The organism is Methylibium sp. (assembly GCF_013817345.1).
In the GTDB taxonomy this organism is placed as follows: domain Bacteria; phylum Pseudomonadota; class Gammaproteobacteria; order Burkholderiales; family Burkholderiaceae_C; genus Methylibium.
In genome coordinates this window covers 1-56,501 of the sequence record NZ_JACDCW010000006.1, presented here as the reverse complement: position 1 = coordinate 56,501, position 56,501 = coordinate 1, and the positions used below count along the sequence as shown (strand labels likewise).

Here is a 56,501-nt window from a genome sequence, read left to right as displayed (position 1 = left end):
CCACACAGGCCACCGCCGACATGATCTGCCCTGGCGTGCAGTACCCGCACTGGAAGGCGTCGTGGTCGATGAAGGCCTGTTGCATCGGATGCAGGCCGCCTCCGGTGCCTGCCAGGCCTTCGATGGTGGTGACCTTGCGCGCGCCCACCTGCGCGGCGAGCGTGAGGCACGACAGCACTCGTCGGCCATCGAGGTGGACGGTACAGGCGCCGCACTGACCCTGGTCGCAACCCTTCTTGGTGCCGGTCAGGCCGATGTGCTCGCGCAGGGTGTCGAGCAGCGTGGTGCGCACATCGACCGTCACGCGCTGCGGCCGGCCGTTGACATCCAGCGTGAAGTCCAGGCGCTGGGCGGGCGGCACCGTGGCCGGCTCGATCTGCATCGGCGGCGCTTCGGCCGTGGCCGCCCCGCGCTCGGTGCCCGTCGCGCAACCCGTGGCCAGCGGAATCGCGATCACGCCACCGAGCGTGGACGATGAAGAGAGGAAGGTGCGACGGGTAAGTCCGGCCATGAGGAGAATCCTTGCGCAGCCCGCGAGGCGCCGCGAGCTCGGTGGGTGAAAAGCGTAAACCGGCTCTCGGCAGATGACGTGCCTAGGACAGGTCTCGCAGGTCTCGCAGGTCTCGCAGGTCTCGCAGGTCTCGCAGGCCTCGCAGGCCTCGCAGGCCTCGCGGCTCGCAGGCGCAGAGGATGCGAAGGGTGCGAAGGCATGGAGGGGTCGCGGGCTGGCTCAGGGCGCCTCTTTCATGTGTCGGCTTGGTCCGTCGCAGTCGACGCTTGCCGCAAATTCGACAGGCACCTTGCCGCCATCCGCCCGATGCATCGGCGCCCCCGACGTGGCGGGCGCCTTACTCGTGCCGCAGCGCCTCGATGGGCAGGAGCGCAGCGGCGCGCCGGGCCGGGTAGAAGCCGAAGAACACACCCACCGCGGCCGAAAAGCCCACCGCGAGCACGATGGCGCTCGCGCTCATCACGACCTGCCAACCGGCGAAGGCGGCTATGGCAGCGGTCACGGCGGCGCCGAGCAGCACGCCGATCGCGCCGCCGGCCAGCGACAGGCTCACCGCCTCGATCAGGAACTGCGCCAGGATGTCGCGGCTCCTCGCTCCCACGGCCCGGCGCAGGCCGATCTCGCGGGTGCGCTCGGTCACGCTGACCAGCATGATGTTCATGATGCCGATGCCGCCGACCAGCAGGCTCACGCCGGCCACCGCTGCGAGCAGGAGTGCGAGCACGCGGCTGGTCGCTTCCTGCGTCTGCATCAGCTCGGTGAGGTTGCGCAGGGCGAAGTCGTCGTCATCGTCGGGCTGCAAGCGGTGGCGCTGGCGCAGCAGCGTGCGGATGCCCTCTTCGGCTGCCTGCATGCTCATGCCCTCGTGCACCTTCACGCTCACGGAGCCCACCCGCTTGAGCCGCCCGCTGGCGTGGCCCTGCACGCGGTTGCGGTAGGTCGAGATCGGCACCATCACCACGTCGTCCTGGTCCTGACCCCAGGAGTTCTGTCCCTTGGGGGCGAGCACGCCGATCACCGTGAGCGGCACCTGCCGCACGCGGATCACCTGGTCGATCGGATCGGTGCTGCCGAACAGCTCCTGCGCCACCGTATGGCCGATTACCGCCACCTTGCCGGAGCCGGCCAGCTCGCCGGGCCCGAACACGCGGCCGCCGGCGATCTGCCATTCGCGGGCCAGCAGGTAGTCGGACGTGGTGCCCAGCACGTAGGTCGACCAGTTCGTGTTGCCGGCGACGATCTGCTGTGCGCTGCGCAGGTTGGGCGCGGCGTACTGCACCTCGAACACCTCGCTGGCGATCGCTTCGGCGTCTTCCTCGGTCAGCGCATGGCCGGTCTGCGCACCCAGGCGCACGCCGCGGGCGTTCTGTGCGCCGGGTACCACCATCAGCGCGTTCGAGCCCAGACTCCTGATCTGCTCGGCGATGCGCTGCTGCGCGCCGTTGCCGATGGCCAGCGTGGTGATCACGGCAGCCACGCCGATCATGACGCCGAGCATGGTCAGCATGCTGCGCATCGGGTTGGCGGTGAGGGCGCGCCAGGCCGAGCGAAGGGCCGCAAGGGTGTTCATGATGGTGAAACGCGAGTGCTGCGCACACGTTGAAAGCCGGACCGGCTGTCCTGCCGCACGTCCTCCACCACCCGCCCGTCGCAAAACACGATCCGCCTTCGCGCCCAGGCGGCGATATCGGCCTCGTGCGTCACCAGGATCACCGTGATGCCGCTCTCGTTCAAGCCCGCGAGCAGCCGCATCACCTCGTCCGAGGTGGCGCTGTCGAGCGCGCCTGTCGGCTCGTCGGCCAGGATCAGTTGCGGCCGGTTCACCAACGCCCGGGCGATCGCCACGCGTTGCTGCTGGCCGCCCGACAGCTCGGCGGGCGTGTGGCCGGCGCGCTCCTGCAGACCCACTTCGCGCAGGCAGTCCAGCGCGCGCGCGTGGCGCTGCCGTGCGGGAACGCCGGCATACACCAGCGGCAGCTCGACGTTCTCGCGCGCCGAGGTGCGCGGTAGCAGGTTGAACTGCTGGAACACGAAGCCGATGCGGCGGTTGCGGATGGCGGCCAGCGCATCGCCCGACAGGCCATCGACCGCCTCGCCGTCCAGACGCAGACTGCCGCTCGTCGGTCGGTCCAGGCAGCCGAGCAGATTCATCAGCGTGCTCTTGCCCGACCCCGAAGCGCCCATGATCGCGACGAACTCGCCGGCGTCGATGTCGAGCGACACGCCGCACAGCGCGTGAACCTCGCCGGCGGCGCTGCCGCTGCGGTAGGTCTTGGTCAAGTCGCGCGCCTCGATGAGCGCCATGTGCCCGCCTGGCCCTGTCCGGCTCAGAACGGCCCGCGCCGGCCGCGCCGCGCCGCGGCCGTGCCGCCCGGATCCTGCATGCCGACGATGACCTGCTGCCCCGGCACCAAGCCGCCGGCCAGCACCTCGGTCATGCGGCCGTCGCCGATGCCCAGCCGCAGAGCGACGGCTCGCGGCTTTCCATCGGAGCCGATCACGTACACCCGTCCGGTGGTGTCGCGCTCGGTGGGCCCTGCATACGAAGGAGCGCCGGGCCGCGCACCGGCCGCCGTCGAAGGCGCACTCCCCGCGCCGCGCTTGATGGCGGCCACGTCGCGCGGAGCGTCGGGCACCGGCGGCGCAGCATGCGGCGCCCGGCCGGACGCCTCGGCCACGTCCGGCAGCCGCACGCGCAGCGCCGCGTTCGGGAGCTTGACGACGTTCTCACGCCGCTCGGTGACGATGCGCACGTTGGCGGTCAGGCCCGGCAGCAGTTGCGCCGCACTCTGGCGAAAGCTCACCACCACCGTGTAGGTGATCACGTTCTGCGTGTTCAGCGCCGCCTTGCGCACCGCCGCGACCACGCCTTCGTATTCGCGGCCGGGAAACGCGTCCACCGTGAAGTTCACCGGCTGGCCGGCGCGCACGCGGCCGATGTCAGCCTCGTCGATGGACGCCTCGACCTGCATGTCGGCGAGGTTGCGGGCAATGATGAAGAGCTCGGGCGCCTGCAGGCTGGCGGCCACCGTCTGGCCCAGATCCACGCTGCGTTTGATCACCACGCCGTTCACCGGCGAGCGGATCTCCGTGCGGTCCAGGTCCACCTGCGCCTGCGCCAGCGCCGCCTCGCGCTGGCGCACCGCGGCTTGCGCGCTGACGGCCTGCGCGCGGCTCACCTCGAGCTGCGCGGCGACCGCCTTGAGCTGCTCGGCCAGGGTGCCGGCGAGATTACGCGTGGTCTCGAACTCGGCTTCGGAAATGAACTGGCGGTCGAGCAGCTCCTGCTTGCGCCCGAGGTCGCGCGCCGCGTTGTCGGCATCGAGCTTCGCCCGCGAAAGCGCCGCCTGCGCCGCGGCCACGCCGGCCTGCGCCTGCAGCACCTGCGCGCGCGCGGCCTCCACGTCGGCCTGGGCCTGGCGCACGCGGTAGCGAAAGCTCTCCGGGTCGATGCGGGCGATCGGCTGGCCCTTCTTCACCTCGGTGTTGAAGTCGGCGAAAAGCGCCTGGATCTGGCCCGACACCTGGCTGCCCACGCTGACCTGCGCCACGGGATTGAGGGTGCCGGTGGCCGCCACCGCCGCCTCGATCGGGCCTTGCTCCACGGGCGCGGTGCGGTAGCTCATCGCCTGGTCCTCATCGCGAAGCGCCCACCACGCGGCAGCGCCGGCGGCGGCGATTGCGAGCGATCCGGCCAGGATCCATGCGGTGCGTGCCATCGTGCTGGATTCTAGGTAGCGGTGGCGGCGGCAGCTGGGCCGAAGCCTTGAGCCGGCCCTCGGAACCGGGGCATCCACCGCGCGGTCTTCATCCATCTTTACTCGCGCTTTCCCGCTGCTGCACACGCGCTGTGCCGCGGCGCGGCGAGCTTTGCCGCCGCACTCGGGCTTTTGCGGCTTACATTGACCCGCACCCTCGAGCGCACTACATTTACTGACTCATTGGTCATTAGCAGTAACCATGTCCCGACCCGCGCCTCTTGCCCCATGCCCGATGGCGATCACGCCGCTAGCGCGCCAGCGCCGCAAGGAGGCGCGCCCGCAGGAGCTGCTCGATGCGGCGCTCGAGCTCTTCGTCGAGAAGGGTTTCGCGGCCACCCGGGCCGAAGAGGTGGCCGCGCGCGCCGGCGTCTCCAAGGGCACGCTCTATCTGTATTACCCCAGCAAGGAAGACCTGCTCAAGGCGGTGATCCGCAACAATATCTCGCGCGAGATCGCCGAGGGTGAAGACATCGTGCGCGGCTTCGAGGGCCCGACCACCGAGCTGCTGCCCTATCTGATGTCGGAGTGGTGGCGCCGCATCGGCGAGACCAAGGCCTCCGGCATCGCCAAACTCATCGTTTCGGAAGTGCGCAACTTTCCGGACATCGCGCAGTTCTACCGGCAGGAGGTCATCGAGCCGGCCGAGCGCATGCTTGCGGGCGTACTCCAGCGCGGCATCGACCGCGGCGAGTTCCGGCCGCTGCCGGTGCATGAGGTGGTTCACAACCTGATGGCGCCCGTGCTGTTCATGATGTTGCGCAAGCACTCCATCGGCGCGTGCGCCGGGCTCGAGTGCCCGCACGCGCCGCAGCGGCTGATCGAGGTGCAGATGGACATGGTGCTGGGCGGCCTGGTGCCGCGCGAGCCTGTCGTGGCGCCTCCCCCCCGCAAGGCCAACGGCAAAAAACGATGACGCGGCGCTTTCGCTGGGTGCTGATCGCGCTGGCGCTGCTGCTGTTCGGCGCCGCGCTCGGCCGCGCTTTGCTCGCGCGCAAGGCTGAAGAGGCGCCGGCCTCGCGGCCCCCCGTCGCGCTGGAACTCGGCCCCGCCGACGTGACGGTCGCCCGCCAGCGCGAACTGGTCCGCCAGCTCGACATCACCGGCGAATTGCGCGCCGTCAATTCGGCCGTCGTCAAGGCCAGAGTGGCGGCCGAGGTGCAAGAGCTCGGTGTGCGCGAGGGCGACCCCGTCGAGGCCGGCCAGGTGCTCGGCCGGCTTGACGCGAGCGAATACCGGCTCAGACTGCGCCAAGCCGAGCAGCAGGCCGCCCAGGCCCGCGCCCAGCTCGACATCGCGGAGCGCGCACTGAGCAGCAACCGCAGCCTGGTCGAGCAGGGTTTCATTTCCAGGAACGCGCTCGACACCTCGGTCTCCAACGCCGCCGCAGCGCGTGCAGCGCTGCAGGCCGCGCGCGCAGCGGCCGACCTGAGCCGCAAGGCCGAGTCCGACACCGTCCTGCGCGCACCGATCGCCGGCTTCGTGGCGCAGCGCCTGGTACAGCCGGGCGAGCGCGTGCCGGTGGATGCACGGCTGATCGAGATCGTCGATCTGTCGCGGCTGGAGATCGAGGCGGCGGTCGCTCCCGAGGAAGTGGGCCGCGTGCGCGTCGGCGCGGTGGCCGAGTTGCGGGTCGATGGCATCACCGCGCCGGTGAGGGCTCGCGTGGCGCGCATCAACCCCGCGGCGCAGGCCGGCACGCGCTCGGTGCTGGTCTACCTGGACGTGGAGCTGCAGCCCGGTCTGCGACAGGGCCTGTTCGCCAGCGGACGCATCGCGGTCGAGCGCAAGGCGGCGCTGTCGATTCCCGAGGATGCCGTGCGCATCGACCAGGCGCGGCCGCGGGTGCTCGAAGTGACGGACGGCCTCGTCGTCGTGCGTCTCGTGAACCTGGGCCTGCGCGGCACGGCCACCGACAGCGGTGAGCCGCTGGTGGAAGTGACGGAAGGCATCGACGCAGGTAGCACGCTGCTGCGGGCCAGCGTCGGCGAAGTGCGCGAAGGCACTGCCGTGCGCCTGGGCAGCGGCGCCGATGTGGCCGGCCGCAAGAGCGCAGCACCGGTGGCGCTATCGGCCGCCTCCGAGGCCGGGCGCTGAAGTGAAGCGACCGACTGTTCGCGGCGCGTTGCGGACGTTCAACGCGCGTTGCTGTTGCCTTGCGGATGTTGTGCGGGAGCAAAGCCGCGGGCGGGCGGCGGGCTTCGCTTCAGTGCGGCGGTCGGCCCGTTGGGCCGACTTCGCTGTGCTGCTCGGGCTCGTGGCTGCGTCGCAGAACTCGCTTCGTTCGCTGCGCTCACTGCGCTCAGACAGCTGCGACGAGTCAGATCACGAAGCGCGCTGCGCGCTCAGCCACGAGCCCTGCGCTGCTCGCCGCCGCACAGGCGCTGCGCCCGCCGCCCGCCCGCGGCTTTGCCAAACAGCGCTCGCTCTCTATGGAGAGGGGAATGGAGCAAGGCAGGCTTCGAGCCTGCCTTGCTCCGGCGCTTCGCGGGCTCGATGCCCGCGAAGTGCCTTCTTTCTATTAAGAGGGAGCGCACCTCTTGCAAAGCCGTGGGCGGGTGTGCGGCGGCGCGCCTGTGCGGCGGCGAGCAGCGCAGGGTTTGCGGGCGGCGCGCGCAGCGCGCTTCGTCAACTGACTCGTCGCGCCTGTCTGAGCGCAGCGAACGCAGTGAGCGAAGCGAGTTGCGCGACGGCCCGCAAGCCCGAGCAGCACAGCGCAGTCGGCCCGCAGGGCCGACCGCCGCACCGGCGCGCCGCCGCACGCCCGCCCACGGCTTTGCTCCCCCCGAACACCAGCATGGCCGCCAGAAAAACGTCCGCAACGGGCCGATTCCCAATCCTCTCCCACAAGCGGGAGAGGGAGCCTCTCCGCAATTACCGGAGCAGCGGCCGCTCGATGTGAGCGGAACACGCACCGCCATGTGGTTCACCCGCCTTTCGATCGGCAACCCGGTCATGGCCACGATGGTCATGCTGGCCTTCGTGGTGTTGGGCCTGTTCAGCTACCAACGCCTCGCCGTCGATCAGCTTCCCGACATCGACTTTCCGACCGTGGTGGTGCAGATCGAGTATCCCGGCGCCTCGCCCGAGATCGTCGAGAGCGAGGTCACCAAGAAGATCGAGGAGGCGGTCAACACCGTCGCCGGCATCAACGCGCTGCATTCGCGCTCCTACGAAGGCAGCGCAATCGTCATCGTCGAGTTCAACCTCGACATCGACGGCCGCCAGGCGGCGGAAGACGTGCGCGAGAAGGTCGCGCTGATCCGCCCGCTCCTGCGCGACGAGGTCGAGGAACCCCGCATCGCCCGCTTCGACCCGGCCAGCCAGCCGATCTTCAACGTCGCGGTGCTGTCGGACAACGGCCGCCACAGCACGCAGGAGCTCACCACCTGGGCGACGCAAGTGCTGCAAAAGCGCCTGGAGAACGTACGCGGCGTGGGCGGCGTGTCGGTGATCGGCGGGCGCGAGCGGGAGATCAACGTTTACTTGAAGCCCGCCGCGCTCGAGACCTACGGCATCAGCGTCGCGCAGGTGCTCGCCGCCGTGAAGAGCGAGAACCAGGAGCTGCCGCTCGGTGCCATCCGCTCGCGCGAGCAGGAGCGCGTGGTGCAGATCAACGCGAGGCTGAAGACGCCGCAGGACTTTCGCGACATCGTCGTCGCGCGCCGGGCCGCGCTGCCCGGTGCGGGCGGCGGGGAGGCGGGCGGCGCGCCGATCCGGCTGTGGCAGCTCGCCGACGTGGTCGATGGCCCGCAGGAGCTGGAGACGCTGGCGCTCTACAACGGCCAGCGCACGGTGCTGCTGTCGGTGCAGAAGTCGCAGGGCGAGAACACCATCGCCGTGGTCGACGGCCTGAAGGCCGCGCTGGCAGGTGCTGCGGACGTGACGCCGCCGGGCGTGCGCACGGAGATCAACCGCGACAACTCGCGCTCCATCCGAACCTCGGTGGCCAACGTCAAGCGCACGCTGATCGAAGGTGCGCTGCTCACGATCGGCATCGTCTTCCTGTTCCTCAATTCCTGGCGCTCGACCGTCATCACGGGTCTCACCTTGCCGATCGCGCTGATCGGCAGCTTCGGCGTCATGCACGCCTTCGGCTTCACCATCAACACCATCACCATGATGGCGCTGAGCCTGTGCGTGGGCCTGCTGATCGACGACGCCATCGTCGTGCGCGAGAACATCGTGCGCCACGTGCAGATGGGCAAGGGCGCTCGCCAGGCGGCGCTCGACGGCACGCAGGAGATCGGCCTGGCGGTGCTCGCCACCACGCTGTCGATCGTGGCGGTGTTCCTGCCGATCGGCTTCATGGGCGGCATCGTCGGCAAGTTCTTTCACGAGTTCGGCATCACCATCGTGGCCGCCGTGCTGATCTCGATGTTCGTGAGCTTCACGCTGGACCCGATGCTTTCCAGCGTGTGGCACGACCCGCAGGCCGAGCGGCAGCCGGGGGCGCACCGCGACAAGCCGGTGACCCTTTACGACCGCACGCTGGGCCGTGTCACCGGTCAGTTCGAACTCTTCACCGACTGGCTGGGCGATCGCTACCAGTCGATCCTGCGCTGGTCGCTGGTTCACAAGCTGGCCACGCTCGCCATCGCGCTGGGCACCTTCCTTGCGAGCTTTTTCATCGTGCCGCTGCTCGGCGCCGAGTTCGTGCCCAAGGCCGACTTCTCGGAGACGCAGATCAACTTCCACACCCCCGTCGGTTCCTCGCTCGAGCTGACCGAGCAGCGCGCCCGCCAGGTCGACGCGGTGCTACGCGAACTGCCCGAGGTACAGCACACCGTCACCACCATCAACAGCGGCCAGGCGCTGGGCGCGATCTACGGCTCGGTCTATGTGCGGCTGGTCGATCGGGCGCAGCGCGAACGGGGCGTGGACGAGATCGGCACCGTGCTGCGCGAGCGGCTCGCGAGCATTCCGGGCATCACGGTCACCAACCTCGGGGTCACCGACATGGGTGGGGGCAAGAGCCTGCAGTTCTCGATCCAGGGCGATGATCTGGGCGAGCTGGAACGGCTCTCGCAGCTCATCCTGGCGCGGCTGCGCCACATTCCCGGCCTCGTCGATCTGGACACCACGCTCAAGCCGAACAAGCCCACCGTGGCCATCGAGGTGAAGCGCGACGCTGCGGCCGATGCCGGCCTCAACGTCGATTCGCTGGCCGCCAGCTTGCGGACCTTGGTGGCCGGCACGACGGTCGGCAACTGGCGCGCCCCCGACGGCGAGAACTACGACGTCAACGTGCGCCTCGCGCCCGAGAGCCGCACGCAGCTTGCCGACATTTCCCGGCTGCCGCTCGCAGTGAGCGCGTCATCGGACGGCTCGCCGCGCATCGTGCGGCTCGCGCAGGTGGCCGACGTGCGGCCCTCCACCGGGCCCAACCAGATCAACCGCCGCGACCTCAACCGCGAGATCAACATCGACGCGAACGCCTTCGGTCTCAGCGCGGGTGATGTTTCGGCCGACATCCGCCGCGTGCTCGAGACCACGCCCTTCCCACCCGGCTACCGCTACAGCTTCGGCGGCTCGACCAAGAACATGAACGAGTCCTTCAGCTACGCGATCGGCGCGCTGGGGCTGGCGGTGGTGTTCATCTACATGATCCTGGCCAGCCAGTTCAGGAGCTTCCTGCAGCCGCTGGCGCTGATGAGCTCGCTGCCGCTCACCCTCATCGGCGTGGTGCTGGCGCTGTTGACCTTCGGCTCCACGCTCAACATGTTCAGCATCATCGGCATCGTCATGCTGATGGGACTGGTGACCAAGAACGCGATCCTGCTGATCGACTTCGCCATCCGCTCGCGCAAGGGCTCGCCCGGCGAGACGCCCATGAACCGCGAAGATGCCTTGCTGCATGCCGCCCGCGTGCGCCTGCGTCCGATCCTCATGACGACGCTGGCGATGATCTTCGGCATGCTGCCGCTGGCCCTGGCCATCACCGAAGGCTCGGAGCAGCGCGCCCCGATGGGCCAAGCCGTGATCGGCGGCGTGATCACGTCCTCGCTGCTCACGCTGGTGGTCGTTCCCGTGATCTATTGCTACCTCGACGATCTGGCCGCCTGGGCGCGGCGACGCTGGCGCGGCTCGGCCCGAGGGCCCGAAATAGAATCCATCGCCCCATGAAAACTGCCGAGAACCCTCACCTTGCGCACCCTGCCCCCAAGCCCACTTCGTTCGCTGCGTCCATGAACGTCGAACAAGCCCGCTTCAACATGATCGAGCAGCAGATCCGCCCCTGGGACGTGCTCGATGCGTCGGTGCTGTCGCTGCTGGCGATCGTCAAGCGCGAAGACTTCGTGCTGGAAGAACACCGCGCGCTGGCCTTCATGGACATGGAGCTTCCGCTGCCCGAAGGCCAGCAGATGCTCGCCCCGAAACTCGAAGCGCGGCTGCTGCAGGAGCTCGCCGTGCGCAAGCACGAGCGTGCGCTGGAGATCGGTGCCGGCTCCGGCCACATGGCCGCCCTGTTGGCGCATCAGGCCCGGGAGGTGCTCAGCCTCGAAATCCGCCCGGCGCTCGCGCAACTTGCCGCACACAACCTGGAACGCGCCGGCGTGCGCAACGCCGAGGTGCGCACGGCCGACGGCGCGCTGGGCCTGCACGGCGAGGCACCGTTCGACGTGGTCCTGCTGTCGGGCTCGGTCGCCGCCGTGCCGCAGTCGCTGCTGATGCGGCTGGCGCCAGGCGGCCGGCTCGCCGCCATCGTCGGCCAGCAGCCGATCATGCGGGCGGTGCTCTACACACGCAGCGCGGCGGCGGGCTTTCATTCGGTCGAACTCTTCGACACCGTGGCGCCGCGGCTCGACGGCTTTCCCGAACCCTCGAAGTTCGCTTTTTGAACACGCGCACGGCCGGCGCGCCGCGCGGTGCCACCGCTAAAGATTCAGCAAAGGAAAGCTTCATGTCCCAGTGCCCCGTCGTGTCACGCCGCAAGCCCTTGAGTCGTCGGCCCGCGGCGCCGCGCAGGGGGCTGCTTGCGCTTGCCGCAAGCCTGCTCGTGGCCTGCGGCAGCCTGCAGGCGCAAAGCCTCGCGCAGCTCTACGAAGCGGCACGCGGCTACGACGCCACCTACCTGGCCGCGCGGGCGCAGGCCGACTCGGCTCAGTACAGGTACGAACAGGTCAAGGCACTGAACCGGCCCAGCGTCAATCTCTCGGCCAGCGCCACGCGCAGCGAGACCGACGTGCCCGTGATCGGCCGCAGCTCGGGCAACGACGGCAGCGCGCAGATCTCGGCCCTGCAGCCGCTTTTCAACCGCACCAACGACGCCGTCATCGACCAGGCCGAGCGGGTGTTCGTCGCCTCGATGTCCGAACTGGAGGCCGCGGAACAAGAGCTGATCCTGCGTGTGACCCAGGCCTACTTCGACGTGCTGGCCGCGCAGGACGCGCTGGAAACCACGCGCGCCAACAAGACCGCCATTGCCGAACAGCTTGCCTCCGCCAAGCGCAATTTCGAAGTCGGCACCGCCACCATCACCGACACCCGCGAGGCGCAGGCGCGCTTCGACCTGGCAGTAGCGCAGGAGATCGTGGCCGAGAACACCCTGCGCAACACGCGCATCGCGCTGGACCAGCTGTTCGGCCGCGCCGACATCGAGCCGCGCCCGCTGCAGGTGCCGGTGCAGTTGACGACGCTCGAGCCGCGTCCACTCGAGCAATGGGTGGCCGAGGCCGAGGATTCGCCGGCCGTGCGCCAGGCACGCCTGGCCTACGACGTGGCGCAACTCGAAACGGAGCGCGCGCGCGCCGGCCATCTGCCCACGGTCGACCTGATCGGCGGCGTGAGCAGCAACCGCACCACGGCGCGGCGCACGACCACGCTGGCGGGCACCACCACCCAGGCCCAGATCGGCTTGCAGCTCAACTTGCCGCTCTTCGCCGGCTATTCGATCCAGAACCGCGTCAAGGAAACGCTCGCGCTCGAGGAGAGTTCGCTCAACCAGCTACAGGCAACCCGCCGAAGCGTGGACCAGGCGACTCGACAGGCCTTTTTCGCGGTGCAATCGGGCGAGGCAACCGTGCGCGCACTCGAAGCCGCCGAGGCCTCCAATCAGCTCGCCCTGGAGGCCACGCAACTCGGCTACAAGGTCGGCGTGCGCGTCAACCTCGACGTTCTCAACGCCCAGACCCAGCTCTTCACCACCCGGCGCGACCTGCAGCGCGCGCGCTACGACGCCATCGTCAACAGCTTGCGGCTGCGGCAGGCGGCGGGCGTGCTGGACGAGCAAGACGTGGCGGGCGTGAACCGGCTGCTGATGCCTTGAGCGGCCGGAGGGGGTGAATGCCGGCGTGCTGGAGGATGCACCGAAGGAGGTGCATCGCATTCCGTCCGACGTTGTCGATGCGGAGTGGCGCTGCAAGCCGCCTGAGTTCAATAGTGGTATCGCAATTGCGCGAGGAGCAGCGCATCACCTTCGATCCTGTAAACCATGCGGTGTTCTTCGGTGATGCGCCGTGACCAGAAACCCGACAGCGCGTGCTTCAGCGGCTCGGGTTTTCCGACGCCCGTGAATGGCTCGCGCTGCGTCTCGCGTATCAGCTTGTTGATCCGCTCGACCATCCGTCTGTCCTGCTTTTGCCAGTAGAGGTAGTCGTCCCACGCTTCATCGGCAAAGACGAGCTTCACTCGGCCAATTTCCGCTCGACGCCCTTGCCGGCGTTCAATTGGCCGGCGGCAGCGAGCAGGCGCTTCGCGTTGGTCGGGTTGCGCAAGAGGTACGCCGTCTCTTCGAGGGCCTTGAAGTCTTCGAGAGACAGCATGACGACAGACTGTTCACCGTTTCGAGTGATGATCAGCGTCTCATGGTCGTTGCAGACCCGGTCCATCGTGCTGGCGAGGTTTGCGCGTGCTGCCGAGTAGGTGATCGCGTCCATGTCGTCACTCCGATTTTGTACGTTTTATTGTACAACCGACTCCACCTCGATATAGCGACCCTTCGGCCACTCACATCGAGAAGCGCCCTTCGTCCAGCGCCCGCTTGGCAGTCAGGAACGTCGCCGCGTTCCAGCTCTGCCCCGCCATGCCCATCGGCGCCAGCGTCTGGCCATGGAACCACTCGGTGTAGCGCCAGTCGTCCAGGCTGTTGACGTGGGCCAGCTTGGCAAGTTCGGCGGCCGCCGTTTCGTGTTTGCCCAGCAGCGCCAGCGCCATCGTCCAGAAGCCGCCGATGAAGGGCCAGATGCCGCCGTTGTGGTACTGGTGCGGATGATTCTGCTTGTGGCGGCCCATGTAGGCGCGCCACAGCGGATGCTCCGGCGTGATCGGGTTGGTCACGGCGCGCGCCGGGTAGGGATGGGTCGCCTGCGCGGTCTGCAGCGTCTTGACGATCTCCTGCGCCATCGAATCGCCGGCCAAGCCGTAGAGCACGGCCAGCACGTTGCCGAACACGTCGCCCTCGTCGCCGCAGAAGGATAGGTTCACGAAGCTCAGGTACAGGCCGGGATTACGCTGGCCGCGGCGCGCGTAGTGGCTCATGAGCCGGCCGCGGCGGTACTCGGGCAGGTCGCGGCGAAAGGGGTTGAAGAGCTGGTTGAAGTGGTAGTGCGTCTCTTCCAGAGCCGGCACTTCGTAGAGCAGCTTGACGCGGTACCACAGCGCATTGGTGTAGAGCACGAAACCCGAGCGCGGCATGATGTCGGCCCAGTCGCTGGCCTCGTTCTGCTGCAGCAGGAGGAAGCGCTGGTGCTCCTGGGCGAGCAGCCAGTTGAGAGCCCGGTCGATGTTGGGCTGCCAGCGCGCGGCCATGCCGGGCAGCTTGCCGTTGCGGCGCACGTGGTCCACCGCGATGAGCCACCACAAGGTGGCGTCGATGCAGCCGAGGTACCAGAAATCGGCGTCCTGGCCTTGCGGGTCGACGTACTTCGGAATCTGCCCGTTGCCGGCCTGCATGGCGCCAGCGAATCCAGGCTTGCCACAGCGCCGTGTTCGAACGCGTCGACGCCGCTGCCGGCCATGGCCAGCACGCAGATCGCGGCGTCGCGGCCGAACACGCGGGTGTAGCTGCGCGCCTCGGCGGCGTCGGTCCGGCTGGCCGCGAGGATGCCCTGCGGCGCCAGGTTGCGCTCCAGCAGCAGCAGCGACTGCACGCCACAGCGCTCGACGAGCCCCTCGGTTCGCCCGCTCGCAGCCACGGCCGCTCGAGGGTCCTTGCCATCGGCCGGCGCCAGGTCGGCCACTGCCGGCGGCTGGGTTTCATCAGGGCACTCGAGCATCTTTTTCCTTGCATCGGCGTCGGGCCGGGGCCAGTGTAGGAAACGCGCGCCGTCCTGCGACATCGAGGCGATGCGCTCGCGTGACCCCCGTCACGGCTTCGTGCACGCAGCGAGGCGAGTCACTGCGGCGCAGCGCGGGTCGCTGTAGCTGCGCGCGTCGGCGGGCTTTGCCGTTTCGAGCCGCATCGAGCCCGACGAAAAGGCCCCTTCGACGACGGACCGACGTTTCCTGTGCTGCCGACGAGGGCGCCGCGCCCTGCCCGCCGCGCCTTCGTGCGCAGTTCTAGACTGAACCACATGAGCGGAACGCCTCGGCCATGATCACGCGACGCACTCTCCTGGCCGGTGGCGCGGGAAGCTCGCTGTGCGCAGGCGCGCAGGCCGGCGATGCCTTGACCGCGGAGCGCGAGCGCCTGGTTGCCGAGGTCGAGCGCGACCTGACCGACATCGGCTCGCTGACGGGCCGCCCCACACTCGACCCGCGCGTTCTCGACGCCTTGCGCAAGGTGCCCCGCCACCGCTTCATGCCGGTGTCCGTGGCGCACCGTGCCCATGAGAACCGGGCGCTGCCGATCGGCCATGACCAGACCATCTCGCAGCCCTCGGTCGTCGCGCTCATGACCGACCTGCTCGACACCCGCCCCGGCGATCGCGTGCTCGAGATCGGCACCGGCTCGGGTTACCAGGCCGCCGTGCTGGCTGAACTGGTCGAGCGCGTGTACACGATCGAGATCGTGCGGCCGCTCGGCGAGCGCGCCGCCGTGCTGTTGAAGGCGCTGGGCTACGACAACATCGAAACGCGCATCGGCGACGGCTACCGCGGTTGGCCCGAGGCGGCGCCCTTCGACGCGATCATCGTCACCGCCGCGCCCGAGCAAATGCCGCAGCCGCTGATCGACCAGCTGGCGCGCGGTGGGCAGCTGATTGCCCCGGTCGGCTCGCAGGCAGACGGGCAGGAACTCCTGCTGATGCGCAAGGGAGGCGACGGCCAGACCGTGACCCGCAACGTGCTGGCGGTGCGGTTCGTGCCATTGACGCGCGAGCGGTGAAACGCCCGCTCCGGCCGGCGCGGTGAACTGCGAGCCGAGCCGGCCGGCGCCGGCTCAGCGTTCCAGCCGAGCCCGCACTTCCTCGCCCAGCGCCAGGCAGGCCGTCAGGCCGGGCGACTCGATGCCGAACAGGTTGACGAGGCCGCCGATGCCGTGCTCGCCGGGCCCGTCGATGCGGAAGTCCTGCGCCGGCTCACCCGGCCTTTGCAGCTTGGGCCGCACGCCGGTGTAGGCCGGCTGCAGAGCCCCGGCCGGCAGGGCCGGCCAGTAGCGGCGAATCTCGGTCTCGAAACCCGCGGCGCGCCTTGCGTCGACGCGATAGTCGAGCCCGCCTTCGGCATCGGCCTCGACCCATTCGACATCCGGTCCGAAGCGCACCTGCCCCGCCAGGTCGAGCGTGAGGTGCACGCCCAGGCCGGCGGCTTGCGGCAGCGGATAGATCAGCCGCGAGAACGGCGGCCGGCCGGCCAGGCTGAAGTAGTGGCCCTTGGCGAAGCGCCCGACCGGCCGGCCGGCCGGCGCGAGGCCTTCGATGCGGCCCGCCAGCGCTGGTGCGAACAGCCCGGCCGCATTGACGACGATGCGCGCGGCGATCTCCATGTCGCCCGCCTGCACGACATGCGGCGCACCGGCGACGATGCTGCTTACCGTGGTGCCCAGCGCGACCACGCCGCCGGCGCGCTCAAGATCACCCTGGAGCGAAAGCATCAGCGCGTGGCTGTCGACGATGCCAGTGGAAGGCGACAGCAATGCAGCGACGCACTCCAGCTGCGGCTCGAGCGCCATTGCCTGTGCGCGGTTCAGAGGCTGCAGATCCTGCACGCCGTTGGCACGGCCCTGGCGCTCCAACGCCAACAGCGGCGCGCATTGAGCCTGGGCAGTGGCGACGATCAGCTTGCCGCAGCGCCGATGACCGACGCCGCGCTCGGCGCAGTAGTCGTAGAGCGCATGACGGCCCGCCACGCACAGGCGAGCCTTGAGCGAGCCGCTCGGGTAGTAAAGGCCGGCGTGAATCACCTCGCTGTTGCGCGAGCTGATGCCGGTGCCAATGGCGCGTTCGCGCTCGAGCACCAGTGTCTCCAAACCGCCCCGCGCAAGCGTTCGCGCCACGGCCAGGCCCACCACCCCCGCGCCGACCACGATGACATCCACTTGTTCCATGCGGCGGTATTTTGGGGGCGGCGCAATTGGCACACGGTTTGCTCACTCGGTGTTCCAAGCCCCGGGCAATCAACCGCCCGTCTGTGTCTCCCCCTCCCTCCCTCCGCTTGAGGCGGGTCGGGTCCGGGGCTTTTTTTTCCGGTCCGCCGGAATGCACCGTGCCAGTGGCACCTCGGCGCACGCATACTGAGTTCAACGAATTCAGCGGGACGTTCATGCCGGAAATCGAGCCTCTCGCTGCGTCGATCGTCCGCACGGAAACCCTGGGCGGCTTCACCATGCGCGCCAGCGTTTGCTTCCTCTACGACGTGCAGGTCTGGGAGCCGCACATCACCATCGACCATCCTGACAGCGCCGTGCAGCCGTTCACCGTGCCTTGCGGCCCCGAGTGCTATCGCAAAAGCAGCGACGCCGCGGTGCAGGTCGGCTGGGCGACGGCCCGCCAGTGGCTGGACGGCGGGCGCATTCCCTGGAAACTGCGGACGCACTGAGCTTCGAGCGCAGGCGGCTCGACGCCAAACCTGCCGCGCCCTGTAAGTTTTGCTGCACGGCCTTCGGTTCTCCAGACGGATGCTCTGCCGTCAAAAAACCGATTGACGGCTCCCTGGCGCGAGCGAGGGGCATGCCGCTTGCCGAACCTGTTTCCAGCCGGCGCCCTGCGCTGCGCCAACCAGGAGCCTCAACATGCCTTCGCTCAACCCCGCGACCTCCGCAGCGCGAGAAACCGCAGACGAATCCTCCGACGCACTCGAGCTCCTCAGCGCCGACCACGACCGCGTTCAGCGCCTGTTCGAAAACTACACCGAGCTCGTCACCGCCGAAGCCGACGATGCCGACAAGCAGTACGTGGTCGAGGAGATCTGCCTGCTGCTCACCGTGCACGCCCACATCGAGGACGAGTTCTTCTACCCAGCCGCTCGCCGCGTGCTCGACGACGAAGACGTGATCGACGAGGCGCAGATCGAACACGACAGCGTGCGCGACCTGATCGACGAACTGCTGACGATGAAGCCCTTCGACGAGCTGTTCGACGACCGCGTCCGGCTGCTCGAGGAATCCGTCAGCCAGCACGTCGAAGAAGAAGAAAACGAGATCTTCCCCCGGTTGCGCGAAGCCGGCGTAGACCTCGAGAGCCTCGGCGAGCAGATGTCGGCGCGCCGCGAAGACCTCATGGCCGAACTGGCCAACGGCTCCGGCGATTTGCTGGACGACGATTGAGCGGCGCGGGCAAACGCTCGCTGACCGACAAAGGCCACACGATGACCAAGACCGCCCACCCCGAAACCGACACGAGCGGCGTCGCCGAAAAGCAGCGCCGCATCCAGAGCGAGCAAGACAGCAAGGACGCCGCCAAGTCCAAGGACAAAGGCCAGAAAGGCAAGCAGGCCAAGCCCGCCGTTCAGGCCGGCGCGCGCGAGCAGCCCCGCGAGATGCCGGCGCAGCACCTGGCCAAGCCCGGGCTGGAGGCCGACCTCGAACTCGAGCCGCGCTTCATGGCGCCCGACTACGAAGGCAGCCACAAGCTGCAGGACCGCGTGACGCTGATCACCGGCGGGGATTCCGGCATCGGCCGTGCGGTCGCGGTGCTGTATGCGCGCGAGGGCGCCGACGTGGCCATCGTCTACCTCGACGAACACGAAGACGCACAAAAGACCGCGCGCTGCGTCGAGGCCGAAGGCCGGCGCTGCCTCCTGATCCCCGGCGACGTGAAGGACGCGGGTTTCTGCAGGCAGGCCGTGCAGCAAACCGTGGACGAGTTCGGCCAGCTCGACGTGCTGGTCAACAACGCCGCCTTCCAGGAACACGCCGAATCGCTGGAAGACATTACAGAAGAGCGCTTCGACGAAACGCTGCGCACGAACGTCTACGGCTACTTTCACATGGCCAAGGCCGCGCTGCCACACCTGAAGCAAGGCGCTTCGATCATCAACACCGGCTCGGTGACCGGCCTGGAAGGCAGCGCGCGGCTGCTCGACTACTCGACCACCAAGGGCGCCATCCACGCCTTCACCAAGGCGCTGGCGTCCAACCTGCTGGAAAAGGGAATCCGCGTCAACGCGGTTGCGCCGGGGCCGGTGTGGACGCCGCTGAACCCGGCCGATTCGCCGGCCGAGAAGGTCAAGGACTTCGGCAAGAAGACCGACATGAAGCGCGCGGCGCAGCCCGAAGAACTGTCGCCGGCGTATGTGTTCCTGGCGGCACCGTCCTGCTCGGGCTACATCACCGGCATCGTGCTGCCGGTGACGGGCAGCGTCGGGGCGATCTGAGCGCAACAAGGAATGGCGCTTGCTCATTGCGGGCAACCGGCTTGCGGCCGCGCCGGAAGAACAATGCGTTGCCCACGCCGCGCCTCACCCAAGGACACCACGATGTTGCCTTCACGACTTTTCTGCGCCACTGTCGCCACGCTGCTTTTCGCATCGGGCGCCGCCGCCCAAAAACCAGCCACGGCCGAAGCCATGCTCAAGAGCTCCGACGGCACGCCGGCGGGCACCGTGCGCTTCGCCGACACGCCCAAGGGCCTGGAGATCGGTGTCGAGGCGAAGGGCCTCGAGCCCGGCCAGCACGGCATGCACATCCACCAGAACCCCGACTGCGCGCCGGGTCCGGACAGCGCTACGGGCAAGGTGGTGCCCTTCGGCGCTGCGGGCGGTCACTTCGATCCGATGGACGCGAAGAAACACGGCCGGCCGGGCGACGGAAAGACGTCGCATGCCGGCGACCTGCCGATGCTGAAGGCCGGCTCGGACGGGACGGGCAAGCTGACGCACACAACGCGCGGGCTCAGCGTCACGCCCGGTAAGACCTCGGTCGTCGGGCGCAGCTTCGTGATCCACGAGAAAGCCGACGACTACAAGACCGATCCTTCGGGCAACTCCGGCGGCCGTGTGCTGTGCGGCCTGATCGAGGCGGCCAAGCCGACGGGCGTGGCGGGGCGCTGACAGGGCGGACCCGCGCTGATCCACGAGCTACGCCGCTCTTTGCAGCCGGGCGAAGTACTCCGACTTACCGGTCTTGTAGAGCTGGTACCAAGCCTCCAGCGCCTCGTCTTCGTAGAGGCCCAACTCCACGAAGATCTCGCGCGCAAACTCGAGCGGCGCCATGCCGCCGGCCGTGATGAGGCCGCGCTCGCGCACCGCCGCGTCGTCGCGGTAATGCTCGGCGCCGGCGTAGCCGGTGCCCTTCAGGAAGGCCGCGGCATTGTTGCTCGTATGGGCGCAGGCGTCTAGCCGGCCGGCGCGTGCGAGGCCGGCGGTGGCGCCGCAGATGGCGGCGATCGGCACGCCGGCGTCCAGGAAGGCTTCGGCCTTGTCAATCGCGGGCCGGTGCGCGTTCTCGTCTTCCCAGCCCGGCCCACCGGGCAGGATGAGCAGGCGGCTGTCGGCCGGCTGCAGTTCGCTCAGGGCCAGATCGGGTAGCACGGCCACGCCGCCCATCGAGCGTATTGAGCGCCCTGCCCGTTCGCCGATCGTGCGCACGCGCCAGCGGCCCGGCTCGCGCTGGAACTGCGGGTTGTGGATGGCGGCGATGGCGAAGGCCGGCTCCCAGTCGGCATAGCCGTTGAAGACGTAGAGATGCACGGTGTCGGACATGGCGGCTCGGTGAAGGCGGATGCCTTGATCGGGCATCCCGCGTGCCGTGCCCGTGCAGGACGCGTGCCGCTCGGCTACGCGGGAGTGTCGAGCCGCTGGTAGATCGCGTTCACGACGTCGTCGCCGAGCGAGAAGAAATTCTCCGCGCCGATCTGGTCATACGCGCCGCTGCGGCGCAGCGTCTGCAGCGGTTCGTCCTTCATGTGGAAGAGGTAGAGGCCGCCGCCCAGCGCGCGCCGGCGCCGCGCCTCGTGCACCAGCATGTGTGCGCCGGCGAGGTCGATGAAGTTGATGCCCGAACCCACCAGCAGCAAGTGCCGATGCGCCGGGTTGCGCTCGTCGATCTGCTGCAACGCCTCTTGCAGATGGTTGACCGCCCCGAAGAAGATCGAGCCGTTGATGCGCACCATCTTGAGCCGCGGGCAGTCGGGCAGGCCGGTGGCGGCACTGAAGGCCGGAGGCCACTGGCCCGGAAACGGTTTCACGTCTTCCAGACCCGGCTTGGACGTGCGGTTCAGGTAGAGCATGAGCGACAGCAGCACGCCGATGTAGATCGCGAACTCGAGCTGCAGGGTCAGCGTGGCGATCAGCGTCGCCAGCAGCACGGCCGCTTCCTGGCGGCTGGCCCGCACGATCTCGGCCATGTGGTGAAAGTCGATGAGGCCCCAGGCCACGACGAACAGGATGCCGGCCATCGCCGCGATCGGCAGGTACTTCGCCAGCGGCGCGAGGAAGAGCACGATCAACAACAGGAAGACGGCCGAAAACACCGCCGCGAGCGGCGTGCGTGCGCCCGACGCGTAGTTCAGCCCCGTGCGGTTGAACGAACCGCTCGACGCATAGCCCGAGAAGAAGCTCCCGATCAGGTTGGACAAGCCCTGGCCGATGAATTCCTGATTGCCGTCGATGCGCTGCTCGGCCTTGACCGCGATCGCGCGCGCGATCGAGACCGCTTCGGTCAAGGCCAGCAAAGCCACGGCCACGGCGATCGGTATCAGCTGTTCGAGCGTGCCGGGCGAAAAGTCGGGCATCGAGAACGGTGGCAGGCCCACCGACAGCGCGCCGATGCTGGTGATGCCCGTGCGTGCCTCACCACCGAACACCAGGTTGAGCACCAGCGCCGCCAGGCTGCCCGCGAGCATCGCGGAGATCATGTGCGGCAGGCGCGGCAACCAGCGCTTCGTGGCCACGCTGGCCAGCACGGTGATCACCGCCACGCCGGTGATGAAGGGGTTGATGCGGTCGAGTTGCGTCACCAGTCCCGTCATCACCTCGAGCACCGAGGCGCCGCGGGGAATCGGCAGGCCGAAAAAATTCTTCACCTGGCTGATCGCGATGAGCACCGCCGCGCCGGCCGTGAAGCCGATCACCACCGTGTGCGAAACGAAGTTGACCAGCGTGCCCAGCCTGAGCACGCCGAGCGCGAGCTGGATCACGCCGACCAGGAAGGTGAGCGTGAGCACCAGCCGCACGTATTCGGCGCTGCCCGCCGCCGCGAGCGGACTGATCGTGGCGAAGATGACGATGGAAATCGCGGTCGTCGGCCCCGACACCAGGTGCCACGACGAGCCCCACAGCGCCGCCACGATGGCCGGCACCATGGCCGCGTACAGGCCGTACTCCGGCGGCATGCCGGCGATGGTGGCGAAGGCCACGCCCTGCGGCACGAGCACGATGCCGCCGGTGAGGCCGGCGATGAGATCGAAGCGCAGCGTGCGCCGGTCGACCCGCGACGACCAGCGCAAAAAGGGCAGCAGCCGGATCAGCCAGGGCGCACCGGCAATGGTTTTCACGGCGCCAGTATGCCGCCGGCCCCACCCGGCGGTGCCCGCAGGACAGGCCTCACGACGGCTCGGTGGCAGACGCCAGATCGATCAACTTCAGACGCTGCACCTTGCCCGACGGGCCGCGCGGCAGATCGCTCACGAAGCGGAAGAGCTTCGGCGTCTTGTAGCGGCCCAGATGTTCGACACAGAAAACACGCAGCTCTTCTTCACTGCAGCGCTCGCCCTCGCGCAGGATCACGCAGGCCATGATCTCCTGGCCGTAGTGCCGGTCGGGAATACCCACCGAAGCGGCATCCAGCACGGCCGGGTGGCGCAGCAGCGCCTCGTCGATCTCGCGCGGCGCGATGTTCTCCCCGCCCTTGATGATCAGCTCCTTGATGCGCCCGGTGACGAAGAAGAAACCATCAGCGTCGCGCCGTCCGAGGTCACCCGAGCGCAGCCAGCCCTCGGCAAAGAAAGCCCCGGCCGTGGCCTCGGGGTTCTTGTAGTACCCGGACATCACTTGCGGGCCGCGCATGACGAGCTCGCCGGTCTCGCCGTCGGGCAGTTCCTTGCCGCTCTCATCGACGATGCGCGCCTCGCAGCCCGAGGCGCGGCCCACCGAGCCGATTTTGCGCAGTGTCTGATCGATGGGGTTGCTGAAGGCGGGGGCGACGGTTTCGGTGAAACCCATCGTCTCGACGATGCCGATGCCGAACTTGTCCTCGAAGGCGCGGTGGTGCTCCGGCGGCAGCGCAGCCGAGGCCGAGCGGCAAAAGCGCACCGCCGCCAGTTCGCTGCGTGCGAGCGGCGTATCGGCCGGCGTGCCCTCGAGCAGATAGGAAATCATGGTCGGCACCACGTTGATCCACGTGCAGCGATGCGCCGCCACCATGGGCCAGAAGCCCGCGGTGGAAAACTTCGCCGGCATGACCAATGCACCCGCATGCGCGATCGGCGCCAGCAGGGTCACGGCGAACGCGTTGATGTGATAGAGCGGCAGCACGGCCGCGACCCGATCATCACGCTGCAGAAGGTGCTCGGCGCTGATCGCACGCGCATTGGCGCACAGGTTCGATTGCGTGAGCATCACGCCCTTGGGCTTGCCCGTGGTGCCCGAGGTGTACATGAGCAGCGCCATCGCCGAGGCAAGCGCCGTCGGCGCGGACTGCGCCGAATCGACCTCGCTCTCGCCTTCGATGGCCTCGGCGTCCGGATCGACGGCGATCAACTGCACCTTGCGGTCCATCCGCCTCAGCAGCGCCTGCACACGCTCCATCCAGTCGGGCGCGACGACGATCAGCTTGCAGTCGGAATGCTCCAGCACATAGAGCATCTGCTCGGGCTGCGACAGCAGGTTCACCGGGTTCACGCACCATCCGCCGTACATCGCGCCGAGCAGCACGCGCACCGTCTGCCGGCCGTTGGGCATGACCACCGAGACGGTGTCGCCGCTTGCCAGACCGGCCCGCGCCAGCAGCGCCGAGATGCGCCGGCAAGAGCGCTGCAGTTCGCCGTAGTTCATCTCTCGGCCGCTCTCGGCGCCGATGAAGTAAGGCAGTTCCGCCGCGTCGGCGGCACGCGCGTCGATCAGCGCGGCGATGGTTTCGGGAGTTTGCATTTCAGTGGGTCCACCGTGCTTAGCGCGAGGCTTGGTGCATGAAGTGTTGACAAGGCTCGAGGGCTTGGGATTGGCGCTTCGCAGACGTTCTTTTGACTGTCAGGCGTTTGGTCGGCTGGAGCGAAGCCGTGGGCAGGTGTCCGGCGGCGCGCCTGTGCGGCGGCGAGCAGCGCAGGGCTCGTGGCCGGCGCGCGCCAGCGCGCTTCGTCAACTGACTCGTCGCGCTGTCTGAGCGCAGCGAACGTAGTGAGCGTAGCGAGTTCCGCGACGCAGCCACGAGCCCGAGCAGCGCAGCGCAGTCGGTCCGCAGGGCCGACCGCCGCACTGAAACGAAGCCCGCCGCCCGCCCGCGGCTTTGCTTCCCCCCAACACCCGAAAGGCCATAGCAACACAAGCCAACGTCAAGCATCGGCCCGACCCGAAATCCATCCAAACCGAACTCAGAAACATTCATCTCAACGGCCGTACTTCTCGAAAAACTTCCCCAGCACCTCATCGTCCGTCGGCACGACCTCCGCAATCGGCCGCGCAATGCGTGTGGTGTTGAGGTAGTGCCGGTAATTCATGTTGTCGGAAAAGTTGTTGCCTCCCCAGGTGCCGCAGCCCATCGAGAGCGAAAACGGCAGGCCGTTGTCGAAGCTGCCGCCGGTGGCGATGCAGTGCGCCTGATTGACGATGACCCGCGCGACGGCCAGGTTCAGCCCGAGATCGAGCGCGCGCTCGTCCCGCGTGCTGTGCAACGACACCGAATGGCCGGCGCCCTGGTGGGCGTAGATGCGCTCGACGATCTGCTTGGCGTCGTCGAAGTCGCGGGCGCGGTACACCGCCAGCACGGGAGATAGCTTCTCGCCGGAATAGGGATGCGCGGGGCCGATCCCGGCCTCTTCGACCATGAGCACGCTCGGCTCGCCCAGGTAGTCGAGACCGGCGCCGCGAGCGATGGCCTGCGCCGACTGCCCGATGGCGCGCGAAGACAACTTGCCGTCCGGCCACATCAGCTTTTGCACCGCGGCCTTCTGGTCGGCATCGAGCAGCACCGCGCCGCAGGCGGCCAGCGCAGCGAGCATGCGGTCGTACACCGCATCGACCAGCACCACGCTGTTTTCCGACGAGCAACTGGTGGCGTTGTCGAAGGTCTTGGAGCGCACGATCTTCTCGGCCGCGGCGTCGCAATCGGCTGTTTCGTCGACGATGGAAGCGACGTTGCCGGCGCCCACGCCGAAGGCTGGCGTGCCGCTCGCGTAGGCGTTTCTCACGTTGCTCTGCGAGCCCGTGACGACGACCAGATCGCACTGCTGCATGAGCGCCTGGGTCGAGGCCTTGGAGATCGGCGCCGGCAGCATCTGCACCAGGTCGCGAGGCGCGCCGATGCGGTCGAACTCCGCGTGGATGTATTCGAGCAGCAGCGCGCAGGCCGTCACCCCCTTGGGACTCGGCGCGACGATCACCGCATTGCGGCCCTTGAGCGCGTTGATGATCTTGTTGGCCGGTGTCGCGGCCGGGTTGGTCGAGGGGGTGATGGCCGCCACCACGCCGACCGGGCGGGCGATTTCCACCAGCCCCTTGGCGCGGTCTTCGGAGATCACACCGACGCTGGGCGCGTCCTTCAGATCGCGCAACAGGCCGAGCGTCTTGCGGTAGTTCTTGCGGATCTTGTCGTCGACGTTGCCGATGCCGGTGTCCGCAACGGCCAGCTCGGCCAGCGCGCGGTTGCGCGTCGGCTCCATGATGGCCCAGCCGGCGGCGGCAACGAGCTCGTCGGTGCGGGCCTGGTCGTAGCCGTTTGCAACCTGTTGGGCGGCGTGGGCGCGGGCGACGAGCGCGGCCACGGGATCGGCCGCGTTGTCGGGTGAGGCGGAGCGGGCGGTGTATGAGACGGTGGCCATGGGTGGCTTTCGATCGAAAAGGTGATGAAGAAAAAACTCAGGGGCGCGCCGGCTTCGACTCTTGCGGCTTCGGCGGCGGGCGCCAGCGATGCAGGGCCGAGCGCAAGACCGGATAGGCCAGCCCGAAGAAGGACAAGGCCATGATCACGGCGCTGATCGGGCGGGTGAAGAACACCGTCCAGTCGTTGTCGTAGCTCACCATCGTCGTCATGAAGTTGCTCTCGGCCAGCGGACCGAGGATGCTGCCGAGCACGAGCGGCGCGATCGGGAACTTGAACCGCTCGAAGAGAAAGCCGACGACGCCGAAGGCCGAGATGACGTACAGGTCCGTCAGGCTGTTGCGCGCCGCGAAGGCGCCGACAAAGCAGAACAGCACCACGAAGGCCGAGACGATGGCCTCCGGCGCGTCGAGCACCTTGCACAGCGGCTTGATCGCGAAATAGCCGAGCACGCACATGCCGATGAGCGCCACGAACACCGAGGCGAACACGGTGTAGACCAGGTCCGGGCTGTTCACGAACACCTGCGGGCCGGGTTGAATGCCGTGCAGCAGGAAGGCCGCAAGGATGATCGCCGTCGCGCCGCTGCCCGGGATGCCCATGGCCAGTAGCGGCACCAGCGCGCCGCCCACCGAGGCGGTGGCGGCCGACTTCGCCACGACGATGCCTTCTGGCACACCGGTGCCCAGCGCCTTGCCGTTCTTGCCGTACTGGCTCTCGATGCCGTATGCCACGAAGGCCGACACCGTGGCGCCGGCGCCCGGCACGATGCCCACGATGATGCCGGTGAGCGTGCCGCGCAGCAGCGTGTACTTCATGCGCAGCGTTTCCTTGAGGCTCGGCAATGCCGTCTTGAAGCGCGAGGGGTCGCCCGCATCGGCCGCAGCCTCGCTCTTGAAGCCGGTGTTCAGCCGCGTCATCACCTCGCCGATGCCATAGGCCCCCACCATCACGAGCAGGAACTCGATGCCATCGAGCAGGAAAGGCTGGTTGAAGGAGAAGCGCTCTGCGCCGTAGATCGATTCAACGCCCACGGTCGCGAGAAACAGGCCCAGGCACAGGCTGATCAGCGAATTGACCACCGAGCCGCCCGACAGCGCCACCACGCTCGCCAGCCCGAAGAACACGACGGCGAAGAACTCGGGCGAGGAAAACTTGAGCGCGATGAGCGCCACCGGCTTGGCCAGCGCCACCATGATCACGGCCGAGACCAGCCCGCCGATCAGCGCGGACGAGAGCGACCAGCCGAGCGCCTTGGCCGCTTCGCCGCGGCGCGTCATGGCGTAGCCGTCCCACAACAGCGGCACGTCCATCGGCTCGCCCGGAATGCGGAACAGGATCGCCGTCATCGCCCCCGCGTAGGTGCCGGAAACGTACATCGCCGTGAGCAAAATCAGCGCCGGCGCCACGCCCATCTTGTAGGTGAACGGCAAAGCCAGCACCACGCCCATGACCAGCGTGAGCCCGGGCAGCACGGCGACCAGCATGCCGAGCACCAGGCCGATCACCATGACCAGCAGGTTGAACGGCGTGAAGATCGTGGCCAGGCCGCCGAGAAGGTTGATCAGGACGTCCATGTTTTCCTACTTCACGCCGATGAGGGCGAGCAGCGCCGTCGAGAGGCTGAGGAACGGCCCTTCGCCCAGCGGCAGTGAGATGTAGGCCACCCGCATGAAGACGACGACCAGGACGAAGGCGCCGATACCGCTGATCGCCAGTGCGGCGAGCGGCCGCCGGTAGCCGCCGAGCCACATGAAAGCGGCCAGGAACAGCGCCGTGGTCACGAAGAAGCCGAGCCAAGGCACCACGACGACGTAACCGACGATCAGCGCCGTGCCGGCCCACAGCAATCGCGGGTACTCGGGCTCGGGCACCGGCGCGCTGGCCATGGTGGGATCGACGGCCTCGGCCGGGTTGCGCTCGAGCTCGCCGGTCAGCCCGGTGGCATCGACGCTGTTGTGCACCACCAGCCGCTTGACGATTTCGTACAGGCAGAGCAGGCCCATGAAGCCGATGACCAGCTTGGGCCAGAAATCGGGGCCGATGCGCCCCCCGGTGCCGCTGGTGTCGATCTGCGTCGCCGCCCAATACAAGGCGACCGAGACGAGCAACATCACGGAATGCGGCAGCACGAGTCGCAAGCGTTCAGGCATGGGGGCTTCTTTCGGATGAGTGCCGGGCGCCCCAGGGGCCACCGGGCTGTGCGACCGGGTAGCGGGCGCTCAGTGCAGCCCGCCGCCCATGGGTCGCTCAGGACTTCTTCTGCAGGTTTGACTCGATGAGCTTGAGCTCGTTGGCGAAGAACGCGTCGGTCTTCGCGGCCGGCACGAAGCTGTCGGCGAAGGCCAGTTCGTCTTCCAGGTAGTTCTTGAAGTCGTCGCTGCGCACGGCCTTCTCGACCGCCGCGGCCATCACCGCCACCTGCTTCGGATCGGTGCCCGCGCGCATGACGATCGAGCGGAACTGGCTGATCATGATCGGAAATCCGTGGTCCTTGGCCAGCGCCACCTTCTCGTGGCCGCGCTGCGGCTGATCGGAGAAGAACACGAGCGGGCGCATCTGGTTGCTCTCGAGGAAGGAGCGCAGATCGCCGGCCTGCTCGACCACCACGTCGGCATGGCCGCCGAGGATGGAGGCATAGCGCTCGCCCGGCTTGGCGAAGGGCACGAGGCGGAACTTGGAGCCTTTCTGATTCATCTGCATGACCTGGATCTCGTCCGGGCTGCCGAAACCGGTGATGCCCACCTTGAGCTCGTTCTTCCTGGAATCGGCGAGCAGATCGTCGAAGGTTTTCCACTTGGCGTCGTTCTTGACGAACAGGCCCGTCGGCTGGCGAATGATCACCCCCAGCGGCACGATGTCGTCGAGTTTCCAGCGCCCGCCGCCACCGGCCAGCGTGCCCATCGTGTCGCCGATGAACGTGGCCATGGAGTAGCCGTCGGGCGGCGAATTGAGCAGCTTGCTCATGCCGGTGTTTCCGGTCGCGCCGGGCACGTTGATGATGGGGAACGACGTGCCCAGATCCTCTTCGAGCAGCCGGGCGATGCGCCGCGAGACCTGGTCGGCGCCACCGCCGGCACCCCACGGCACGATGAACTCGATCGGCCTCGAGGGGTACTTGTCCTGCGCCCAGGCCATGCCCGGCAGCGCGGCCGCACCGGCCATGGAAGCACCCGCCAACAGCAGCGAGCGGCGAGAGTTTGCGTGAGAGGTCAGGCGGTCTCGGCTCATGTGTGTCTCCTTCGTCTTGTGGACGGTTGGCGGTTTCGGTGCTTCAATGCAACCCAGCGAGAATGCACAAGATAGTGCAGATCGCGGTGCAATAGAATATCGTTTTCCGATAAATCAAATGCATTGGATCGGGGATAACCATGGAGAGCAATCTCAGCAACTCGGCGGCGGTGCGGTCGTTTCGGGTGCTCGACGTCGTCGCCCAGCACGAGAACGGCTGCAGCCTGATGGAGATCGCCGAGGCGGTCGAGCTGCCCAAGCAGACCGTGCACCGGCTCGTCGCACAGCTTGAGGTGGCCGGCCTGCTGATCCGCGAGCCGCGCAGCCGCCGGCTGCAAATGGCCAGCCGCCTCGAGCGCTTCGCCATCGCCACGCTCATGAACGGGCCGGCACGCCGCGAGCGCCACGCCATCCTGAGCACCCTTGTGCACAGCACCGGCGAGACCTGCAACCTCACGGCGCTCGCCGGCACCGACATCGTCTATCTCGATCGTGTGGAAACCGAGTGGCCGCTGCGCATGATGCTGACGGCCGGCTCGCACGTGCCGCTGCACGCCACTTCGAGCGGCAAGCTGCTCGCCAGCCTGCTGCCCAAGCCGCAGCGCGACCGCCTGCTCGCCAACATGTGGCTGCGCGGCTTCACGCAGAACACCATCGTCGATCGCGACGCGCTGGAGCGCGAGCTGATCGAGACGCGCAAGCGGCGCATCGGCATCAACCGCGCCGAGCACCTGCGCGGCATGTGCGGCGTGTCGGTGCCGGTCATGATCGACCGGCAGCGCGCATGTGCGGCCGTGGCCATCCAGGCGCCGGAGGGCCGCATGACGCTCGACGAGCTGATGGGCCACGTGCCGCGCCTGCGCGAGGCGGCCGAGGCGATCGGGGCGACGTTCGGGTTGTAGCTTCCTCCCCGCCGCAGCGCCGCCGCACTATCCGATCGGAACCCGTACGACCTAAGGGGCGCTTACCCACGAGGGGATCGGACGACGCGTCTGCGGATGACGCGCCAGTTCTTGTTCCAGCGCCGCGGCGATAGCAAGGACCTTCGCGTCCGACCCCACCGGACCCACAACCTGGATTCCGAATGGCATGCCCATGTGATCGAGACCGCAGGGCAGGCTCACGATGCTGGGCAGCGCGAGCGACAGCAGATACGTGATCGCGTACCAGCTCATGTACGTCGGCAGCTTCACCCCATTGATCGAATCCGGGTACAACTTCGCATGTGCGAACGGCGAGATTGCCGCCGTGGGGCAGATCAGCACGTCGATCTCTTCGAACATGCGGTTGAAGCGCTGGTAGATCAACGCTTGCTCCAACTGCGCGCGGGCCACATCGGCGATGGAGAACCTCAAACCCCGTTCGACGTTGTCGACCACGTTAGACCCCAGCAGCTCACGATGATTCTCCAGGTGCTCGCTATGGTTCGTTACGAAGTTGAGGCCGCGGATCACCTCGAAAATCTCCATCGCATTGCCCAGCGCGGGATCGCGCGTCTCGGCGGACCGAAAGGCGCTGCGCAACAGGGCGCTTCTCGCATCGAAGACCCCAGCGATGTCGCGGTCCATCGGGGCGCATCCCAGATCGACCGAGAACGCCGCCTTGAGCGTAGACAGGTCTGCGGGCTCGAGTTGCGCGGGGATGCTCTGGTGATCGTCAGAGGAGAACGGATCCAGCTTGTCCGTGCCGATCTCGGCCTTAAGCAACATATGTGCATCGGCGACCGTGCGTGCCATCGGGCCCAGGACAGACATCGGCGAGAAGAGCGCCGTTCGCGCCGGGTAGGGAACCAAGCCGGGCGACGGGCGAAAGCCGACCACACCGCAAAACGCCGCGGGGGTGCGCAGGGAACCACCATAGTCCGAACCTGTGGCGAGGGGCACCATCCCCGACGCCAGGGCGACGGCCGATCCGCCGGACGAGCCGCCGCAGGTTTTCTCGCTGTCGAACGGATTGCCTGTCGCACCGTAAACGCGGTTCGTGGTGTTCGAGCCCGCACCGAATTCGGGCGTGTTTGTCTTGCCCATCACGATGCCGCCCGCCGAGCGGATACGGCGGACATGAACGTCATCCTCGTCAGGAACGAAATCCTTGTAGATGAGCGAACCCCAGGTCGTGGTGAGACCCGCAGTGGCGTCCAGATCTTTGACGCCGACCGGCAGGCCATGCAGCAGACCGAGCGGGCCGCCCTTGACGACGGCGTCCTGGGCGACTTGCGCCTGTCTTCGCGCCCGCTCGAGGTCGAGCGCCACGAACGCATTGAGCCGCGTGTCTTGCTCGGCAATTCGTCTCGCACAACTTTCGAGCAGTTCAACCGGCGATAGCGCCTTGATGCCGATCAACCGACGGGCCTGCGCGGCGGACAAGTCACAGGGTTGCGACATGGTGGTGCTCTTCTTCTGCTCGTGCGGTGAGGTTCACCTGCCCTCCAACGCGAAGGTCTTGACCAGTTCCTCGTCAAGCTGGTCGAGAAGGTCCTGCTCGATCTCCCGCAGCTCCGCAGAGCTTGCCTGGCGAGGATGAGGGGCGTTGATCCGGATGGAGGCCTTGATCTTCCCGGGACTGGCCGTCATGACGAGTATCCGGTCGGCCAGGAAGATCGCCTCGGGCACCGAGTGGGTGATGAAGACGATCGTCCTTCGATGGGCTTGGCAGATCTGCAGCAGTTGTCGCTGAAGGTGCCGACGCGTCAAGGCATCGAGTGCGCCGAAAGGCTCGTCCATCAGGATAACCGAGGGCTCGGTCGCGAAGGCGCGCGCGATCGCAACGCGCTGCTTCATTCCCCCGGACAGTTCATTGACCTGCTTGCCCGCGAAGTCGGCCAGCCCGACCGAGCGCAAGTACTCCAGCGCGATCACGCGCCGCTCCGCGCGCGAGACACCCTTGCGCTCGAGACCGAACTCGACGTTCTCGATCACGTTGAGCCAAGGAAACAAGGCATAGCTCTGGAACACCATGCCACGGTCGATGTCAGGCGCGGTAATGCGGCTTTCGCCGACCACGGCTTCGCCGCTTGTCGGCTGACTGAAACCCGCCAGGATGTTGAGCAACGTGCTCTTTCCGCATCCGGAAGGACCGACGATCACCACGAATTCACCGGCCTCGATCTCCAGATTGACAGGCTCGAGAGCCACGACGGATGTACCGGACGCGCTCTGGTACGTTTTGGAGACGTTGCGAATCGAAATCGGCTTGCCTGTGCTGTCCGTCATTTCAGTCTCCGTGCGCAAAACGGCGGTGCAGCGCTCGAAAGCCCATGTCGAATGCCACACCCAGCAGGCCGATGGTCATCATGCCGACCAGAACCTGGTCCGCACGCAAGACTTCCATTCCATTGGCGATGAGGTAGCCCAAGCCGGAGCGCGCCGCCACCAGTTCGGCTGCGATGATGGAAGCCCAGCCGGTTCCGAATGCAATGCGCATGCCGACAATGATTGCCGGGAGAGACGCCGGGAGAATGATCTTGCGGAAAAGCGAGCTGGAATCCTTGCAGCCAAGCACCTGCCCGGCGTGCACGAGAACGGGATCGATCTGTTTCACACCGGCAATGGTGGCTATGAGCATAGGGAACACCGCACCGATGAACACGACAAAAATTTTGCCGGTTTCGTTGATGCCGAACCACAGGATCGCCAAGGGAATCCACGCCAGCGGAGAGATCGGCCTGAACAGCTCGACCACCGGATCGACGATACGTTCGAGCCGGCGCGAGCGGCCCATGGCGAGCCCCATCGGAATCGCGATCAAGCCTGCAATGCACCACGCCGCGACCACGCGGAACAGACTGATGCCGATATGCTGGAGCAGTTCGCCGCTGACAAGGAGCGTGAAAAACGTCTGTACCGCGAGCAAAGGCGGAGGCAGCAGGGAAACATGCGGCTCGAAGACCAGGACGACGGCCTGCCAAACCGCGAATACGCCCAAGAGGGCATAAAGCAGCGGCAGCCCGCCCCTCCACGCCGCCAGCAGACCTCGGCGCCGACCCTCAGTACCTCGCTCCTCGCGCGTCGGGCTGCTCGCAGCCGCGGCGTCGCTCATCGAATGACCTCGAGGGCCTTCTGGGCAAAACGAGGCTCCACATTCGGGTAGTCCTTCTCCTCGAGAATCTTGCCTTCCTTCATGAACTTGACGTAGGCATCAAGCGTCGCCTTCTCAGGCACCATATTTCGGTTGAAGACCGAGATTCCATTGGCGAGGGAAAAGGTGATCACCTTTTCGTCAAAGCCGATTTGCTTGGACCAAAGTTGCGTTGCGCCTTTCGGATCCTTGATGATGAAGTCGATGGCCCGAGCATTGGCCGTGACGAGATCTTGCACGACCTCCGGACGCTTCGCGAGGAAGTCGTTATGGACGTATTCGCCGTTGCCGACATAGTGACCTTGCATGATGGGCATGATCTCCTCGGCTTTCAACAGAACGCGGGAGTGACCGACTGCGAGCGCATTGGACACATGCGGATCCCAGGTGATACCGGCGTCCACGCTCTTGTTCAACAAGAGAGTCGGCACTTGCGCGCCGTCCGTCTTGAACAGCACGACATCGCTCTCCGTCATACCGGCGTCCGCCAGCGCCTTGAGCAGCAAGGGGTACTGCTGCGAGCCTTCTCCGGGAAAGGCGATCCTCTTGCCCTTCAACTCCGCAACGTTTTTGACCGGCGAATCTGTGGGGACGATCAGCGCTGTCTGCTCCAGCACCGTTATTGCGACGAGCGTTGCGGGAAGCCGTGCTGCGGCAATGACAGCCGGTCCCATGCCGGCCGATGAGATCTGCAACTCACCTGCCGCCATCGCCTGGTTCTGTGGGGCTCCGTACTTGAATGAGCGAAAGACAATCTTGACGTTGTGCTTCTTCTCGATGGGCTCCAGCAAACCGAGAGCCCTCGCGATGTAAATGGGTTGCATCGCTGGCTGCACACCATAGTTGACCGTTTCCTGAGCCTTGACCAAAGGCACGATGGCCAGCAGCATGAGGGCGGCAAACCTGAGCGTTGTCCTGCGTATATGAAAGCGCATGGTTCTCTCCAGAAATGGCTGTGGCTGGTCTCTTGGCGAACGAAGGTGTCGTTCACCTCATGCATAAGATAGTTGTTATCGCGGTGCGGCGGGGTCCCTTTTTTCGGTATATGAGATGCAAGGGGATCGGGGATAACCATGGAGAGGCATGACAGCAGTTCCGCAGGCTTGCGCGTAGCTGCACAGACAGAAGGCAAGCGCTCTTACCGCTGCCCCAGCACGCTCTCGTAGCGCCGCGCTCCCGTGCGCACATAGCGCAGCCGCGTGTCGGCGGCCTCGCCCCCGTAGCTGTAGCCCGTGCGCACGATGCGCAGAAGCGGGTGGCCGGCGGTCACGCCGAGCAGCGCCGCCACGTCGGCCGGTGCGGCCACCGCTTCGAGGTGCTCGACGATGCGCACCACCGTAATGCCGAAGCGCTGCTGCATCAAGCCGTACAAGGTCGTGTCGCGCTCGGAGAGTTCGTTGGCCGTGAGGCCCGCGAAGCGCGCGGCCGGCAGGCGGATGTCGTCGTACACGGTGGGCTTGCCGTCCAGGGCCAGCAGATTGCGCAGGCGCAGCACCGCGCTGCCCGTCGCCACGCCTAGGCGCTCGGCGGTGACCAGGGCAGCCAGTACACCAGCGAGCACTTCCAGCAGTTGCTCAAGGAACAAGGCATCACCTGCTCCATGAGCCGCGCCGGTGAGGTCTGGGACAACTCGGCAATGGAGAGCTTCTTCAGAAAGCCTGAAGACCGAGCGCACGGCCCGCAAAGTCTATCGGTCACGCGAGCAGGCCGGTCGGACGTGTTCGACTACATCGAGCGGTTCTACAACCCGACACGCCGGCACTCGACGCTCGGATACGTCAGCCCGATAGAGTTCGAGAAAGCTCAAAATGGACTGTCCCCGGCAAGCTAGACAAAGCCTGTCCTCACGCCGCTGCGAGTTCAAACGCCTCGGGACTGAGGCCGCCGAGATGGCTGTGGCGGCGCGTTCGGTTGTAGAAGACCTCGATGTAGTCGAAGACTTCGGCCCGGGCCACCTCCCGGGTCTTGTAGATCCGTTTGCGGATGCGTTCTTTCTTCAGGCTGCTGAAGAACGACTCCACGACCGCATTGTCCCAACAGTTGCCGCGCCGGCTCATGCTGGGCAGCAGGTTGTGCTCGCGGCAGAAGCGCTTGAAGTCGTCGCTGCCGAACTGGGTGAATTCAACCCGTCGTCGCAACACGTCCTGATTGGAGGTGTTGATGGGAGCGAAGAAGCTGAAGGCGGATCGATCGCTGCGCGAGAAGCTGCGCTCGCCAGGGCGACCGCCAGTGCTGCATCGAGCAGAGCGAGGGCCGTTCTGGAAGGCGATCGCGCAGGGGTACTCGAGCGAGGACGCAGCTGGCATTGCTGGCGTGTCGCAGGCCGTCGGCAACAGATGGTTCCGACAATGCGGCGGTATGCCTCCATCGAATCTTGCACCGTCCGCGCCGGAGCCAACAGGCCGCTACCTATCCTTCGCAGAGCGTGAGCGGATTGCGCTGGCGCTCGCTCGTGGAGAGGGCGTTCGGGCAATCGCACGACAACTGGGACGAGCTGCATCGACGATCTCTCGTGAGCTGCGGCGCAACGCGGCCACGCGCAGCGGCGGCCTCGAGTACCGGGCCCACACGGCGCAGTGGCATGCCGACCGCGCCGCAAGGCGACCCAAGCCTGCCAAACTCGTGACGAACCCGTTGTTGCGCTCGTACGTGCAGGATCGACTGGCCGGCAACATCGCGACTCCGGGCGGGCGAAGTATTGCTGGGCCGCAGGTGCAGTGGAAGGGGCGCCGACATGGACGCAGACAAGCCCGCCGCTGGTCACGGGCGTGGAGCCCTGAACAGATCGCACATCGCCTGCTGACTGACTTCCCCGACGACACTTCGATGCGCATCAGCCATGAGGCGATTTACCAGGCGCTGTACGTGCAAGGCCGCGGGGCCCTTCGCCGCGAGTTGACTGCCTGCCTGCGCACCGGCAGAGCGCTGCGCGTGCCCCGGGAGCGCGCGCGCAGTCGCGGCAAGTCCTTCGTGACGCCGGAGATCCTCATCAGCGAGCGGCCAGCCTGCGTCGAGGATCGCGCCGTGCCCGGCCACTGGGAAGGCGACCTCATCCTTGGGTTGGTGAGCTCGGCGATCGGCACCTTGGTCGAGAGAACGACGCGCTTTGCGATGCTGCTGCACCTTCCGCCCCAACCTGGCCACCGCCAGCAGCCGCGCGACAAGCGCGGTCCTGCGTTGGCCGGACATGGCGCCGAGGCCGTGCGTGACGCAATCACCCGAGCGATGGCCTCGTTGCCCGAGCAGCTTCGACGGTCACTGACCTGGGATCAGGGCTCCGAGATGAGCCAGCACGCGCTGCTCTCGATCGACACAGGTTTGAAGGTCTACTTCTGCGACCCGCAGAGCCCGTGGCAGCGAGGCACCAACGAGAACACCAACGGGCTGCTGCGGCAGTACTTCCCGAAGGGAACAGACCTCAGTGCACACCGCGCCAGCGACCTGAATGCGGTAGCCCTTGCGTTGAACACTCGACCACGCAAGACACTCGGCTGGCACACGCCGGCGGAAGCATTCAATGAACTGCTACGCTCGGCCGAGCAAAGCAGTGTTGCGACGACCCGTTGAACCTGGGCTGGCTGCCTTGGTCAGAGTGCACGATGACTTGACCTGCAGGCTTGCGCCGCCATACCGCCATCAACAGGGCATCGAGCGCCAGCTCGCGGCTTAGCGATGGCTTCATGGACCAGCCCACGACCTTGCGCGCGTACAGATCGACCACCACCGCGAGGTACAGCCAGCCCTGCCAAGTGCGGATGTAGGTGATGTCGGTCACCCAGACCTTGTTGGGTGCATCCACCGTGAACTGGCGCTGCAAGTGGTTGGGCGCGATGATCGACGGCCGTCCCGCGATGGCCCGGGGCGCTTTGTAGCCCCGCACGGCCTTGATCTTGTGGATGCGCATGATGCGCTCGACACGATGCAGGCCGCACGTCTCGCCCGTCTCGCGCAGGTCGCCGAAGACACGCCTTGCCCCGTACACGCCGTGACTGGCGGCGTAGGAGTGACGAATCATCTCGAGCAACCGCTGGTCCTCTCTGTATCGCTCGGACACAGGCTGGTGCAGCCATTGATAGAACCCCGCCCGCGCCACCTTCAGCACCCGGCACATCAAGGAGATGGCGAACTCGTGCCGATGCTCGTTCATGAAGCGGTACTTCACTCGGGGTCCCTGGCAAAGTACCGCGCGGCTTTTTTTAGAAGGTCCCGCTCCTCTTCGATGCGGCGCATCTGAGCGCGCAGGCGAAGAATCTCGCACTTGGCTTCCAATAACTCCTTGGACTGCCGCTCGCTTTGGTCGGGCGTGACCGCCTTGACCCACTTGTACAGGCTGTGCGCCGACACCCCCAAACGAGATGCGACGTCGGCCACGGAGTACCCCCGTTGACGGCCTCTTCCTTGAAATTCCGGTGTAAACCTCGCTGTTCCCACTGTCCGCCTCCTATGCTCAAAGGATAGGGACGGCTTGTCTATCGGACTAGGGGCAGTCCAAAAAGCTTAGGTCGGTGTCCATTCGAACCGGCAGCAGCCCAAGATGCTGGTCGACGAGAAGGCCACCAGCGCTTGCGCGTTCCTGCTGGCCGCCCTGCGCTACTACAAGGTGCTCGGCGTGCACATCGAGCGCGTCATGACCGACAACGGCTCGGCCTACAAGTCCAGGCGCTTCGCCAAGCTGCTGCGTCGCCTGGGCATCAAGCACATCCGCACTCGACCGTACACGCCGCGCACCAACGGCAAGGCCGAGCGCTTCATCCAGACGCTGCTGCGCGAGTGGGCCTATGCCTTCGTCTACCCAAGCTCAAGACACCGAACCAATGAGCTGCAGCCCTGGATGCATCACTACAACTTCCATCGCCCGCACTCGGCCGTCTCAACCAAGCCCCCCGCTACTCGCCTCGGCTTCGATGGGAACAACGTCCTGAGAAACTACACCTAGATCGCTCTCGCAGTTCGATGTCGACCAATCCTTTCGACTGGGCCGCGAGGACATTGAAGCCGTCCTAGTGCAGTGCGCCACTCTGTTCTGTACTTATCCTGCGAGGGCGACGAGTGCAGCCTTTGCCCGCGTGACCTTCGCCAGGATGTCGGACGCGCGGGCGGTCCAGATGAACGGCTTGGGATCGATGTTGTGATGAGCGACGTACAGATCGATGGCCAGTTCCAGTTCTGCCACGCTGGTGAAGCTGTCGCGCCGGATGCGCTTGTCGGCGATGTCGCGCAAGAAGCGCTCGACCATGTTCAGCCACGATGCGCTGGTCGGTGTGAAGTGCATGACGAAGCGCGGGTGCCGGGCCAGCCACGTCTGCACGTCGGGATGACTGTGCGTGGCGTAGTTGTCCGCGATCAGATGCAGGCTCAAGTGCTTGGGCGTGCGGCGGTCGATGAGCCGCAGGAACTTGAGCCACTCGCCGTGGCGGTGCCGCGGCTGGCACATCGAGATCACGCTGCCGTCGAGCGTGTTGAGCGCTGCAAACAGCGTGGTCGTGCCATGGCGCTTGTAGTCGTGGGTGACGGCGCCGGCACGCCCGCGCTTCATCGGCAGGCCCGGCTGCGTGCGGCTGAGCGCCTGGATCCGACTCTTCTCGTCGCAGCTGAGCACCAGGGCGTGCTCGAGCGAGTTCATGTACAGGCCCACCACGTCCAGCAACTTGTCCTCGAAGCGTGGGTCGCGCGAGAGCTTGAACGCCCGGCTCAGGTGCGGCTTCAGGCCGTTGCTGCGCCAAACGCGGCGGATGGTCGTGGCACCCACGCCCGGGCGTTCAGCTCGTGCCCGCAGAGATTGGCAAGGCGACGTCATCGCGTGCAGCATTGGTTCGTCAGGCGTTAATCGACGACGACACACGCGTAAACGGCGCTGCTCAATGCGTTCGCGGACCTCGACATCAAGGGTGATGAGACGCAACGGCCGCTCAGGCAGATTCTTGCGCTGCGCGACCTGCAGGCAAGCGGCGCGAAGGAGTTGCCGAAGGACTTCGACCTCAACATAGCCGACCCGGTCTGGCACGAACTTCTCAGCGTCCCCGACCGAAAGAAGGCGCTGGCCGCCTTTCGAGCCGCGACGCTGACCTCGGCCCGGAGAGGCCTCAAGGGCGGACGACTTTGGATCGATCACAGCTGGGAGCACCGCAGCCGCGAGGATCTGCTGATCCCGCCTGAGGAATGGAAGAAGGTGCGCAGTCACCTGATCAGCGCCTTGAGCCTCACGTCGGATCCGAAGCTGTTCCTAGAGCGAATTCACGCGAATCTCACCGCCGGGCTTGCCGCAGCGCTCACCAACGGCAAGCTCGAGATCGACAGCGCGGGCCACGTGCGCCTGCCGGCATTGCAGGCGATCGAGATCGAGCCCGAGGCGATCCGCAGCCGCGACGCCATCTTCGCTGTCATCGGCGAAGTGCAGTTCAGCGACATGCTGGTCGACCTGGACGTGCAGATCGCTTTCAGCGAGGTGCTGCTTGGCAACCGGGCCAAGTCATCGCAGGAACTCATCGCCTGTTACGGCGCCTTGCTGGCACACGGGACCGAAAACGACGCGAAGGGCGTGACCGCAATAATCCCGGGATTGCAGGTCTCACACGTATCGGCCGCCATGCGCGCCCTCAAAGGTCACGGCCGGCTGCGGCGTGCGAACGAACAAGTGGTCGAGTTCCAGCGCCAGCACCCGATCACCGAGCTGTGGGGTAAGGGAAGCAAGGGGTCCGCGGACATTATGTCGCTTGACGCTTCCCGACACCTGTTCAACGCGCGCATTGACCCACGCCGGCGCACGTTTGCGGCCGGAATCTACACGCACGTGCTTGACGCCTACGGCGTCTTCTACGACCAGCCGATCGTGCTCAACGAGCGCCAGGCTGGCGCGGCCGTCCAAGGCGTCGAGCACTACAACGACGCCCGGGACGACAACGCGATCAGGCTGTAGCTGCTCGCCGTAGATACCCACGGCTATACGAATGCGGGCATGGCGGTCGCCAAGCTGCTGGGCTTCGATCTATGCGTGCGACTGCAGAACCTCGCGGAGCGCAAGCTTTACCTGCCCCGCTCGCTCGCGATTCCCGAAAGCCTCGAGCGCATCGGCGCGGCCAGGGTCTCAGAAGCAGCGATCACCGGCGGCTGGGACGAACTGCTGCGCCTGGTCGCCTCGATCCGCCGCGGCCGCCTGACAGCCAGGGACGCCCTCGACAAGCTCGGCAGCGCTGCCGCCGGCAATCCCATGCACCGGGCTGCCGACGAACTCGGCAAGCTGCTGCGGACGCTCTTTCTCTGCGACTACTTCACCAACGAAGAATTCCGTCGCGAGATCCACACCTTGCTGAACCGGGGCGAGTCGGTACACCAGCTGCAGCGCGCGATTTACTACGGCCGCATCTCGCCCGAGCGCGGCCGGCGCCGTGACGAGATGAAGGCAATTTCCGGCTCTCACGCTTTGCTCACGAATATCGTGATCGCCTGGAACACGATGAAGATGCAGCCAGGCCCTGGTAGGTGATGTTCCCCTTGATGACGTTGCCGTCGAGCTCGACCTTGCCAGTGCAGCTCGCCGTGCTGTTGTTCGGCGGCACCTCGTTGCGGCCAGAGAGCGGCACGCTCATCGAGTTGCCCGTCATCGCTTTCGTCATGGCGCAGCCGGCGAAGACCAGCGCACTGGCCGCGGCCAGGGATCCAAGAGCGATCCGGCGAGCGATCATCGTGTACTCCTTCAGTGGATGACGGCGAGGCGACCGGGACGGCCGCTGCACGCGAGCGCCGATCAGCCGCCGATTGCGCTGCCCTCAGGGGAGCGCGTCGAGAAGCTCGTTCTTGCAGTAGCCTTTCATTACGTGCGGGCCGCGAATGGCGAGTTCGCCGATGCTGCCGTCGGCGGCACTCTACCGCCTGCCGCCAGAACTGCGCCGCCGAGAATTTCGCGCCATCGCCAGGCTGCCGCCGTGCGCGAGCGGCGCCAGCGAAGTCGGCGACGCCGGCCTCCTGCATCGTCGGCACTTCGGCGAAGGCGGCGCTGCGCTTGGTGGCAATAGTCAGGCGTGCGCTTCGGCCCGAGCCAGAGTCGCCGCCTCGACCGTCGCCATGTCCAGCACCGGCCGGTAACCCGCCGGCAGGTGAATCGCACCTTGCGAGACGCGCATCGGCGTCGCGAAGATCGGCCGCGTCATCTTCAGCCAGCCGTTCATCTCGCCGGCGTTGTTGATGTGCCGCGCGGCGATGCAGGTTTCCATCCAGCAGCCGACGTCGCTGGCGACGCCGTTTCCGAGCACCGGCTGCATGCCGTGCGACCGGATGCGCTCGATGGCCGCCGCCAGGCGCTCGAGCGTGCCGAACTTCATCAGCTTGACCTTGACGAAGCGGGCCGCCTCGAGGCGCGCCGTCTCGTCGATGTCGGCTTCGTCGTAGATCGATTCGTCGAGCATCAACGGCAGCGGGCAGTCACGGGCGACGATCATGTGCGCCGCCCAGTCGCCTGCCGAGCACGGTTGTTCGAAGAGTTCGATGCCGGCGACCGGCACCGCGTTGGCGAAGGCGATCGCCTCGGACGGCGAGTAGCTCTGGTTCGCGTCGACGCGGAGCATCGCCCGGCCGGCGACATGCGCCAGCGCCGCGCCGATCCGCTCGGCATCGGCCGCCGGGGTCGCCGAGCCGACCTTGATCTTCAGCGTCGTGTAGCCCTCGCCGCAGAGGCGGTCGATCTGCGCCTGCATGCGCCCGGGCTCGCTGTCGTTGATCGTGCCGAGCACCGGCACCGCGGTATCGCGATCGATGCGCAGCAGCTCGGCGCCTTCGAGCATCTCGATCGCGCTGGCGAACGCGGTGGCGACGAACGGAGCGGTCGCCGTCATCGCCAGCGCTTCGGCCTTCGCCGCGGCGAGCGGCACGCCGACGAGCCGGCGGGCCGTCCGCTCGGCAAGCGGCCAGCTGGCTTCGATCGTCTCGTCGGTATAGCCGGTGAGAACGGTGGCGTCGCCGTAGCCCTCGCGCCCATCGCCGTCGCGCAGGACGGCGAGGATGGTGTCGAGGCCCTCGACATCGCCGAAGGCAAGGTGGTACGGCGTCGTGAGCGGCAGGCGCAGGCGACGAACCTCGATACGGGTCAACATGTCGGCATCTCCAGCAGCAGCTTGCCGCGGGTGCGGCCGGCTTCGAGGTAGCGCATCGCCTCGGCGGTCTCGGTGAGCGCGAAGCTGCGGTCGACGGAGACCTTCAGGCGGCCGGCCAGGGTGTGGGCGAACAGTTCGGCGGCCCGAGAACGAAGCTCGTCCGGGGTGGCGATGTAGTCGGCCAGGTGCGGCCGGGTGAAGTACACCGAGCCGGCCTCGCCGAGCTCGAGCGGCACGATCTGTTCGACGAGGCCGGAGGCGCCGCCGTAGTTGATGCACAGGCCGCGGCGGCGCAGCGACCTGATGCTGCGATCGATGGTGTCGCGGCCGATCGAGTCGTAGACGACGTCGACGCCGGCGCCGCCGGTCAGGCGCAGCACTTCGGCGCGAAAGTCCTGCTCGCGATAGAGCACCGTGTGGTCGGCACCGAGCGAGCGCGCAAGCTGCGCCTTCGCGGCCGAGCCGACGGTGCCGATCACCGTCGCGCCGCGCAGCTTGGCCAGCTGCACGAGGAGGCCGCCGACACCGCCGGCGGCGGCGTGCACCAGACAGGTCTGGCCGGACCGCAACTCGAACGCGGCGTGCGACAGGTAGTGCGCGGTCAGCCCCTGGAGCATCAGCGCGCAGGCGTGGCGAAGATCAACGGCGTCGGGCACGCGCACCAACCTGGCCGCAGGGACGACGGCGTACTCGGCAAAGCTGCCGCGAACGACGCACCAGGCGACGCGGTCGCCTGGCTGCAGAAGATCGACATCGGCGACGCCCTCGCCGACCCGCTCGACGACACCGGCGCCCTCCATGCCGAGGGTCATCGGCAGCGCATTGCGGTAAGTCTCCGACTTCGCGTAGCGGCCGAGCCGGATGTGCACGTCGATGAAGTTGAGGCCGGCGACCTCGAGGCGCACCAGCGCCTCGCCCGCGCCCGGCTGCGGCACATCGACCGCTTCGACCCGGCAGACGGTCGCGTCACCGTACTCGTGGATGCGGACGGCCAGCATGCCCTAGATCCTCGTGGTGGTGAACGCGGGCGGCCGCGCACGGTGGTGCGGCGTCGCACCTTCGTACGCCGCGGCGATCCGCAATAACAAGGCCTCCTGCATCTCGTCGCCGACGATCTGCATGCCGATCGGCAACCCCCCGGCACCGAAGCCGCACGGTACCGAGATGGACGGCACACCCACCCAGCTGAACGGCAATGCGAATTGGCGTCCCCGGTCGTAGGTATCGCCGCTGGCGGAAAGCACGGGGGCGACCGTCGGCATGGTCGGCGTGATCAGCGCGTCGACCTGTTTGAAGACCTCGCGAAAATCTCGCTTCTTCTGCGCGCGCTCCCTGAGAGACCTCTCGTAGAACTCGCGCGAGACCGTCTCGCCGCGGGCGATGTTGCCGCGCACGATCGGCCCGAACAGGTTCTTGTCGGCGGTGGCCCGGTACTCGACTCCGAGGATCTGATTGAACTCGTACAAGAGGATGTTAAAAAGCGAGGAGTACTCGAGCGGTCCCGCCAGCATCGGTATGCGCACCTGGAGGACGGTGGCCCCGAGTCGCTCGAGCACCTGAGCGGCCGCCTGGACGGCATGGACGACGTCCGGATCGACGTCGCGGTACGTGTAGTTGTCGATGATGCCGATCTTCAGACCCCGGATGCCGGCAGCCAGGCGGCTCGAAAAGTCCTCCGCCGGTGCCCTGACCGAATCCTTGTAGGTCGGGTCGTAGCCGACCATCGCCTGCAGCAAGGCCGCCACGTCGGCCACCGAACGCGCGAGCGGGCCGGCGCAGTCGAGGCTGTACGCACGCGGATAGACCCCGCTCAGGCTCACCCGGCCGAAGGTCGGCCGGATTCCGGTGATCCCGTTCCAGCTTGCCGGCACTCGGATCGAGCCGCCGGTATCGGATCCCGTGCCACCCAGACACAGGCCCGCGGCGATGGCGGCGCCCGTGCCGCTGGACGAGCCGCCCGCTGAGCGGGCGAGGTCCCAGGGGTTGTGCACATCGCCGAAGAACGCATTCGTTCCGGAGGTGCCGGCGGCGAACTCGTTCATATTGGTCTTGCCCAGCGAAACGACCCCCGCTTCTGCCATCCGTGCCACGACTGTGGCATCGTTGCGTGGCGTGCGCCCCTTGAAGAACTCGGACCCGACCGTCGTGGCGACACCCGCGGTATCGAAAAGGTCCTTGTGGACGATGGGAATGCCGTGCAGGCGGCCGCGATCCTTGCCGGCCCGCAACTCCTGGTCGAGACGGCGCGCCTGCGCCACGGCCTGGTCGGCGGTGACCGTGATGAACGCGTTGAGCTTGGGCTGCGACTCCGCGATCGCCCGCAGGTAGGCCTTCGTCAGTTCCTCCGAGGTAAATGCGCCGGCACGCAGCGCCTTGCCTGCTTCCGCGATCGAGCCGGGAAGGGCGCCCCGCGGCGCGCTTGCCATCGGGCCCGGGCTTGCCTGACCGGCGATGGCGCAGCCGGACACTTGCGATCCCATCGATGCGGCTCCGGCACCAGCCAGACCCGCCAGGAGCAGGCGCCGGTGCTGTGAAGGCAGAGGTGGAAGGTCCTCGCTCGCACGGTTCGATTGGGCTTGCGCGTCGTTCATCGTCGCTCCTGATGAGGGGTGGAAAATGCCGTGCCGCGGGCGGGCATGCGGCGGAGCATTCCGCAGACGCCCGCGCCTTCTCAAGCGCGCCCGGCGAGGCCGCGGAACCAGTCCTCGGGCATCAGCTGGGCGAGCGGCTCGCTGTGCTCGTAGACGCTCTGCACGGCGAGCTCGTGGTCGAAGGCACAGCCGGTCTGCTCGGCGCGGCGGCGCAGACCCGCCTCGTGCACTTCCATCACATCGCGCGGCAGCGGCACGGCGGCGGCGTCGAGCACGCGCAGGTAACCGTCGGCATCGCGCGCCGGCATGATGCGGCTCTTGACGTGCCGGTTCGGCGACCAGGGCACGTCGAGCACGCCGGCCTCGAAGGCGCGGACGCTGCCGAGCGCCGCATCGCCGTCGCCCATCTCTAGCGTGCGATCGACGATGGCCCGCACCTCGGCACGGATGAGGTCTTTCTCGCGCTCGTACTCGGGCATGCCGTCGAGGCGCATGCCGCGGGCCAGGTAGATGCCCATGCGCGTCGTCCGCAGACCCTCGGCATTGGCCTGCGGCGTCGGGATGCCGTGCGCCTCCTGGACGCTCTTGGTCGTCACGTTGACGGCGCCGCCGACCGCCGCGATGTAGCCGCCTAGCGCCACCATCGCTGCCGCCTGCGCTTCGTCGTACGGCCAGGCGCCCATCCAGTGCAGCGAGCTCACCGGCGTGAAGACCCCCGTGTAGCCCTTCTTGCCGAGGTATTCCTGGGCCAGCTCCTCGCAGCAGGCGATGGCCGCCGCGTCCTGGATCACGTGCAGGGTCTGGCCCAGCTCGAGACCGTAGTGGCGAACGCCCTGCGCCGCCGCGAGCAGGCAGTCGAGCACGCAGATCGAGATGGCGATGCACGGCGGCACGTTGGTGCCGGTCAGGAAGCCCGGCTGGCGCCGGTGCAGCTCGACGCCGCGCGTCTGGTACTCGGCGACGAGTCGGTCGAGATACTGGTAATTGCGAATGCCGTCGGCGACCGACAGGTCCTTGATGTACGACACGGTGTAGGCGATTCCCGATCCGAGGTAGCCGGTGTAGCCCGCCGCGTAGCCGATCTCGCCGGTCAGCTTGGGCATCGTCGTGCCGGTCAGCATGATCGCCGGCTTGTCGATGGACTCGACAAGCAGGCGCGCCGCCTCGTGCCCGTAGTTGACGATCGGAAAGCCGTTCAGCAGCGACCGCCCTTCGCGCTCGGACTCCTCCATGCCCTTTTGCGCCAGCTCGAACATTTCATTGCGCGTGTAGCTGTCGGTGGTCGTCGGCACGATGTCGGCCATGCCGTCCTTGTCGAGTGCCACCATCAGCTCGCGCTGCATGGCGATCGTCCCGAAGCCGCCCCGCGGCTGCGTCAGGCAGCGCCGTTCGGCGTGGGCGGCGCGGGTCACCGCAGCGAGGTTCTTGTGCAGCGGCAGCCGCGACAGGTACGTGACCGCCTCGTCGAGGTCGACCCGCTTGCCGGTCGGCCAGCGGGCCAGGTTGTCGCGACGCATCGAGGCGAACGTGTCGGCATCGATCGCCGCCTCGGAGATGGGGCGTTGCAGCCGCTCAGATGCTTGCGTGGTGGACATGGTGGGCGTTCTCCGTCAGGACGAGGCCGTTGCGGGCGAGTTCGAAGGCCACCCGGCGATCGGCCCGGGCGAGCAGGCCGCTGGCAAACAGAGCGTAGTCGCGATCGACGTACAGCTGCGCGGCGACCGGGCCGAGCGAGTGGGGATCGCCGCGATCGGCGAGCGCGGCGTCGAGCAGCCCGCCCGGCTGCGCGGCGTGGACGATGACGCCGCCGGTGCCGATCAGCGTCGCAACGCGGGCGAGGTCCTTGCCGCGCTGCACCTGTACCGGCCCGTGCGCCGTGTGCACGGTCTCGATGGTGCCGGCGTGCCGGCGCATCGCCAGGCGAATCGCGGTGCGGGCCAGGCTGCGGTCGAGCGCGTGCTCCTCGGCGTTGGCCGGAAGGCGCTCGACGTCGGCGGCGATCGCCGCCAGCAGCTCGTGCAGCCGGGTGGTGGCGATGCCGGCCCCGGCGGCAATCGCCTCGGCACCGCAGCTCTCGACGATCGACGCGGCGTTGTGACGCATGCCGAGGTCGCCCTCGACCGTGCGTTTGGCGTGCGGCTCGGGCAGGCCGAGGCGGACGACGCCGGCGGCCGGCTCGCCCTCGCCCACCGAATGCACGTCGGTCGTCGCGCCGCCCGGGTCGACGACGACGAGCGGCCCGAGCCCGTCGTTGCCGTTCGGCCCGCCGGCCAGCAGCTCGGCGCCCTCGAGCACCGCCGCGGGGGTCGGCAGCACGACGTCGTCGAGCAGGCCACGGGCACGGTCGATGCCCTTGGCGTGGACGATGCGGCTCATAAAGACGTCGCGGATCGCGGCCCGCGCCGGCTCGATGGCCAGCACGTTGAATTCCGGCATGACGTTGGCACAGAGGCGCGCATCGGGCAGCAGCTCGGCGATCTCGTCGCCGGCGTCGCGATTGCCGGCCACGACGACCGGGCAGGCCAGGCCGCTCGCCGCGAGCGCGCGCGCGTTGTGGACGATGATCTCGCGGTTGCCGCCGTCGGTGCCGCCGCAGAGCAGCACGATGTCGGGCTGCAGTCGCTCGATCTGGCGCAGGTCGGCGCGGGTCAGCCGGTAGGCGAAGCTCGCGACCAGCCGGGCGCCGGCGCCGAGCGCCGCCTGCCGCGCGGCCTCGGCTGTGAGCTCGCGAACGAGTCCCATCGTCACCATCTTCAAGCCCCCGGCAGCGCTCGACGAGCCGAGGCGCAGGCGGTAGCGCGGCGTGTGGCCCAGCGTCGCATGCAGCCGGGCGAGCGCCTGTTCCAGGCCGACGGTCACGTCGCTGGCCACCGTCGAAGGGCCCTGGGCGCTGGCGACGACGCGCGCTTCGTCGAGGTCGACCGCCCGCACCTTGGTCCAGGTGCTGCCGAAATCGACGAGCAACGCGAAATTCATCGTGTCTGGGTGCCCTGCCTCGATGCCCAGGGCGTGGCCAGCGCCGCATCGAGATGCTCGCCGGCGTCGCGCGCCGCGAAGTCGGCGGCCAGCGTGTGGAGTACGTCCTCGACCCGCGTCCCCGGCGGGAAAGCGCGGTCGAAGCCCATCGCCAGGAAGCGCTTCTCGACGTCGGCCCACGGCTGCTTGCCGACCACCAGGTTGCCGCCGAGGTAGATCAGGATCTCGTCGAGACCGGCCTCGACGCAGAGGTCGCGAAAGCCCCGGCAGTCGATCTCGCCCTGGCCGTACAACGACGAGACCATGATCGCATCGGCGGCGGTCTCGATCGCCGCCTTGACGAAGTCGGCCGCCGGTGTCAGCGCCCCGAGCGCGACGACGTTGTAGCCGGCCTTCTCGAACGCCATCGACAGGATGCGGTTGCCGACGATGTGGGTGTCGGCGCCGATCACACCGGTCACCAGGGTCTTGCCGCGCATGAAAGTGCCTGTCCGTTGCTGGGTCGAGGCCCATTCTGTCGGTGCAGCCCGGCTTTCCCAAGCCATCGGCGGTCCAGGCGACCTGCTTCAAAATCAAGCACTTAGCGTCAGCGCCGACGATCTGCGCCGCGGATTCATATAAATGACTTTATAATTCCGTGCATCACTTCGAGAGCCACCGATGGCCGCCCGCCCGCCCCTGTACCGCCACGTCAAGCAACAGATCACCGACGCCCTGCGATCGGGCAAGTGGAAGCACGGGCAGAAGATCGCCAGCGAACCCCAGCTCGCCGAGCGCTTCGGCGTCAGCATCGGCACGGTCCGCAAGGCCGTCGGCGAGCTGGAGGCCGAGAACATCCTGGTGCGGGAACAGGGGCGGGGCACCTTCGTCGTCAGCCATACCCGCGACTACATGCTCAACGTGTTCTTCCGCGTCGTCGACAGCGACGGTCACAAGGAGCTGCCGACGATGAGCCTGCTGTCGATGAAGCGCGGCCGCGCCGACGGCACCACCGCGGCGCTCCTGCACATCGCCCCGCGCGCGCCGGTCATCGACATCGAGGCGCTGCTCTCGCTGAAGGGCCGGCCGACCATCCTCGACCGGATCCGCTTGCCCGTATCGCTCTTCGCCGAGCTCGGCGAGCACCTCTTCAAGCGGCGGGACGGCACGCTCTACGGCCTCTTCCAGGAACGTTTCGGCATCACCATCGTGCGCGTCGAGGAGAACATCACGGCAGTGATCGCCGGCGAGCGTGACAGCCGGCTGCTCGGCGTCGCGAACGGCTCGCCGCTGCTGCGCATCCGGCGCGTCGGCTACACCTACAAGAACGTGCCGGTTGACGCCCGCGTCCGCCTGGTCGACTCGTCGAAGCACGGCTACCTGAGCGTGCTCGGCAGCGGGTCGTGACCCCCCGTCGCGCCGCCCGCCCGCCGGGCCGACGCTAGACTCGCAACGCTGCCCGCCCCATGTGCATGAGTCGATCACCGACGGCGATCTGCCGTATCCGCCACCGCCCTTCATGATGATCGAGACGCTCATTCTCACCGTCGGTGCGTTCTGCGCAGCGGTCGTCTCCGGCGCGACCGGTTTCGGTTTTGCCCTGGTGAGCACGGCGCTGTGGAACCAGGCGCTCGATCCGCGGCTGGTCGCCGTCCTCGTCGTCGCCTTCACGCTCGCCCTCAACATCGCCTACCTGCCGCTGTTCTGGCGCGACATCGACCTGCAGCGGCTGGCCCCGTTTGCTGCCGGAAGCCTGCTCGGCGTGCCTCTCGGCGCCTATGCGCTGTCGCGTCTTCCGGCGCCCGCGCTGCGGCTGGCGGTCGGCGTGCTTCTGCTCGTCTACGGCGGCTACCTGCTGAGCCGCTCGCGCACACCGCGCTTGGAGTTGTCGGCGAGGGTCGCGCGCATGGCTGACGCCGGCATCGGCTTCGCCGGCGGCTTCTTCGGCGGGCTGGGCGGCCTGTCGGGCTTCCTGCCGGCGCTGTGGTGCACGCTTCGCGGCTGGGAGAAGGTGACCGGCCGGGCGCTCGTGCAGGCCTACATCCTATTCACCAACGTGCTGAGCCTGCTGTGGATCGGCGGCTTCGTCGGCGTCGATGCCGAGGCCCAGGGCCACCTGCTGCTCGGCCTGCCGTTCGTGCTCGTCGGCGGCTGGCTCGGCTTGCGGCTCTTCGCGCGCTTCGACACGACGACGTTCAACCGCGTCGTGCTCTGGGTGATCACCGCCTGTGGCGCCGTCCTGGTGCTGCGCCACTGAACCCGGCGGGGCCGGGCGTCATTGAAACGCCGGCATGATCTCCTTCGCGAAGTACTGCATGCCCTCGAGCGGCGGAATCGGCTGGATGATCAGGTGCTCGACGCCGAGCGATTCGTATTTCCGGATCCGGTCGATGCACTGCGCCGCCGTTCCCCAGAGGTTTTCGTTCAGGACGTCCTGCGGCGTTGGCGGCTTCGCGAAGCGATGCTCGCGCTCCTTCGCATACAGCACGCTCCAGCGATCGACATCCGGCTGCGCCAGGCCGGCCAGGCAGACGGTGGAGACGGCCATCGGCAGCCGCCTGCCGCCGCGCCGCCGGGTCATGTCGTCGACCCACTCGGCAATGACCTCGGGCGGCTGCGAATAGGTCAGCCAGACGTCGGCCAGATCGGCGGCCAGGCGCCGGGTTGCTTCCGAGTCGCCCGGCACCCAGATGGGAATGTGCGGCTTCTGCACCGGCTTGGGCTCGAGATAGGCGTCGCGCAGGGTGTGGAACGGGCCCTGGTAGTTGACCTCGTCCTGGGTCCACAGTGCCTTGGCGATCTCGAGCGATTCGCGAAGCCGGGCGACGCGCTGGTCGTGCTCGTCGAACGGCAGGTCGTAGGAGGACGTTTCGTGCTTGAACCAGGCCGAGCCGAGAGAATAGATGACCCGCCCACCCGAGATGACGTCGAGCGTCGCCGCCATCTTCGCCATGACCGCCGGGTTGCGCAGCGAGTTGTTGAACGTGTGCCCGGCCAGCTTGACCTTGCTGGTGAGCACGGCCAGAGCCGACAGAACGGTCCAGCACTCCAGCATCGGCGTTCGCTTCTGCATGTGCGCGTTGATGACGTGATCCGGCAACCAGACGCTGTCGAATCCGAGTTCTTCGGCCTTGAGCGCCATCAGCTTCGCATAGTCGAAGCCCGCTCCCGGCGCGCCCATTTCCCCCTGTACCGCTAACCTTACTCCGAACTTCATCAGTGATCTCCCGACGGGTCATGAATGCGAGCGGTTGGTCGCCCGCGGCGATGGCCGAAACCGCTCATGCGAAGACGCTGCGGCGTTGCAATGAACGACCGCTTCGGCGTCAAACTCATGTAGTTGACTTCGCGCCAGAAGCACGAAGACTACCTCACGATCCGGATCGCTACAAGCCGAAGGTTCGGCCGATCGCCGCAGCCGCCTCGCGCAATCGCGGTGCGTGGGCGAGGAGCTCCTCGAGCGTCATCCGGCCCTCGGGCGCCTGAATGGCCACCGCGGCACAGGCGCGCTGGCGATCGATCATCACCGGCACCGAAACACCGAACAGGCCGCGCAGATGCTCGGCGCGGTTGATGCCGACGCGGCGCTTGCGCGTCTCGCGCAACTCCTGTTCGAGGGCTTCGCGATCGATGATCGTGCTCTCGGTGAAGCCGCGCAACACCAGCTGACGCAGCAGGCGCTCGCGCTGCGGCTTCGGCAGGAGACTGGCGAGCAGCTTGCCGCTCGAGGTGGCGTGCAGCGGCACGTGCGATCCCGGGGCGAGCATCATGCGCAGCGGCGATGACGTCTCGACGCGATCGAGATAGACGATGTCGGTGCCGGCCAGCGCAGTGCGATTGCAGGTCTCACCGGTGCTCTCGACCAGGGCGCGCAGGATCGCGTGCCGTTCGTTGCGCCCCGGGCCGTTCATGAGCGTGCCGATGGCGAAACGTTCGACCCGGCTGCCCAGCTGCAAGCGTCGCGTGCTCGGCTCGCGCACCAGCAGACCGGCCAGCGCCTGGTGCTCGACCAATCGATGCACGGTCTGCTTGGGCAGTTCGACGCGCTCGACGAGATCAGCGAGCGAGCAGCCGTTTTCGCTCTGCGCAACCACGTCGAGCCCCCGGAAAGCGCGAACCGCGGCGGAATTGCTACGGTTGCTTTCCCATGGTTTATACGGATGAGCTGCAAAGGATTCCGTGTAAAACGGGACTGTACAACATCGTTGCCCCGAAATATCGTGTTGTACCGGCCACCTCGACGAAGCCGGTTGACACCGTGCACCCCACCTTTTGGAGACATCGATGAGCCACTTTCCCCACGCTAACCGGACGCCGACCCGCCGCACGATCCTGAGATCCGGCGCCGCGCTGGCCGTCACGCCGCTGCTCGCGCATCTGGCCGCCGCCCAGGACAAATACCCTTCTCGCCCGGTGGATTTCATCGTGCCCTTCGGCCCGGGCGGCGGAGCCGACCTGGTGGCGCGGCAGCTCGGCAAGTTGCTCGAAGCCGAGTTGAACGTCTCGTTCCCGGTCCTAAACGTTCCTGGTGCAACCGGCAACACCGGCATCAGCAAATTGCTGTCAGCGCCGCCCGATGGCCACACGATAGCCGTCTTCATCGGCGACACGATGGGCACGCTGGTCAGCGGCTCGGCGCGCTGGAAGCTGGCCGACGTCGTGCCGCTCGGCATCTTGATCCGCCAGCCAACGGGTCTCTTCGTCAAGGCCGATGCCAAGTGGAAGAATTTCGCCGAGCTGCTGGCCGATGCCAAGACCAACGAGCTCAAGGCCGGCATCACCGGCTTCGGCAGCCCCGACGAGATCCATATCAACCAGATGAACCAGAAGGCCGGCACGAAGTTTCGCGTCGTGCCATTCGCCTCGCCCGGCGAGCGCTATGCCTCGATCCTCGGCGGTCACGCCGACGTGATGGTCGAGCAGGCCGGAGACTTGAAGACCTACCTGCAGGGCAAGCAAATGCGCCCCATCGTCTTCTTCGCCGACGAGCCGCAGGTCGGCTACGAAAGCATCCCCCTGGCCAAGGCGTCCGGCTTTCCGATCGCCATCAACCAGTGGCGCGCGGTCATCATGCAAGCCGGCACCGATCCCAAGCAGGTGGCAACGATGGCCGCCGCCGTCCAGAAGGCGGCGCAGGGCGCGGACTTCAAGAAGTACCTGGCCGACGAGCTGGCGTTTCCGAACAGCTTTGTTCCAGCGGCGCAAGCGGTCGGCTACCTCGAGAACGAGTTCAAGACGATTCAGACCAATCTGGCGAAGAAGTGAAGGGGCGCTGAGCGCTCCTCGCCGGACCCTCGCCGCTTCCCTGACCTTCCGGCCGCCCTCGGGCGGCCGGCCTTGCGAGAACTTCCATGCCATCACGCCTGCGCCACTGCCTGCCCCACTTCGTGATGCTGCTCGTCTCGATCGCGCTCTACGCGGCGGCGATGCAGATCGATACCAGCGCGACCGGCGGCGGCCGGCGGCGGCCGGCGGATCGGGCCTGATTTCTGGCCCAAGGCGGTCATCCTGTTCATGGGCGCGCTGGCCTTGTACGAGGCCGTCAAGCGGGCGATCGCTCGACGCCAACACCCGCCGCGTCATGCACCGCACGCAGATCAAGGGCAGCGTGCAGCCCCGCGCCTACGAGCCCGAGGCGGTGCGGTAGGAGGCGATTGCATGAGAGGTGTCGGCATCGCGCAATTCGGCGGGCCCGAGCAGCTCGAACTGCGCGACGACTGGCCGCTGCCCGAACCGGGCCGGGGCGAAGCGCGGGTGCGCGTGGCGATGGCCGGCGTGAACTACATCGACATCTACATGCGCAGCGGCCAGTACGCCAAGTCGCAGACCTACGCAACGCCGCTGCCGATGCTGCTCGGCATAGAGGGTTCCGGCACCGTCGATGCGCTCGGCGAAGGCGTCACGGACCTGGCAGTGGGCGACCGTGTCGCCTGGTGCGTGACGCGCGGCGCGTATGCCGACTTCGCGGTGGTGCCGGCCTGGAAGCTCGTGCCGGTGCCGGAGGGGATGGATTGGGCGATCGCCACCGCGCTGCAGTTGCAGGGCTCGACCGCGCACTACCTGACCCATTCCCTGTTCGAGCTGCAGCCGGGCCATACGTGTTTGGTGCACGCCGGCGCCGGCGGCGTGGGGCAGTTGCTGATCCAGCTTGCCAAGGCGCGCGGCGCCCGCGTCATCGCCACGGTCGGCAACGAGAGCAAGGCCACTATTGCCATGGCCCGCGGCGCCGACGCGACCATCCTCTACCGCCATACCGACTTTCGCGCTGCGGTGCGCACACTCACCCAGGGCGCCGGCGTCGATGTGGTCTACGACTCGGTGGGCAAGGACACCGTGCACGACAGCATCCGCTGTCTCAAGCGCCGCGGCACCTGCGTGATGTTCGGGGCGAGCTCGGGGCAGGTCGAAGGCATCGCCCCGCTCGAGCTTGCCGAGGCCGGCTCGGTGTTCTTCACCCGCCCTCACCTGGCCGACTACCTGCAGCCGCACGAGGTGCGCCAGCGGGCGGCTGAGCTGTTCGCGCTCTTGGCTGACCGACGGATCGACGTCTCGATCGACCGCAGCTATGCGCTGGCCGACGTGGCCGAGGCGCACCGGCACATCGAGGGGCGCAACACCCGGGGCAAGCTGCTGGTGGACATGTCGGCTCGATGACCTGCGGAGCAACCCCGCGCCCCGCCGTCCGCTTCCCGGGCAGGTTCAACTCGGATCGTCACCCTTGGTCGTCGGCCACCAGCGCTCCAGCCGGGCCGCCGCCCACTCGCGCCCGCCCAAGCCGAAGGCCAGCGCCAGCGCGAGCACCAGGCCCGCGAGCAGGATCAGGTAGGTCTGCACGAGGAAGGCGCCACCGATATCGATCTCGTCGAGCGCGATCATGACGACGAAGGTCAGGATCGCGTACCGGGCGAGGCGGCCCAGCAAGTCGGCGTCGCGCACGCCGATGCCGCGGCAATAGGTGACAACCGCGTTGCCGACGAAGCGCGCGAAGTAGGCGCCGAAGGCGAGCACCAGCAGCGCGACGATGACCCTCGGCACGAACAGCATCACGCGCCCGAGCAGCTCGGTCACGTACTCGAGGCCCAGGCCGTTGAACGCGATGATCAGCGCGGCGAGGATGACCACCCAGTACACCAGGGCGCCGAACAGCCGCGTGGTGTCGAACTCCGAGCCGCTGAGCTGCAGGAAGCCGTCCATGCCCGAGCGCTTGGTGACGATGTGGAAATTCATCGCGCGCAGGCCCTTCTCGATCGCGAAGCGCGCCGCCTTCGCGACCAGGAAGCCCGCCAGCAGGATCAGCAGGGCCAGCCCCAGCCGCGGCAGGAAGGCGCCGATCTGGATCAGGAAAGCCCGGGCGGGCTCGAGCATCATGTCAACGTTTTCCATCACTTCTCCTGTGCGCCGGGGCCCATCAGCGCGGCGATGCCCTGCAGCGGTATGCGCACCCAGTCCGGGCGATTGTCGATTTCGTAGCGCAGCTCGTACAGCGCCTTGTCCAGCTCGAACAGGCCGAGCAGCCCCTGCCCCGGCACCAGTTCATCGAAGAGCCCGGAGCCGGCCGCCCGCTCCTCGTAGGCGCGCAGGAAGGCCGCACGCGCCTGCGTTTCCCAATCGTGCGCCAGCGGCAGCAGCGCGGCCCGTTCGTCGTCGTTGTGCGCGATGTCCTTCAGGGCGCCGGCGCCGGCATAGCCGAAGGAACGCAGCATGCCGGCCACGTCGCGCAGCGGCGATTGCTTGGCGCGCCGTTCCTCGAAGCTGCGCCCGGGCTCGCCTTCGAAGTCGATGATGACGACATCGTTCCTGGCGATCAGCACCTGCGCGAGGTGATAGTCGCCGTGACAGCGCGTCTTCAGCGCCCGCTGCGGCGCTGCGGCCGACTGCGCGATGCGCTGCTCGATGCGCGCGCGCATCGCCAGCACCGCTTGCGCGTCCTCGAGTGCAGGACCCTCGAGCCGGTCCAGCCCGGCCTGCAGAGCGTCGAGCGTGCGGCGCGCCTCGCTGCCGAGCTGCGTTACGTAGGCCTGGACATCGGCCGCGCCCAGCGGCTCCGGCTCGAAGGCCGGGTCGCCCGTGCGCATCGCGAAGGCGAGGTGCAGCTCGGCCGTCCGCCGGCCCAGGGTGTGCATCAGCTCGAGGTAGGCGCCGTGCACGTCGGGCGGCATGGGCTCGACGGTATCGCGTGCCTGCTCGAAGTGGCGGATCAGGTAGTCCTGCGTGTAGTCCCAGCCGTCGCCCTGGTTGGGCACGTAGGCCTGGACCATCGCCAGCGTGGTTCTCGCCCCATCGGTCGCACGGTGCTCGACCACCCCGGCCACCGGCACGCAATGCGCGAACTTCGCCACCTCGGTGAGGTAGCGCCCGATCTCGTACTCGGGGTTGACGCCCGTGCGCACCCGCCGGTAGCCCTTGACGAAGAGCCGCTCGCCGAGCAGGACGAGGGTGTTGCTGCTCTGGGCACGGGGCCGCCCGACGGGCAGCGAATGCAGGTCCTCGCCTGCCAGTTCGCGGAAGGCTGCGGTCGGTGTGAAGTGGATTCTGCCGCGCGCCGCGGGCAGCTCCTTGCGCGCACCAATCGCCCGCACCAGCGCGTGGCAGAACTGCTCGTCGGCGAAGGCGTCGCCGATCACGCCCATGTCGGCCTGCTGCCGCACCCGCGCCACCGCTCCGGCCGCCGCGGACAGGCCGCGGGCGCGCTCTTCCTCCTGCTCTTCCCAGGCCATCGCGAGCGGGGCGAAATACGTGGCGGGCTCGCTCGGCCCCTCGACCTCGAGCAGCGCGAGCAGCCAGCCGTTGGCCGCGTCGTCCTCCCACAGCGCGTGCTCCGCGATGCGCGCGCGCTGCAGCGTCGCGCCCTTGGACGCATACCAGCGCTGCGCCTCGATGTAGCGCGGCAGCGTGTCGGTCTCGAACTGCGCACGCGTCTTCACCGCCATGCCGATGCGCCACGGCACGACCTGCTCGCGGAACAGGCTGTTCCAGCCGTCGAACAGCACCAGCACCGGG

Annotated in this window: 48 protein-coding genes and 6 pseudogenes (1 of these 54 running past the window's edge); 21 read left to right on the top strand and 33 right to left on the bottom strand. The window is 67.5% G+C overall.

What is annotated here, in order from left to right:
• From H0W40_RS02275 to H0W40_RS02260, 4 genes are all read right to left on the bottom strand, one after another.
• A protein-coding gene (locus H0W40_RS02275) for a (2Fe-2S)-binding protein (protein WP_292442772.1) crosses the window boundary here: on the bottom strand, positions 1–382 show its 5' portion. It extends 128 nt beyond the left edge of the window; 382 of the gene's 510 nt are visible here — the first part of the coding sequence; it begins with the start codon at positions 380–382; the stop codon falls past the left edge of the window.
• A gap of 466 nt (positions 383–848) precedes the next feature.
• The gene (locus H0W40_RS02270; RefSeq protein ID WP_292442756.1) at positions 849–2,081 is read right to left on the bottom strand and encodes an ABC transporter permease; all 1,233 of its coding nucleotides are present in this window, start codon (positions 2,079–2,081) and stop codon (positions 849–851) included.
• Positions 2,078–2,815, bottom strand: coding sequence for an ABC transporter ATP-binding protein (locus tag H0W40_RS02265; RefSeq protein WP_292442752.1), 738 nt, complete (start codon positions 2,813–2,815; stop codon positions 2,078–2,080). The genes H0W40_RS02270 and H0W40_RS02265 overlap by 4 nt, the downstream gene beginning before the upstream one ends.
• Positions 2,816–2,838: 23 nt before the next feature.
• The gene (locus tag H0W40_RS02260; RefSeq protein WP_292442749.1) at positions 2,839–4,230 is read right to left on the bottom strand and encodes an HlyD family efflux transporter periplasmic adaptor subunit; all 1,392 of its coding nucleotides are present in this window, start codon (positions 4,228–4,230) and stop codon (positions 2,839–2,841) included.
• A gap of 274 nt (positions 4,231–4,504) precedes the next feature.
• Between H0W40_RS02260 and H0W40_RS02255 the strand changes: the two genes are divergently transcribed.
• From H0W40_RS02255 to H0W40_RS02235, 5 genes are all read left to right on the top strand, one after another.
• Positions 4,505–5,185: a TetR/AcrR family transcriptional regulator gene (locus H0W40_RS02255; protein WP_292442746.1), complete on the top strand. Its 681-nt coding sequence runs from the start codon at positions 4,505–4,507 to the stop codon at positions 5,183–5,185.
• Positions 5,182–6,366, top strand: a complete 1,185-nt coding sequence (locus H0W40_RS02250) for an efflux RND transporter periplasmic adaptor subunit (protein WP_292442743.1) — start codon at positions 5,182–5,184, stop codon at positions 6,364–6,366. The genes H0W40_RS02255 and H0W40_RS02250 overlap by 4 nt, the downstream gene beginning before the upstream one ends.
• 822 nt (positions 6,367–7,188) lie before the next feature.
• Positions 7,189–10,395: an efflux RND transporter permease subunit gene (locus tag H0W40_RS02245; protein WP_292442740.1), complete on the top strand. Its 3,207-nt coding sequence runs from the start codon at positions 7,189–7,191 to the stop codon at positions 10,393–10,395.
• Between the two features lie 62 nt (positions 10,396–10,457).
• Positions 10,458–11,111 carry a protein-L-isoaspartate O-methyltransferase gene (locus H0W40_RS02240; RefSeq protein ID WP_292442737.1) on the top strand — a complete coding sequence of 218 codons (654 nt, stop codon included), beginning with the start codon at positions 10,458–10,460 and terminating at the stop codon, positions 11,109–11,111.
• Positions 11,112–11,173: 62 nt separating this feature from the next.
• The gene (locus H0W40_RS02235) at positions 11,174–12,538 is read left to right on the top strand and encodes a TolC family outer membrane protein (RefSeq protein ID WP_292442732.1); all 1,365 of its coding nucleotides are present in this window, start codon (positions 11,174–11,176) and stop codon (positions 12,536–12,538) included.
• A 107-nt stretch (positions 12,539–12,645) separates the two neighbouring features.
• On the opposite strand, the gene H0W40_RS02230 is transcribed toward H0W40_RS02235, so the two are convergent.
• From H0W40_RS02230 to H0W40_RS02220, 3 genes and pseudogenes are all read right to left on the bottom strand, one after another.
• Positions 12,646–12,900, bottom strand: a complete 255-nt coding sequence (locus tag H0W40_RS02230) for a Txe/YoeB family addiction module toxin (protein ID WP_367153716.1) — start codon at positions 12,898–12,900, stop codon at positions 12,646–12,648.
• Positions 12,897–13,148 carry a type II toxin-antitoxin system Phd/YefM family antitoxin gene (locus H0W40_RS02225; protein WP_292442729.1) on the bottom strand — a complete coding sequence of 84 codons (252 nt, stop codon included), beginning with the start codon at positions 13,146–13,148 and terminating at the stop codon, positions 12,897–12,899. The genes H0W40_RS02230 and H0W40_RS02225 overlap by 4 nt, the downstream gene beginning before the upstream one ends.
• A 70-nt stretch (positions 13,149–13,218) precedes the next feature.
• Positions 13,219–14,405, bottom strand: a pseudogene (locus H0W40_RS02220) (amylo-alpha-1,6-glucosidase).
• Positions 14,406–14,803: 398 nt separating this feature from the next.
• Here H0W40_RS02220 and H0W40_RS02215 point away from each other — a divergent pair.
• Entirely contained in the window at positions 14,804–15,535 is a 732-nt protein-coding gene (locus H0W40_RS02215; RefSeq protein ID WP_292442726.1) for a protein-L-isoaspartate(D-aspartate) O-methyltransferase, read from the top strand.
• Positions 15,536–15,589: 54 nt separating this feature from the next.
• On the opposite strand, the gene H0W40_RS02210 is transcribed toward H0W40_RS02215, so the two are convergent.
• A complete protein-coding gene (locus H0W40_RS02210) occupies positions 15,590–16,696 on the bottom strand; it encodes an NAD(P)/FAD-dependent oxidoreductase (RefSeq protein ID WP_292442722.1) in 1,107 nt (368 codons plus the stop codon).
• A 215-nt stretch (positions 16,697–16,911) separates the two neighbouring features.
• On the opposite strand from H0W40_RS02210, the gene H0W40_RS02205 reads away from it, so the two are divergent.
• The 4 genes from H0W40_RS02205 (at position 16,912) to H0W40_RS02190 (ending at position 19,638) form a co-directional block, all read left to right on the top strand.
• Positions 16,912–17,187 (top strand): hypothetical protein, encoded by a 276-nt coding sequence (locus tag H0W40_RS02205; RefSeq protein WP_292442719.1) that lies wholly within the window; start codon positions 16,912–16,914, stop codon positions 17,185–17,187.
• 193 nt (positions 17,188–17,380) lie between these two features.
• Positions 17,381–17,914 carry a hemerythrin domain-containing protein gene (locus H0W40_RS02200; RefSeq protein WP_292442716.1) on the top strand — a complete coding sequence of 178 codons (534 nt, stop codon included), beginning with the start codon at positions 17,381–17,383 and terminating at the stop codon, positions 17,912–17,914.
• A gap of 41 nt (positions 17,915–17,955) precedes the next feature.
• Entirely contained in the window at positions 17,956–18,963 is a 1,008-nt protein-coding gene (locus H0W40_RS02195) for an SDR family oxidoreductase (protein WP_292442713.1), read from the top strand.
• A 102-nt stretch (positions 18,964–19,065) separates the two neighbouring features.
• Entirely contained in the window at positions 19,066–19,638 is a 573-nt protein-coding gene (locus H0W40_RS02190; RefSeq protein ID WP_292442710.1) for a superoxide dismutase family protein, read from the top strand.
• A gap of 27 nt (positions 19,639–19,665) precedes the next feature.
• Here the strand turns inward: H0W40_RS02190 and H0W40_RS02185 are convergent, their stop codons facing one another.
• The 7 genes from H0W40_RS02185 to H0W40_RS02155 all read right to left on the bottom strand — a co-directional run bounded on the left by H0W40_RS02185 (position 19,666) and on the right by H0W40_RS02155 (position 28,792).
• On the bottom strand, positions 19,666–20,289 hold the full coding sequence (locus H0W40_RS02185) for a DJ-1/PfpI family protein (protein ID WP_292442708.1): 624 nt from the start codon (positions 20,287–20,289) through the stop codon (positions 19,666–19,668).
• Positions 20,290–20,363: 74 nt separating this feature from the next.
• On the bottom strand, positions 20,364–22,082 hold the full coding sequence (locus H0W40_RS02180) for a SulP family inorganic anion transporter (RefSeq protein ID WP_292442705.1): 1,719 nt from the start codon (positions 22,080–22,082) through the stop codon (positions 20,364–20,366).
• Positions 22,083–22,131: 49 nt separating this feature from the next.
• Positions 22,132–23,676: an AMP-binding protein gene (locus H0W40_RS02175; protein WP_292442702.1), complete on the bottom strand. Its 1,545-nt coding sequence runs from the start codon at positions 23,674–23,676 to the stop codon at positions 22,132–22,134.
• Positions 23,677–24,131: 455 nt separating this feature from the next.
• Entirely contained in the window at positions 24,132–25,562 is a 1,431-nt protein-coding gene (locus H0W40_RS02170) for an aldehyde dehydrogenase family protein (RefSeq protein ID WP_292442699.1), read from the bottom strand.
• Positions 25,563–25,599: 37 nt separating this feature from the next.
• On the bottom strand, positions 25,600–27,138 hold the full coding sequence (locus H0W40_RS02165; RefSeq protein ID WP_292442696.1) for a tripartite tricarboxylate transporter permease: 1,539 nt from the start codon (positions 27,136–27,138) through the stop codon (positions 25,600–25,602).
• 6 nt (positions 27,139–27,144) lie between these two features.
• Positions 27,145–27,714: a tripartite tricarboxylate transporter TctB family protein gene (locus tag H0W40_RS02160; protein ID WP_292442693.1), complete on the bottom strand. Its 570-nt coding sequence runs from the start codon at positions 27,712–27,714 to the stop codon at positions 27,145–27,147.
• A gap of 97 nt (positions 27,715–27,811) precedes the next feature.
• A complete protein-coding gene (locus H0W40_RS02155; protein WP_292442691.1) occupies positions 27,812–28,792 on the bottom strand; it encodes a tripartite tricarboxylate transporter substrate binding protein in 981 nt (326 codons plus the stop codon).
• Positions 28,793–28,932: 140 nt separating this feature from the next.
• Between H0W40_RS02155 and H0W40_RS02150 the strand changes: the two genes are divergently transcribed.
• Positions 28,933–29,694 carry an IclR family transcriptional regulator gene (locus H0W40_RS02150; RefSeq protein ID WP_292442690.1) on the top strand — a complete coding sequence of 254 codons (762 nt, stop codon included), beginning with the start codon at positions 28,933–28,935 and terminating at the stop codon, positions 29,692–29,694.
• 51 nt (positions 29,695–29,745) lie between these two features.
• On the opposite strand, the gene H0W40_RS02145 is transcribed toward H0W40_RS02150, so the two are convergent.
• The 5 genes from H0W40_RS02145 to H0W40_RS02125 form a co-directional block, all read right to left on the bottom strand.
• A complete protein-coding gene (locus H0W40_RS02145) occupies positions 29,746–31,176 on the bottom strand; it encodes an amidase (protein WP_292442687.1) in 1,431 nt (476 codons plus the stop codon).
• A gap of 33 nt (positions 31,177–31,209) precedes the next feature.
• Positions 31,210–32,022: an ABC transporter ATP-binding protein gene (locus tag H0W40_RS02140; protein WP_292442684.1), complete on the bottom strand. Its 813-nt coding sequence runs from the start codon at positions 32,020–32,022 to the stop codon at positions 31,210–31,212.
• Complete coding sequence (locus H0W40_RS02135; RefSeq protein WP_292442681.1) at positions 32,006–32,830, bottom strand: ABC transporter permease; 825 nt, start codon at positions 32,828–32,830, stop codon at positions 32,006–32,008. Before H0W40_RS02135 ends, H0W40_RS02140 begins: the two co-directional genes overlap by 17 nt.
• Positions 32,827–33,759, bottom strand: a complete 933-nt coding sequence (locus tag H0W40_RS02130; protein ID WP_292442678.1) for an ABC transporter substrate-binding protein — start codon at positions 33,757–33,759, stop codon at positions 32,827–32,829. Before H0W40_RS02130 ends, H0W40_RS02135 begins: the two co-directional genes overlap by 4 nt.
• A gap of 248 nt (positions 33,760–34,007) precedes the next feature.
• Positions 34,008–34,454: a UTRA domain-containing protein gene (locus H0W40_RS02125; protein WP_292442674.1), complete on the bottom strand. Its 447-nt coding sequence runs from the start codon at positions 34,452–34,454 to the stop codon at positions 34,008–34,010.
• A gap of 15 nt (positions 34,455–34,469) precedes the next feature.
• On the opposite strand from H0W40_RS02125, the gene H0W40_RS02120 reads away from it, so the two are divergent.
• Complete coding sequence (locus H0W40_RS02120; protein ID WP_292442672.1) at positions 34,470–34,700, top strand: IS3 family transposase; 231 nt, start codon at positions 34,470–34,472, stop codon at positions 34,698–34,700.
• Positions 34,701–34,713: 13 nt separating this feature from the next.
• Here the strand turns inward: H0W40_RS02120 and H0W40_RS02115 are convergent.
• A pseudogene (locus tag H0W40_RS02115) lies at positions 34,714–34,986 on the bottom strand (IS3 family transposase); the annotation flags it as partial.
• 43 nt (positions 34,987–35,029) lie between these two features.
• Here H0W40_RS02115 and H0W40_RS02110 point away from each other — a divergent pair.
• Positions 35,030–36,436 (top strand): IS30 family transposase, encoded by a 1,407-nt coding sequence (locus tag H0W40_RS02110; protein ID WP_292442670.1) that lies wholly within the window; start codon positions 35,030–35,032, stop codon positions 36,434–36,436.
• 7 nt (positions 36,437–36,443) lie between these two features.
• On the opposite strand, the pseudogene H0W40_RS02105 reads toward H0W40_RS02110, so the two are convergent.
• A pseudogene (locus H0W40_RS02105) lies at positions 36,444–37,300 on the bottom strand (IS3 family transposase); the annotation flags it as partial.
• A gap of 103 nt (positions 37,301–37,403) precedes the next feature.
• Here H0W40_RS02105 and H0W40_RS02100 point away from each other — a divergent pair.
• A pseudogene (locus H0W40_RS02100) lies at positions 37,404–37,805 on the top strand (integrase core domain-containing protein); the annotation flags it as partial.
• A 93-nt stretch (positions 37,806–37,898) separates the two neighbouring features.
• Here H0W40_RS02100 and H0W40_RS02095 read toward each other — a convergent pair.
• Positions 37,899–38,621, bottom strand: a pseudogene (locus tag H0W40_RS02095) (IS630 family transposase); the annotation flags it as partial.
• A 654-nt stretch (positions 38,622–39,275) separates the two neighbouring features.
• Here H0W40_RS02095 and H0W40_RS02090 point away from each other — a divergent pair.
• Positions 39,276–40,352 (top strand): annotated as a pseudogene (locus tag H0W40_RS02090) (Tn3 family transposase).
• Positions 40,349–40,573 (top strand): hypothetical protein, encoded by a 225-nt coding sequence (locus H0W40_RS02085; protein WP_292442667.1) that lies wholly within the window; start codon positions 40,349–40,351, stop codon positions 40,571–40,573. The pseudogene H0W40_RS02090 and the gene H0W40_RS02085 overlap by 4 nt, the downstream one beginning before the upstream one ends.
• Positions 40,574–40,881: 308 nt before the next feature.
• On the opposite strand, the gene H0W40_RS02080 is transcribed toward H0W40_RS02085, so the two are convergent.
• The 6 genes from H0W40_RS02080 to glmS form a co-directional block, all read right to left on the bottom strand.
• On the bottom strand, positions 40,882–41,955 hold the full coding sequence (locus H0W40_RS02080; protein ID WP_292442664.1) for a mandelate racemase/muconate lactonizing enzyme family protein: 1,074 nt from the start codon (positions 41,953–41,955) through the stop codon (positions 40,882–40,884).
• Positions 41,949–42,953, bottom strand: coding sequence for a quinone oxidoreductase (locus H0W40_RS02075; protein ID WP_292442661.1), 1,005 nt, complete (start codon positions 42,951–42,953; stop codon positions 41,949–41,951). The genes H0W40_RS02080 and H0W40_RS02075 overlap by 7 nt, the downstream gene beginning before the upstream one ends.
• Before the next feature lie 3 nt (positions 42,954–42,956).
• Positions 42,957–44,546 (bottom strand): amidase, encoded by a 1,590-nt coding sequence (locus H0W40_RS02070; protein ID WP_292442658.1) that lies wholly within the window; start codon positions 44,544–44,546, stop codon positions 42,957–42,959.
• 80 nt (positions 44,547–44,626) lie between these two features.
• Positions 44,627–46,141 carry a methylaspartate mutase subunit E gene (locus H0W40_RS02065; RefSeq protein ID WP_292442654.1) on the bottom strand — a complete coding sequence of 505 codons (1,515 nt, stop codon included), beginning with the start codon at positions 46,139–46,141 and terminating at the stop codon, positions 44,627–44,629.
• Positions 46,119–47,522: a methylaspartate mutase accessory protein GlmL gene (gene glmL / locus H0W40_RS02060; protein WP_292442652.1), complete on the bottom strand. Its 1,404-nt coding sequence runs from the start codon at positions 47,520–47,522 to the stop codon at positions 46,119–46,121. Before glmL ends, H0W40_RS02065 begins: the two co-directional genes overlap by 23 nt.
• Positions 47,519–48,001, bottom strand: a complete 483-nt coding sequence (gene glmS, locus H0W40_RS02055; protein ID WP_292442649.1) for a methylaspartate mutase subunit S — start codon at positions 47,999–48,001, stop codon at positions 47,519–47,521. The genes glmL and glmS overlap by 4 nt, the downstream gene beginning before the upstream one ends.
• A 181-nt stretch (positions 48,002–48,182) precedes the next feature.
• On the opposite strand from glmS, the gene H0W40_RS02050 reads away from it, so the two are divergent.
• Both H0W40_RS02050 and H0W40_RS02045 read left to right on the top strand, forming a co-directional pair.
• On the top strand, positions 48,183–48,908 hold the full coding sequence (locus H0W40_RS02050; RefSeq protein ID WP_292442646.1) for a GntR family transcriptional regulator: 726 nt from the start codon (positions 48,183–48,185) through the stop codon (positions 48,906–48,908).
• A gap of 61 nt (positions 48,909–48,969) precedes the next feature.
• A complete protein-coding gene (locus H0W40_RS02045; protein ID WP_292442644.1) occupies positions 48,970–49,758 on the top strand; it encodes a sulfite exporter TauE/SafE family protein in 789 nt (262 codons plus the stop codon).
• An 18-nt stretch (positions 49,759–49,776) separates the two neighbouring features.
• Here the strand turns inward: H0W40_RS02045 and H0W40_RS02040 are convergent, their stop codons facing one another.
• Positions 49,777–50,718: an LLM class flavin-dependent oxidoreductase gene (locus H0W40_RS02040; protein ID WP_292442641.1), complete on the bottom strand. Its 942-nt coding sequence runs from the start codon at positions 50,716–50,718 to the stop codon at positions 49,777–49,779.
• 169 nt (positions 50,719–50,887) lie between these two features.
• Positions 50,888–51,925, bottom strand: a complete 1,038-nt coding sequence (locus tag H0W40_RS02035; RefSeq protein WP_367153715.1) for an IclR family transcriptional regulator — start codon at positions 51,923–51,925, stop codon at positions 50,888–50,890.
• Here H0W40_RS02035 and H0W40_RS02030 point away from each other — a divergent pair.
• The 3 genes from H0W40_RS02030 to H0W40_RS02020 all read left to right on the top strand — a co-directional run bounded on the left by H0W40_RS02030 (position 51,915) and on the right by H0W40_RS02020 (position 54,155).
• Positions 51,915–52,766, top strand: a complete 852-nt coding sequence (locus tag H0W40_RS02030) for a tripartite tricarboxylate transporter substrate binding protein (RefSeq protein ID WP_292442638.1) — start codon at positions 51,915–51,917, stop codon at positions 52,764–52,766. The two genes, H0W40_RS02035 and H0W40_RS02030, sit on opposite strands and share 11 nt — an antisense overlap.
• Positions 52,767–52,852: 86 nt before the next feature.
• Positions 52,853–52,987 carry a hypothetical protein gene (locus H0W40_RS02025; protein WP_292442635.1) on the top strand — a complete coding sequence of 45 codons (135 nt, stop codon included), beginning with the start codon at positions 52,853–52,855 and terminating at the stop codon, positions 52,985–52,987.
• A gap of 172 nt (positions 52,988–53,159) precedes the next feature.
• Positions 53,160–54,155 (top strand): quinone oxidoreductase, encoded by a 996-nt coding sequence (locus H0W40_RS02020; RefSeq protein WP_292442632.1) that lies wholly within the window; start codon positions 53,160–53,162, stop codon positions 54,153–54,155.
• Positions 54,156–54,200: 45 nt separating this feature from the next.
• Here the strand turns inward: H0W40_RS02020 and H0W40_RS02015 are convergent, their stop codons facing one another.
• Together H0W40_RS02015 and H0W40_RS02010 are read right to left on the bottom strand one after the other, a co-directional pair.
• A complete protein-coding gene (locus H0W40_RS02015; RefSeq protein ID WP_292442628.1) occupies positions 54,201–54,884 on the bottom strand; it encodes a hypothetical protein in 684 nt (227 codons plus the stop codon).
• A partial coding sequence (locus tag H0W40_RS02010; RefSeq protein WP_292442625.1) for a putative maltokinase occupies positions 54,884–56,501 on the bottom strand: 1,618 nt, incomplete at its 5' end. The genes H0W40_RS02015 and H0W40_RS02010, both read right to left, overlap by 1 nt.

Coding starts and splice junctions, on each gene's coding strand:
- H0W40_RS02050 (WP_292442646.1), top strand. CDS start 48,183: ATGGCCGCCCGCCCGCCCCTGTACCGCCACGTCAAGCAACAGATCACC.
- H0W40_RS02070 (WP_292442658.1), bottom strand. CDS start 44,546: ATGAACGACGCGCAAGCCCAATCGAACCGTGCGAGCGAGGACCTTCCA.
- H0W40_RS02150 (WP_292442690.1), top strand. CDS start 28,933: ATGGAGAGCAATCTCAGCAACTCGGCGGCGGTGCGGTCGTTTCGGGTG.
- glmL (WP_292442652.1), bottom strand. CDS start 47,522: ATGAATTTCGCGTTGCTCGTCGATTTCGGCAGCACCTGGACCAAGGTG.
- H0W40_RS02145 (WP_292442687.1), bottom strand. CDS start 31,176: ATGTCGCAACCCTGTGACTTGTCCGCCGCGCAGGCCCGTCGGTTGATC.
- H0W40_RS02185 (WP_292442708.1), bottom strand. CDS start 20,289: ATGTCCGACACCGTGCATCTCTACGTCTTCAACGGCTATGCCGACTGG.
- H0W40_RS02170 (WP_292442699.1), bottom strand. CDS start 25,562: ATGGCCACCGTCTCATACACCGCCCGCTCCGCCTCACCCGACAACGCG.
- glmS (WP_292442649.1), bottom strand. CDS start 48,001: ATGCGCGGCAAGACCCTGGTGACCGGTGTGATCGGCGCCGACACCCAC.
- H0W40_RS02190 (WP_292442710.1), top strand. CDS start 19,066: ATGTTGCCTTCACGACTTTTCTGCGCCACTGTCGCCACGCTGCTTTTC.
- H0W40_RS02250 (WP_292442743.1), top strand. CDS start 5,182: ATGACGCGGCGCTTTCGCTGGGTGCTGATCGCGCTGGCGCTGCTGCTG.
- H0W40_RS02080 (WP_292442664.1), bottom strand. CDS start 41,955: ATGTTGACCCGTATCGAGGTTCGTCGCCTGCGCCTGCCGCTCACGACG.
- H0W40_RS02200 (WP_292442716.1), top strand. CDS start 17,381: ATGCCTTCGCTCAACCCCGCGACCTCCGCAGCGCGAGAAACCGCAGAC.
- H0W40_RS02040 (WP_292442641.1), bottom strand. CDS start 50,718: ATGAAGTTCGGAGTAAGGTTAGCGGTACAGGGGGAAATGGGCGCGCCG.
- H0W40_RS02130 (WP_292442678.1), bottom strand. CDS start 33,759: ATGCTGCTGGCCATCGTGCCTTTGGTCAAGGCTCAGGAAACGGTCAAC.
- H0W40_RS02210 (WP_292442722.1), bottom strand. CDS start 16,696: ATGGAACAAGTGGATGTCATCGTGGTCGGCGCGGGGGTGGTGGGCCTG.
- H0W40_RS02175 (WP_292442702.1), bottom strand. CDS start 23,676: ATGCAAACTCCCGAAACCATCGCCGCGCTGATCGACGCGCGTGCCGCC.
- H0W40_RS02255 (WP_292442746.1), top strand. CDS start 4,505: ATGGCGATCACGCCGCTAGCGCGCCAGCGCCGCAAGGAGGCGCGCCCG.
- H0W40_RS02165 (WP_292442696.1), bottom strand. CDS start 27,138: ATGGACGTCCTGATCAACCTTCTCGGCGGCCTGGCCACGATCTTCACG.
- H0W40_RS02225 (WP_292442729.1), bottom strand. CDS start 13,148: ATGGACGCGATCACCTACTCGGCAGCACGCGCAAACCTCGCCAGCACG.
- H0W40_RS02035 (WP_367153715.1), bottom strand. CDS start 51,925: ATGAAATCCACCGGGCGAGAAGGGTATTTGTCCTGGGCGGCGGCCAGA.
- H0W40_RS02215 (WP_292442726.1), top strand. CDS start 14,804: ATGATCACGCGACGCACTCTCCTGGCCGGTGGCGCGGGAAGCTCGCTG.
- H0W40_RS02120 (WP_292442672.1), top strand. CDS start 34,470: ATGAGCCGCGCCGGTGAGGTCTGGGACAACTCGGCAATGGAGAGCTTC.
- H0W40_RS02020 (WP_292442632.1), top strand. CDS start 53,160: ATGAGAGGTGTCGGCATCGCGCAATTCGGCGGGCCCGAGCAGCTCGAA.
- H0W40_RS02065 (WP_292442654.1), bottom strand. CDS start 46,141: ATGTCCACCACGCAAGCATCTGAGCGGCTGCAACGCCCCATCTCCGAG.
- H0W40_RS02260 (WP_292442749.1), bottom strand. CDS start 4,230: ATGGCACGCACCGCATGGATCCTGGCCGGATCGCTCGCAATCGCCGCC.
- H0W40_RS02270 (WP_292442756.1), bottom strand. CDS start 2,081: ATGAACACCCTTGCGGCCCTTCGCTCGGCCTGGCGCGCCCTCACCGCC.
- H0W40_RS02195 (WP_292442713.1), top strand. CDS start 17,956: ATGACCAAGACCGCCCACCCCGAAACCGACACGAGCGGCGTCGCCGAA.
- H0W40_RS02025 (WP_292442635.1), top strand. CDS start 52,853: ATGCCATCACGCCTGCGCCACTGCCTGCCCCACTTCGTGATGCTGCTC.
- H0W40_RS02110 (WP_292442670.1), top strand. CDS start 35,030: ATGGGAGCGAAGAAGCTGAAGGCGGATCGATCGCTGCGCGAGAAGCTG.
- H0W40_RS02075 (WP_292442661.1), bottom strand. CDS start 42,953: ATGCTGGCCGTCCGCATCCACGAGTACGGTGACGCGACCGTCTGCCGG.
- H0W40_RS02240 (WP_292442737.1), top strand. CDS start 10,458: ATGAACGTCGAACAAGCCCGCTTCAACATGATCGAGCAGCAGATCCGC.
- H0W40_RS02015 (WP_292442628.1), bottom strand. CDS start 54,884: ATGGAAAACGTTGACATGATGCTCGAGCCCGCCCGGGCTTTCCTGATC.
- H0W40_RS02235 (WP_292442732.1), top strand. CDS start 11,174: ATGTCCCAGTGCCCCGTCGTGTCACGCCGCAAGCCCTTGAGTCGTCGG.
- H0W40_RS02160 (WP_292442693.1), bottom strand. CDS start 27,714: ATGCCTGAACGCTTGCGACTCGTGCTGCCGCATTCCGTGATGTTGCTC.
- H0W40_RS02155 (WP_292442691.1), bottom strand. CDS start 28,792: ATGAGCCGAGACCGCCTGACCTCTCACGCAAACTCTCGCCGCTCGCTG.
- H0W40_RS02245 (WP_292442740.1), top strand. CDS start 7,189: ATGTGGTTCACCCGCCTTTCGATCGGCAACCCGGTCATGGCCACGATG.
- H0W40_RS02205 (WP_292442719.1), top strand. CDS start 16,912: ATGCCGGAAATCGAGCCTCTCGCTGCGTCGATCGTCCGCACGGAAACC.
- H0W40_RS02265 (WP_292442752.1), bottom strand. CDS start 2,815: ATGGCGCTCATCGAGGCGCGCGACTTGACCAAGACCTACCGCAGCGGC.
- H0W40_RS02135 (WP_292442681.1), bottom strand. CDS start 32,830: ATGAGCGACGCCGCGGCTGCGAGCAGCCCGACGCGCGAGGAGCGAGGT.